The organism is Mesorhizobium sp. CNPSo 4688, assembly GCF_057784295.1.
In genome coordinates, this window is the sequence record NZ_JBWLUY010000006.1 from 339,421 (window position 1) to 395,287 (window position 55,867).

Annotated in this window: 56 protein-coding genes and 1 pseudogene (1 of these 57 cut by a window edge); 24 read left to right on the top strand and 33 right to left on the bottom strand. The window is 61.3% G+C overall.

The features are described from left to right. The 9 genes from AC04SH_RS13775 to oiaX all read right to left on the bottom strand — a co-directional run. Positions 1-211: the start of an ABC transporter permease gene (locus AC04SH_RS13775; protein WP_488575417.1), read on the bottom strand. It extends 923 nt beyond the left edge of the window; the window shows 211 of its 1,134 coding nt (coding positions 1-211); it begins with the start codon at positions 209-211; the stop codon falls past the left edge of the window. Positions 212-235: 24 nt separating this feature from the next. Continuing rightward, on the bottom strand, positions 236-1,777 hold the full coding sequence (locus AC04SH_RS13780; RefSeq protein WP_142866845.1) for a sugar ABC transporter ATP-binding protein: 1,542 nt from the start codon (positions 1,775-1,777) through the stop codon (positions 236-238). Further along, the gene (locus AC04SH_RS13785) at positions 1,774-2,430 is read right to left on the bottom strand and encodes a DUF2291 family protein (protein WP_488575418.1); all 657 of its coding nucleotides are present in this window, start codon (positions 2,428-2,430) and stop codon (positions 1,774-1,776) included. Before AC04SH_RS13785 ends, AC04SH_RS13780 begins: the two co-directional genes overlap by 4 nt. Positions 2,431-2,463: 33 nt before the next feature. Next, the gene (locus AC04SH_RS13790) at positions 2,464-3,486 is read right to left on the bottom strand and encodes a sugar-binding transcriptional regulator (protein ID WP_477231791.1); all 1,023 of its coding nucleotides are present in this window, start codon (positions 3,484-3,486) and stop codon (positions 2,464-2,466) included. A 379-nt stretch (positions 3,487-3,865) separates the two neighbouring features. Continuing rightward, positions 3,866-5,578 carry a glycerol-3-phosphate dehydrogenase/oxidase gene (locus tag AC04SH_RS13795; protein WP_488575419.1) on the bottom strand — a complete coding sequence of 571 codons (1,713 nt, stop codon included), beginning with the start codon at positions 5,576-5,578 and terminating at the stop codon, positions 3,866-3,868. Then, positions 5,575-6,351 (bottom strand): DeoR/GlpR family DNA-binding transcription regulator, encoded by a 777-nt coding sequence (locus tag AC04SH_RS13800; RefSeq protein ID WP_488575420.1) that lies wholly within the window; start codon positions 6,349-6,351, stop codon positions 5,575-5,577. Before AC04SH_RS13800 ends, AC04SH_RS13795 begins: the two co-directional genes overlap by 4 nt. Continuing rightward, on the bottom strand, positions 6,348-7,877 hold the full coding sequence (locus AC04SH_RS13805; protein ID WP_488575421.1) for an FGGY-family carbohydrate kinase: 1,530 nt from the start codon (positions 7,875-7,877) through the stop codon (positions 6,348-6,350). The genes AC04SH_RS13800 and AC04SH_RS13805 overlap by 4 nt, the downstream gene beginning before the upstream one ends. Before the next feature lie 279 nt (positions 7,878-8,156). Next, the gene (locus AC04SH_RS13810; RefSeq protein ID WP_488575422.1) at positions 8,157-9,491 is read right to left on the bottom strand and encodes a four-carbon acid sugar kinase family protein; all 1,335 of its coding nucleotides are present in this window, start codon (positions 9,489-9,491) and stop codon (positions 8,157-8,159) included. 4 nt (positions 9,492-9,495) lie between these two features. Further along, on the bottom strand, positions 9,496-10,746 hold the full coding sequence (oiaX, locus tag AC04SH_RS13815) for a 3-oxo-isoapionate-4-phosphate decarboxylase OiaX (protein WP_488575423.1): 1,251 nt from the start codon (positions 10,744-10,746) through the stop codon (positions 9,496-9,498). Positions 10,747-10,933: 187 nt separating this feature from the next. On the opposite strand from oiaX, the gene AC04SH_RS13820 reads away from it, so the two are divergent. Beyond that, a complete protein-coding gene (locus AC04SH_RS13820; protein ID WP_488575424.1) occupies positions 10,934-11,647 on the top strand; it encodes a transcriptional regulator NanR in 714 nt (237 codons plus the stop codon). Position 11,648: 1 nt separating this feature from the next. On the opposite strand, the gene apnL is transcribed toward AC04SH_RS13820, so the two are convergent. The 7 genes from apnL to AC04SH_RS13855 form a co-directional block, all read right to left on the bottom strand. Next, the gene (gene apnL / locus AC04SH_RS13825) at positions 11,649-13,487 is read right to left on the bottom strand and encodes a D-apionate lactonase (protein WP_488575425.1); all 1,839 of its coding nucleotides are present in this window, start codon (positions 13,485-13,487) and stop codon (positions 11,649-11,651) included. Then, positions 13,484-14,518 carry a Gfo/Idh/MocA family protein gene (locus tag AC04SH_RS13830; RefSeq protein WP_488575426.1) on the bottom strand — a complete coding sequence of 345 codons (1,035 nt, stop codon included), beginning with the start codon at positions 14,516-14,518 and terminating at the stop codon, positions 13,484-13,486. Before AC04SH_RS13830 ends, apnL begins: the two co-directional genes overlap by 4 nt. 2 nt (positions 14,519-14,520) lie before the next feature. Next, positions 14,521-15,579 carry an ABC transporter permease gene (locus AC04SH_RS13835; RefSeq protein ID WP_488575427.1) on the bottom strand — a complete coding sequence of 353 codons (1,059 nt, stop codon included), beginning with the start codon at positions 15,577-15,579 and terminating at the stop codon, positions 14,521-14,523. Continuing rightward, positions 15,576-17,123 carry a sugar ABC transporter ATP-binding protein gene (locus tag AC04SH_RS13840; RefSeq protein WP_488575428.1) on the bottom strand — a complete coding sequence of 516 codons (1,548 nt, stop codon included), beginning with the start codon at positions 17,121-17,123 and terminating at the stop codon, positions 15,576-15,578. The genes AC04SH_RS13835 and AC04SH_RS13840 overlap by 4 nt, the downstream gene beginning before the upstream one ends. Then, a complete protein-coding gene (locus AC04SH_RS13845) occupies positions 17,120-17,764 on the bottom strand; it encodes a DUF2291 family protein (RefSeq protein WP_477231797.1) in 645 nt (214 codons plus the stop codon). Before AC04SH_RS13845 ends, AC04SH_RS13840 begins: the two co-directional genes overlap by 4 nt. A gap of 95 nt (positions 17,765-17,859) precedes the next feature. After that, positions 17,860-18,801, bottom strand: coding sequence for a D-ribose ABC transporter substrate-binding protein (locus AC04SH_RS13850; protein ID WP_112563086.1), 942 nt, complete (start codon positions 18,799-18,801; stop codon positions 17,860-17,862). Positions 18,802-19,134: 333 nt separating this feature from the next. Then, positions 19,135-19,962, bottom strand: a complete 828-nt coding sequence (locus AC04SH_RS13855; protein ID WP_352583436.1) for a phosphogluconate dehydrogenase C-terminal domain-containing protein — start codon at positions 19,960-19,962, stop codon at positions 19,135-19,137. Positions 19,963-20,006: 44 nt separating this feature from the next. On the opposite strand from AC04SH_RS13855, the gene AC04SH_RS13860 reads away from it, so the two are divergent. Further along, positions 20,007-20,474, top strand: coding sequence for an SPW repeat protein (locus tag AC04SH_RS13860; RefSeq protein WP_488575429.1), 468 nt, complete (start codon positions 20,007-20,009; stop codon positions 20,472-20,474). 82 nt (positions 20,475-20,556) lie between these two features. Here AC04SH_RS13860 and AC04SH_RS13865 read toward each other — a convergent pair. Both AC04SH_RS13865 and AC04SH_RS13870 read right to left on the bottom strand, forming a co-directional pair. Next, positions 20,557-21,241 (bottom strand): annotated as a pseudogene (locus tag AC04SH_RS13865) (VIT1/CCC1 transporter family protein). Positions 21,242-21,245: 4 nt separating this feature from the next. Next, positions 21,246-21,764 (bottom strand): cytochrome b, encoded by a 519-nt coding sequence (locus tag AC04SH_RS13870; protein WP_488575430.1) that lies wholly within the window; start codon positions 21,762-21,764, stop codon positions 21,246-21,248. A 211-nt stretch (positions 21,765-21,975) separates the two neighbouring features. Between AC04SH_RS13870 and AC04SH_RS13875 the strand changes: the two genes are divergently transcribed. From AC04SH_RS13875 to AC04SH_RS13885, 3 genes are read left to right on the top strand one after another with little or no spacing between them, the layout of a single operon-like run. Continuing rightward, positions 21,976-22,722 (top strand): FMN-binding protein, encoded by a 747-nt coding sequence (locus tag AC04SH_RS13875; RefSeq protein WP_488575431.1) that lies wholly within the window; start codon positions 21,976-21,978, stop codon positions 22,720-22,722. Between the two features lie 31 nt (positions 22,723-22,753). Beyond that, positions 22,754-23,470 carry an FAD:protein FMN transferase gene (locus tag AC04SH_RS13880; protein ID WP_488575432.1) on the top strand — a complete coding sequence of 239 codons (717 nt, stop codon included), beginning with the start codon at positions 22,754-22,756 and terminating at the stop codon, positions 23,468-23,470. After that, positions 23,467-24,978, top strand: coding sequence for an RnfABCDGE type electron transport complex subunit D (locus tag AC04SH_RS13885; RefSeq protein ID WP_488575433.1), 1,512 nt, complete (start codon positions 23,467-23,469; stop codon positions 24,976-24,978). Before AC04SH_RS13880 ends, AC04SH_RS13885 begins: the two co-directional genes overlap by 4 nt. A 7-nt stretch (positions 24,979-24,985) precedes the next feature. Here AC04SH_RS13885 and AC04SH_RS13890 read toward each other — a convergent pair whose 3' ends face one another. From AC04SH_RS13890 to AC04SH_RS13900, 3 genes are read right to left on the bottom strand one after another with little or no spacing between them, the layout of a single operon-like run. Continuing rightward, the gene (locus AC04SH_RS13890; RefSeq protein ID WP_488575434.1) at positions 24,986-26,329 is read right to left on the bottom strand and encodes an ATP-binding protein; all 1,344 of its coding nucleotides are present in this window, start codon (positions 26,327-26,329) and stop codon (positions 24,986-24,988) included. Next, positions 26,329-26,994 carry a response regulator transcription factor gene (locus AC04SH_RS13895; protein ID WP_477231805.1) on the bottom strand — a complete coding sequence of 222 codons (666 nt, stop codon included), beginning with the start codon at positions 26,992-26,994 and terminating at the stop codon, positions 26,329-26,331. The genes AC04SH_RS13890 and AC04SH_RS13895 overlap by 1 nt, the downstream gene beginning before the upstream one ends. Further along, on the bottom strand, positions 26,994-27,308 hold the full coding sequence (locus AC04SH_RS13900; protein WP_488575435.1) for a PepSY domain-containing protein: 315 nt from the start codon (positions 27,306-27,308) through the stop codon (positions 26,994-26,996). Before AC04SH_RS13900 ends, AC04SH_RS13895 begins: the two co-directional genes overlap by 1 nt. Before the next feature lie 140 nt (positions 27,309-27,448). Here AC04SH_RS13900 and AC04SH_RS13905 point away from each other — a divergent pair, with 140 nt between their 5' ends. From AC04SH_RS13905 to AC04SH_RS13915, 3 genes are all read left to right on the top strand, one after another. Beyond that, on the top strand, positions 27,449-27,682 hold the full coding sequence (locus tag AC04SH_RS13905) for a hypothetical protein (protein ID WP_488575436.1): 234 nt from the start codon (positions 27,449-27,451) through the stop codon (positions 27,680-27,682). A gap of 117 nt (positions 27,683-27,799) precedes the next feature. Beyond that, a complete protein-coding gene (locus AC04SH_RS13910) occupies positions 27,800-28,267 on the top strand; it encodes a DUF2231 domain-containing protein (protein ID WP_488575437.1) in 468 nt (155 codons plus the stop codon). Between the two features lie 131 nt (positions 28,268-28,398). Then, a complete protein-coding gene (locus tag AC04SH_RS13915) occupies positions 28,399-29,097 on the top strand; it encodes a CBS domain-containing protein (RefSeq protein WP_488575438.1) in 699 nt (232 codons plus the stop codon). A gap of 83 nt (positions 29,098-29,180) precedes the next feature. On the opposite strand, the gene AC04SH_RS13920 is transcribed toward AC04SH_RS13915, so the two are convergent. The 6 genes from AC04SH_RS13920 to AC04SH_RS13945 all read right to left on the bottom strand — a co-directional run bounded on the left by AC04SH_RS13920 (position 29,181) and on the right by AC04SH_RS13945 (position 34,162). Then, complete coding sequence (locus tag AC04SH_RS13920; RefSeq protein WP_488575439.1) at positions 29,181-29,729, bottom strand: hypothetical protein; 549 nt, start codon at positions 29,727-29,729, stop codon at positions 29,181-29,183. A 139-nt stretch (positions 29,730-29,868) separates the two neighbouring features. Beyond that, a complete protein-coding gene (gene ccmE, locus AC04SH_RS13925; protein WP_488575440.1) occupies positions 29,869-30,312 on the bottom strand; it encodes a cytochrome c maturation protein CcmE in 444 nt (147 codons plus the stop codon). A gap of 84 nt (positions 30,313-30,396) precedes the next feature. Next, entirely contained in the window at positions 30,397-30,732 is a 336-nt protein-coding gene (locus AC04SH_RS13930) for a DUF6455 family protein (protein ID WP_488575441.1), read from the bottom strand. Positions 30,733-30,761: 29 nt separating this feature from the next. Then, positions 30,762-31,238, bottom strand: coding sequence for an NUDIX hydrolase (locus AC04SH_RS13935; RefSeq protein WP_488575442.1), 477 nt, complete (start codon positions 31,236-31,238; stop codon positions 30,762-30,764). Positions 31,239-31,262: 24 nt separating this feature from the next. After that, positions 31,263-33,905, bottom strand: a complete 2,643-nt coding sequence (gene mgtA, locus AC04SH_RS13940) for a magnesium-translocating P-type ATPase (RefSeq protein WP_488575443.1) — start codon at positions 33,903-33,905, stop codon at positions 31,263-31,265. Continuing rightward, a complete protein-coding gene (locus tag AC04SH_RS13945) occupies positions 33,902-34,162 on the bottom strand; it encodes a hypothetical protein (RefSeq protein ID WP_488575444.1) in 261 nt (86 codons plus the stop codon). The genes mgtA and AC04SH_RS13945 overlap by 4 nt, the downstream gene beginning before the upstream one ends. A 173-nt stretch (positions 34,163-34,335) precedes the next feature. On the opposite strand from AC04SH_RS13945, the gene AC04SH_RS13950 reads away from it, so the two are divergent. After that, positions 34,336-34,734, top strand: coding sequence for a c-type cytochrome (locus AC04SH_RS13950; RefSeq protein ID WP_488575445.1), 399 nt, complete (start codon positions 34,336-34,338; stop codon positions 34,732-34,734). A gap of 47 nt (positions 34,735-34,781) precedes the next feature. Further along, the gene (locus tag AC04SH_RS13955; RefSeq protein ID WP_488575446.1) at positions 34,782-36,335 is read left to right on the top strand and encodes a bifunctional aminoglycoside phosphotransferase/ATP-binding protein; all 1,554 of its coding nucleotides are present in this window, start codon (positions 34,782-34,784) and stop codon (positions 36,333-36,335) included. Positions 36,336-36,357: 22 nt separating this feature from the next. Here AC04SH_RS13955 and AC04SH_RS13960 read toward each other — a convergent pair whose 3' ends face one another. Further along, a complete protein-coding gene (locus AC04SH_RS13960; protein WP_488575447.1) occupies positions 36,358-39,039 on the bottom strand; it encodes a bifunctional acetate--CoA ligase family protein/GNAT family N-acetyltransferase in 2,682 nt (893 codons plus the stop codon). Positions 39,040-39,200: 161 nt separating this feature from the next. On the opposite strand from AC04SH_RS13960, the gene AC04SH_RS13965 reads away from it, so the two are divergent. Together AC04SH_RS13965 and AC04SH_RS13970 are read left to right on the top strand one after the other, a co-directional pair. Beyond that, the gene (locus tag AC04SH_RS13965; protein ID WP_488575448.1) at positions 39,201-39,587 is read left to right on the top strand and encodes a DUF302 domain-containing protein; all 387 of its coding nucleotides are present in this window, start codon (positions 39,201-39,203) and stop codon (positions 39,585-39,587) included. A 575-nt stretch (positions 39,588-40,162) separates the two neighbouring features. Continuing rightward, positions 40,163-40,645 carry a DUF2127 domain-containing protein gene (locus AC04SH_RS13970; RefSeq protein ID WP_477231817.1) on the top strand — a complete coding sequence of 161 codons (483 nt, stop codon included), beginning with the start codon at positions 40,163-40,165 and terminating at the stop codon, positions 40,643-40,645. Positions 40,646-40,874: 229 nt separating this feature from the next. Here the strand turns inward: AC04SH_RS13970 and AC04SH_RS13975 are convergent, their stop codons facing one another. Both AC04SH_RS13975 and AC04SH_RS13980 read right to left on the bottom strand, forming a co-directional pair. Then, positions 40,875-41,858 (bottom strand): zinc-dependent alcohol dehydrogenase family protein, encoded by a 984-nt coding sequence (locus AC04SH_RS13975; RefSeq protein ID WP_488575449.1) that lies wholly within the window; start codon positions 41,856-41,858, stop codon positions 40,875-40,877. 73 nt (positions 41,859-41,931) lie between these two features. Next, positions 41,932-42,579: a BON domain-containing protein gene (locus tag AC04SH_RS13980; RefSeq protein ID WP_477231973.1), complete on the bottom strand. Its 648-nt coding sequence runs from the start codon at positions 42,577-42,579 to the stop codon at positions 41,932-41,934. Positions 42,580-42,633: 54 nt separating this feature from the next. Here AC04SH_RS13980 and arcD point away from each other — a divergent pair, with 54 nt between their 5' ends. Genes arcD through arcC form a run of 4 tightly spaced genes read left to right on the top strand, consistent with a single transcriptional unit; the run spans position 42,634 to position 47,470 of the window. After that, positions 42,634-44,280, top strand: a complete 1,647-nt coding sequence (gene arcD, locus AC04SH_RS13985; protein ID WP_488575450.1) for an arginine-ornithine antiporter — start codon at positions 42,634-42,636, stop codon at positions 44,278-44,280. Positions 44,281-44,293: 13 nt separating this feature from the next. Beyond that, on the top strand, positions 44,294-45,508 hold the full coding sequence (locus tag AC04SH_RS13990) for an arginine deiminase (RefSeq protein ID WP_488575451.1): 1,215 nt from the start codon (positions 44,294-44,296) through the stop codon (positions 45,506-45,508). 17 nt (positions 45,509-45,525) lie between these two features. Next, a complete protein-coding gene (argF, locus tag AC04SH_RS13995) occupies positions 45,526-46,527 on the top strand; it encodes an ornithine carbamoyltransferase (RefSeq protein WP_488575452.1) in 1,002 nt (333 codons plus the stop codon). A 1-nt stretch (position 46,528) separates the two neighbouring features. Next, positions 46,529-47,470 carry a carbamate kinase gene (arcC, locus tag AC04SH_RS14000; RefSeq protein ID WP_488575453.1) on the top strand — a complete coding sequence of 314 codons (942 nt, stop codon included), beginning with the start codon at positions 46,529-46,531 and terminating at the stop codon, positions 47,468-47,470. Between the two features lie 364 nt (positions 47,471-47,834). Here arcC and AC04SH_RS14005 read toward each other — a convergent pair whose 3' ends face one another. Continuing rightward, positions 47,835-48,341, bottom strand: a complete 507-nt coding sequence (locus AC04SH_RS14005; protein ID WP_488575454.1) for a hydrolase — start codon at positions 48,339-48,341, stop codon at positions 47,835-47,837. A gap of 157 nt (positions 48,342-48,498) precedes the next feature. Here AC04SH_RS14005 and groL point away from each other — a divergent pair, with 157 nt between their 5' ends. After that, positions 48,499-50,121 (top strand): chaperonin GroEL, encoded by a 1,623-nt coding sequence (groL, locus tag AC04SH_RS14010; RefSeq protein ID WP_488575455.1) that lies wholly within the window; start codon positions 48,499-48,501, stop codon positions 50,119-50,121. A gap of 86 nt (positions 50,122-50,207) precedes the next feature. On the opposite strand, the gene AC04SH_RS14015 is transcribed toward groL, so the two are convergent. Continuing rightward, positions 50,208-50,390, bottom strand: a complete 183-nt coding sequence (locus AC04SH_RS14015; protein WP_488575456.1) for a hypothetical protein — start codon at positions 50,388-50,390, stop codon at positions 50,208-50,210. Here AC04SH_RS14015 and AC04SH_RS14020 point away from each other — a divergent pair. The 4 genes from AC04SH_RS14020 (at position 50,389) to AC04SH_RS14035 (ending at position 52,910) form a co-directional block, all read left to right on the top strand. Then, positions 50,389-51,192 (top strand): universal stress protein, encoded by an 804-nt coding sequence (locus tag AC04SH_RS14020; protein ID WP_488575477.1) that lies wholly within the window; start codon positions 50,389-50,391, stop codon positions 51,190-51,192. The two genes, AC04SH_RS14015 and AC04SH_RS14020, sit on opposite strands and share 2 nt — an antisense overlap. 66 nt (positions 51,193-51,258) lie before the next feature. After that, complete coding sequence (locus AC04SH_RS14025; RefSeq protein ID WP_488575457.1) at positions 51,259-51,435, top strand: hypothetical protein; 177 nt, start codon at positions 51,259-51,261, stop codon at positions 51,433-51,435. Positions 51,436-51,568: 133 nt separating this feature from the next. Then, entirely contained in the window at positions 51,569-52,012 is a 444-nt protein-coding gene (locus tag AC04SH_RS14030; protein WP_488575458.1) for a DUF3775 domain-containing protein, read from the top strand. Between the two features lie 358 nt (positions 52,013-52,370). Then, positions 52,371-52,910: an Hsp20/alpha crystallin family protein gene (locus AC04SH_RS14035; RefSeq protein WP_488575459.1), complete on the top strand. Its 540-nt coding sequence runs from the start codon at positions 52,371-52,373 to the stop codon at positions 52,908-52,910. Between the two features lie 147 nt (positions 52,911-53,057). Here the strand turns inward: AC04SH_RS14035 and AC04SH_RS14040 are convergent, their stop codons facing one another. Further along, on the bottom strand, positions 53,058-53,255 hold the full coding sequence (locus tag AC04SH_RS14040) for a hypothetical protein (RefSeq protein ID WP_477231828.1): 198 nt from the start codon (positions 53,253-53,255) through the stop codon (positions 53,058-53,060). Positions 53,256-53,866: 611 nt separating this feature from the next. On the opposite strand from AC04SH_RS14040, the gene AC04SH_RS14045 reads away from it, so the two are divergent. The 3 genes from AC04SH_RS14045 (at position 53,867) to AC04SH_RS14055 (ending at position 55,688) form a co-directional block, all read left to right on the top strand. After that, positions 53,867-54,304 (top strand): hypothetical protein, encoded by a 438-nt coding sequence (locus AC04SH_RS14045; RefSeq protein WP_488575460.1) that lies wholly within the window; start codon positions 53,867-53,869, stop codon positions 54,302-54,304. Positions 54,305-54,376: 72 nt separating this feature from the next. Continuing rightward, positions 54,377-54,931, top strand: coding sequence for a Spy/CpxP family protein refolding chaperone (locus AC04SH_RS14050; protein WP_488575461.1), 555 nt, complete (start codon positions 54,377-54,379; stop codon positions 54,929-54,931). 64 nt (positions 54,932-54,995) lie between these two features. Continuing rightward, positions 54,996-55,688, top strand: coding sequence for a hypothetical protein (locus AC04SH_RS14055; protein ID WP_488575462.1), 693 nt, complete (start codon positions 54,996-54,998; stop codon positions 55,686-55,688). Positions 55,689-55,867: the final 179 nt, after the last annotated feature.

A 55,867-nucleotide genomic window follows, 5' to 3' on the forward strand; every position in this document is an offset into this window, starting at 1 on the left:
CGACGGCGAGAATCCCGAAGATGGCGACATGCGAGGCCATGGTCAGGAAGTTCGCCACCGAGAGGTAGTAGGGCGACAGGATCGAGAAGACGACGATGATGACGATCAGGGCAAAGAAAGCCCGACCCTCGAGCAGCAGCTTGGCCACGTCGAAGCCCTCGCCGCCCGTGCTGGGGCTGGACTGTTTGCTGGCCTGGCTGACATCGGTCATGATCGGGGCTCCGAAATTCTGGGATCAGGCGACCACGGCTTCGCCGGAGGCGGCCATGATCTGCTCTTTGGTGGCGTTCGCGCCGAACTTGGCTGAAATCTTGCCGCGCCGCATGACGACGATGCGGTGGGCGATGCTGAGGCACTCATTGACCTCCGAGGTTGAGAAGACGACCGCCAGGCCTTGCGCAGCGCGCTCGCTGAGCAGACGGAAGACTTCGGCCTTGGCGCCGACATCGATGCCGCGGCTCGGCTCGTCGAGAAGGATGACCTTGGGGTTGGTCGTCAGCATCTTGCCGATGACGACCTTCTGCTGATTGCCGCCCGACAGCGATCCGATCATGGCGTTGCCGCCGGCGGTCTTGATGGTCACCTTGCGAATCGAGTCGTCGATCAGTGCGCGTTCCCTGGGCCGGGAGAGGAACAAGCCTTTGGCGAACGCCTCGATGCTGGCAAGCGACAGATTGCGGCCGACGGTCATGGTCTGGACCAGGCCGTCGCGCTGGCGGTCCTCGGGCACCAGCACCAGGCCTCTGGCGATGCGCTGGGCAATGGTCAGCCCCGTGACGTCCTCGCCTTCCAGCAGCGCCCGCCCGCCCGCCATCGGCACGCGTCCGGCAACAGCTTCCAGCAATTCCGTGCGCCCGGCACCCATCAGCCCATAGATGCAGACGATCTCGCCTGCCCTGACGTCCAGCGACAGGTGATCGACGACCGAGTAGCCTGAACCCGAAGTGTCGGTGACGCTGACATCCTCGATCGAAAGCGCGACCTCGCCAAACGCATGGCCGGTCGGCGGCGAGCCGAGATCAAAATTCTCGCCCACCATGTTGCGGACGATCCATTCGAGGTCGATGTCCTTGGCTTCGGCCGTTGCGGTGATCGCTCCGTCGCGCAGCACGACGGCATAGTCGGTGATCTGCAGCGCCTCTTCGAGGTGATGCGATATGTAGACGATCGAGACGCCGCGGCTGGTCAGGTCGCGGATCACCTTGAACAGCACCTCCACCTCTGTCGCACTGAGTGCGGAGGTCGGCTCGTCCATGATCAGGATGCGGGAATCGACCGACAATGCGCGTGCGATCTCGACGATCTGCTGCTGCCCAAGCCGCAGATCCTCGACCAGGGTCATCGGATCGATGTCTTCTTCAAGGTCGGCCATCAGCGCCCGCGCCTGGCGCGACTCCTCGGCGAAGTCGAGGCCGGTTCTGGTGCGCAGTTCGCGGCCCATGAAGATGTTGTCGCGAACGCTCAGATTCGGTGCCAGGCTGAGCTCCTGGTGGATGATCGAAATCCCGCGATCGCGTGCATCGGAGGACGAGGAAAAGCTGACGAGATTGCCGTCGAGCACGATGTCGCCGGATGTCGGCGTCACCACGCCGGACAGGATCTTCATCAGCGTCGACTTGCCGGCGCCATTCTCTCCAAACAGGGTGGTGACCTTGCCGCGATGAATGTCGAAGTTGACGCCTTTGAGCGCGTGAACGCCGCCATACGACATGACGACATTGCGCGCCGAAAGCACGGCGTCGCCAGTCGCGGGTTCTGTGCCGGAAGCCGTTGTCATTTGACGTCCAGCCTCACCGGCGTGACCAGCCAGCTCTTCGGATTGACCAGCTTGAAGGCGCCGACCACCGCTATGGTCTTGCCGGTCAAGGCGCTGGCATCGACTTTCGCCAGCACCTCCTTCTTCATCTCGTTGTTCAGCGCCGAGCCGGCATCCTGATATTCAATCTGGTTGGTGAACTGGCCGAAGGTGATCTTGCCAGTGGCGTCGCGAAGCTCGGTTCCATTGATCGCCGGCCCTGTCTGCACGCGGACCGTCAGCGTATCCGGCAAACCGTCGACGGCGACCTTGTAGATGCCCGACTTTCCCTCGCCGACGACGCCGGTGAACTTGACCGAGATGACCGGCCCGACACCCGCGGGCACGCCGTATTCTTTCTCGGCCGTCGCCCTGTCCTTGGCGATTGCCGTCGCCACCGTCACCGCATCGGCGGCACGCGTCTCGACATCGGCCTGCACCTTGGGAAATTCCGACTTGCCGTAGTCGGCTGCGGAGAACACGGCGTTGCGAACATCGCCGGCGGAGCCGATCTTGACGATTTTGGTATCGAGGCCCATGGCGCCGAGCAGAACCAGGACTGCGGCGCCGGCAAGTGCGCGGCGCAGGCCGGGCGAAGTCTCCCGGGGCGATGCGGTGGCAGCCTTGGCGCTCATGATACAACCACCAGCGAAGCGGATTTTCCGTTGTCACGCATTCGACGATCCTCCGTTCACGCGGCGTTTCGTTGCACCGGACGCACTCTCAAGCCGGCTCTGTTCGATCAGTGCCCTGGCGGTGCATTCGTCGGTGATCAGGCCGCTCAGATAACGGCTTTCGAGCACCGCCTTGATGGCCCGTACTTTCACCTTGCCGCCGGCCACCGCGACGATCCTGCGGCCCTTCAGCTGGTCGCGGGGCAGCGCCAGGATTCTTTCCGACAACGCTGTTTCGACCGGGCGGCCCTTGTCGTCGAAGAAATGCGCAAGCAATTCGCCGACGCCGCCGTCACGTTTGACATCGTCGATTTCGGACGGCTCGATCATGCCTGTGGCGACCAGCGACGCTTCCCGCTCGGCCGTGCCTATTCCGACGAACATGAGGTCGGACCGGCCGGCGAGAGCGAAGACATCGCTGATGCCGCGCTGGCCGAGCAGCACCTCGCGGTCCTCGGCGGTGTTGGCGACAAAAGGCACCGGCATGACAAAAGCCTGCGCGCCGGTCCGCTCGGCCAGGCGATGCATGACGTCGTGCGGGTTGGCGGCGAATTTGCGCGTTACCCCGCCAAGCAACGAGACGAAACGGATGTGGGCAGCAGTGGTGCGTGTCAGATATTCGACGCTGGCCGCAAGCGTGCGCCCATGGCCGACGCCGATCAGCATGTCTTCGCCGCGATCGATTTCGCGCTTCAGGAACTGGGCGCCGGCAATGCCCAGACCTTTGAGCGGCAGTTCGTCCTGATCGAGATCGGGAACCACCTCGCAATAGTCGAGCCCATAGGCGGCGGTCAGGCGCTGCTCCAGGTCGATGCATTCGGCGACATCTCCGTCGATGAACACTCTGACCAGGCCGTCCTGGTTGGCCTTGGTGATCAGCCGATGCGCCTTGAGGCTGGTCAAGCCAAGTCGCTTGGCCACCTGAGCCTGTGTGAGACCTCCGGCATAGTGGAGCCAGGCCGCGCGCGTGGCGAGGCTGGACTCGTGGTCGCGGTTCGCGGTTCCGCCGGATTTCAAGCCATCCCCTCCCCAGGGTGATAATATTATCTTTGTATGCAAAAATTTTCACACCTTTGCATCGCTGTCAATCCTCCGCAGATGGTTGCCTCAGCCGAGTGGTCGGCAGCCGACGCAGCATATTAGGAGGTCAACATATCAGGCGATCATACGGCGACGTTAAGTTAACGTCAATTTGCGTTATATCATGTTCAACGGCAACATGAACCCTTGAGCATCGGCAGCCGAAATAGCGAATAAGCGTTTGTTTTTGTTGAAATGTTCGGTGGCGATGAAAATCCCAATCTGGATGTAAGACAGGAATTTTGGTGCACAAGGCGCAACAAGGGCAAATCGATCGGATTGCCCCAGAATACTATCGGCGTCGGCGACGGCGCGATCAGTCCAGCCGCATCAGGTTCCTGCCCTCGAGCTCGACAACAGCGGCTTCGACTTCCCGCGCGAGGCGCTCAGTGCTCCACGCCAACGCCCGCCCGGCGATCGCGGCAACCTCCTCCAGGTCGCGGCGCGTCAGCGAACCGCCTATCGCCAAAGTGCTGCGGCGCATGACGACATCGGCCAAATGTTCGACGAATTCGTTGCGCGCGATGTAGTCGATTTCAGCCTTGCCATAGCCGACCGAGTCCGGCAGGCGACCCTCATCATTCGACCTGTGCCTGGCGATCTGCGCGGCTCTGGTCCCGTAGCGCGACAGCAATTGATCAAGGCGCTCTTGCTCGACGCCCGTTGCCTGCTGCGCCTCAGCCAGCCAGTCCGCGCGCGCCGCGGCATTGACCGGAAAATCCCTCCCACCCCCGATCGGCATCGACTGAGTGGACACCTTGCGGCTGCGCTGCAAGCGCCCGAGCACGGTGTCAGCGACTTCCTCGGCAAAGCCGCGGAACGTCGTCCATTTGCCGCCGACCAGCGAAATGACTGCAAAGGGCCTGTTGCCGTCCGGCTCGGCAACCGGCGCCGAATGATCGCGGCTGATCAGTCCGGGCGTCGCGGCTTCAGACGTCGGCAGGGGTCGGATGCCGCTATAGGCATAGACGATCTGGTCGCGCTCGAACGCCATGCCCGGCAGCAGCGTTCGCACGCTGTCGAGCAGATAGTCGACTTCTTCGGGTTCGCAGCGCACCGCGTCCGGATTGTCGGCCTTGATGTCGGTCGAGCCGACCAGCGCCAGGCCGAGATAATCGTAAACCAGGCAGATGCGGCCGTCATCGGCCTCGAAATAGAGCATGCGCCCTGCGAGGCTTTTGACCAGTTCGTCATGCTTTAACAGGATATGCGAGCCCTTGGTGCCGCCGATCATCTTCGACGACGCGCCAAGCAACGCATTGACGTCATCGATCCACGGACCGGCGGCGTTCACCACCAGCTTCGGCCGCACCGAAAAAGCGATGCCGTTTTCCGGCTGGAAGGTGAGCACGCCATTGGCTGAGGCCGCCAGTGTCGTGTAGTTGGCACTGGCAGACGCCGCGTGGGCCTGCAAGCCGTCGAGGATCAGTTCCAGCACCAGCCGTTCCGGGTGGCTTACCTTGGCGTCGTAGTAGGTTCCGGTGGCGACGATCGCCGGATTGAGCGCCGGCAGCTCGCGAAGTGTCTGCCGCCGTCCGACCATGCGGTGGCGCGGCATGACCTGGTTTCGCGAACCGTAGAAATCGTAGATCATCAAGCCGATCTTGATCAGTATGGCGCCGCGGCTGCGCGGCGCGCTGGTCGAGCCGAACAGCGTTCGCAACGCCGCCAGCATGCCCTTGCTCCACGAGAAGATCGGGATGACGGTCGGCAGCGGGCTGACATAGTGCGGCGCGTTTTGCAAAAGCAGATTGCGTTCGAGCGTCGACTGCGCCACCAGCCCGAACTCGCCGGTCTCGAGATATTTCAGGCCACCGTGGATCAGCCTCGACGGCGCGGCACTGGTGCCCGAGCCGAAATCCGCCTTGTCGACGATCAGGCAGCTGACACCTTGCGCGCACAGATCGCGAAACAGCCCTGCCCCGTTGACGCCGGCGCCAAGAATGACGACGTCGACCTCGCCGGTCCCGGCCATCGCGACGAGGCGTCCGGCGCGATTTTTCGCCCCTGCTCCTTCGGCTGGGCTCATGGCGCTTTCGTCTTGACGATGCGCAGCTTCACCCCGGCCCGTTCGAGGCTCTGCACCTGCGCGTCGCCCAGGCCCTCGGTCACCAGCACGGCGTCGAAACTGGTCAGATCGTCGAAGACATGCAACGCGATCCGGTCGAATTTTGCGTGGTCGACCAAAAGGATGCGCTTGACCGATGCAGCCATCATCGCCTGCTTGACCCGCACGACATTCGGATCCTGGATGAAAGCAGTGGTTCCGGTGACGGCCGAAGCCGAACAGATCAGCACATTGGCGCGCAACTGCGCCACGGCGTTCTCGCAGACGATGCCGATATAGGCATTGTAGGTGCCGTGATACTGGCCGCCGAGACAGATGAAGTCGAGGTCGTCGACATTGATCAGCAGCGCAGCCGTCGACACGCTGTTGGTGACAACCGTCAGCGGCTTGACGTCGAGCAGCAGCGTCGCGACCGCGTTTGCCGTCGATGAATCGTCGAGCATCACCACCTGGCCGGCCTCGACATAATCCAGTGCTGCCCGCGCAAGTGCATCCTTCTCGGCTCGATTGACCGTCACCCGGTAGCGGAAGGCGCTCTCATAGAGACCCGAGGGCTGGACCGTCACCGCGCCATGCAGCTTGCGCAGCACGCCCTGCTGCGCCAGCCGGTCGATATGCCGGTGGATGGTCATGCGCGACACGCCGAAATGCTCGACCAGATCGTCGATGCGCACCTGGCCGAGCTTGATCACATAATCGGCGATCTCTTCGCGTCGTTCGTCAGCCTTGATCATGCATTTCCCCTTGGCCGCGCCAACCTTTCGATTTCCGGCCAATGCGACTTCAGCTGCTCGGCTATGCGGCAGTAGAGCGAAAACCGCTCATTGAACACAGCACTGGAGGCCGGCGCTGGCTGATATTTGCGCTCTGTCATCCCGACCTGCCTGGCGCCCTGTTGCGGCGTCGCGAAGATCCCGACCGCGGCCCCCGCGCAAAGGGCGGCGCCCAGGGTCGCGGCCTCGTCGGTCGAGGTGATGGTGACCGGAGCGTCCAGCACGTCGGCAAACATCTGGACGAAAGCAGGATTGCGCGAACCGCCACCGGTCAGGCGGATCTCGCGAACGGCAAAGCCCTCGCGCAAGGCCTCGACATGGGTGCGATGATTAAAGACAATGCCTTCCAGAACCGCCTTCAGCATGTCGCCGCGATTGTGCCAGCCATGCAGGCCGATAAAGCTGCCGCTGGCCACGTCGCCATAAGGAGAGCCGAACAGATAGGGATGAAACAGGATGGTCGAGGGCTTCTTCAACGCCGCGTCGATCTCTCCCGCCAGCAATTCGTGGAGGGAGCCGCCATCCGCGTTTGTCCTGTCTTGCTCCAAGCGGCAGAAAGTGTCGAGAAACCAGTCGTAGTTCGCAGTCGAGGCCGGCGAGATCGCCATGTTGTTCCAGCGGCCCGCGTCGATGGCGTTGCGGCAGAACCAACGCTGATCGACGCGCGGTTGCGAAGATACGACTTCGTTGATGGAATAGGTACCGGCGACGATGGCGAGCACGCCGTCCTCATGGCCACCCATGCCAAGCGCCGAGGCGGCCACGTCGTGCAGGCCGCAGGCGACCGGTGTTCCCGTGCGAAGCCCAGTCCTTTCGGCGGCATCGGCGGTGACTTGACCGGCGATGTCAGCCGAATGCGCCACCGGCGGCAGCGCGGCGAACAGATCGCCCAACCCGAAGATGCGCAGTGCTTCGGGCGAATAGGCTTGCGTGCGAAAATCCGTGAATGAGGTGCTGGCCTCCGTACGGTCGGTCCCTATCGTGCCGGTCAGGCAAAAGCGCAGCCAGTCCTTGCAGGCCAGCACATGGCCGATGCGGCCATAGCGATCAGGATCGTTCTGCTTGAGCCATGCCAGCAGCGCCGACGGTGCCGAAACATGCGGCGTCTGGCCTGTCGTCGCCAGCGCATCGGTGAAAACGGTGCCGGCGGACCACCTGTCGACAATGTCGCCGGCGCGGCTGTCGAGCGATAGGATGCCTGGTCCCAAAGGCTGACGGTCATGATCGAGCAGATACAGCCCATCGCCATGCGCAGTCGCCGCTACCGCCTTGATGTCTTCCGCCGGCCTGCCGGAGAGCGCGATCGCCTCCTTGATGGCGTCGGCGGTCGCTTGCCACAGGCCTGCCATGTCGCGTTCCACCGAACGCGCAAGGGGCATAGATTGCGCCACCCGGCGACGCGCCACAGACAATTGCGTGCCGTCGGCATCGAAGATGACCGCCTTGGTGACCGTCAGACCGTTATCGATTCCGAGCAGGCTGGGCATGATCACCGCCTCTTTCAGCAACTGGCGATTGCTGCAGCGCGATCCTGCAGTCTGATGCAAGGGCGAAACACATAGCGACAACCCCGATAAAGCAAGGCAGACGAACGATAAGCACCTTGCCGCGAGAAAGAACCCATATCTTTATGTGATTTTAACGTCAACATGCGCGACAATTTCGACGTTATTCAAGCGATCGCGTTTCAGGTTGTCGACTAGGCTAAGGCTTCGGCGCCAGTCGAGGCACGGATGGATCTCGCGGTTGCTGGCGCGGATGCGTTGTCAACTGCGAAGGCCGTCGCGGATGGCGCTGAAATAGCGATCGGTTCCGACCTGCCCGCCCTTGAGCGCCACCTCCAGCCCATCGATCGCCTTGATGCGCGAGTGAGCGACGCAAAGCGGCGAGCCCGGCGACGCCGGCAGCGGCATCCGCACCGTCAGCGCATCGACACCCATCTGGCCGAGCGCGTGGCTCGACGTGTCGCCGCCGGCAATGACCACGCGTTGCAAATTCTGCTCGATCGTCAGCGCGCGAAGCAGTTCGCCAAGGCCGCGACCAAGCTTGTGGCGGGCACCTTCCTGCCGGTCGATTTCGGCGCCGCGGTCCGCCGCGGGACCAAGGGCGGTGTAGAGAACCACACTGCGGCCGGCTTCCAGACTGGAGCGGCCGGCAGAAACTGCGCGCGCGATTGCATCTCCGGACGCTTCGGAGATCAGTTCGACAGGATCGACCTCGATGCCGTCGAAGCCGTCGGTCAAAGCGTGCCGGATCTGTCGTTCGGTCGTCGGCGAACAACTGCCCGAGACCACCGCGACCCGCTCGGCCGCACCCGGCGGCGAAAATTTCGGTTCAGCACTGACCGTCCCGTTCGACACCCATTCGGCCAGCAGCGCATATTCGATCCCGGACGAGCCGACGACGAACGAACCGCCCGGCTTGCGGACACGCCAAATCTCCTTGCCGGCAAGCGCCTGCGTCTCCAGGCCGTCGACGTCGACAAGCACGATGTCGGTGCCCTCGGCGAACAAGCGATCGAACGCTTCAGACCGGCCCGCCGACTGCAGCGTCGCGAGATCGACCAGCCCCGACGTCAGCTCCGTCTGCCGCGACAGATGGATCAGCAGGTCGGATTCATCCATCGGCGTGGTCGGGTGGCGGCTCATCACCGGATGGCGGTCGATGCGGAAATACTTTTCGCGATAGGCGGCGAACAGATGACCAAAGGCGGTGTAGCGCTTGAGCTGCGGCGACCCGACCAGCAGCGGCACGCTGTCCTGCGCGAAGACCGAGCGGCCGATCTCGATGGCGCGGCCGATGCTGCCGATCGTCGGGCTGGAATCGAAGGTCGAGCAGACCTTGTAGTGGCAGAGCGCGGCGTTCAGCGTCTTCAGCCAGACGAAGGCACTCTCGAGATGGGTGTCCATCCATTGCGGCGTTTCGCTGCGGCTGGTGCCGGCCAGGCCAATGGCTCGGCAATGTGCGAACTGCGCAAGCATGGCCTCGTCCGGCTGGCGCATGAACAGCACGGTCGGCACGCCGCCGAGCTCGAGCGCCTCCATCACATCGGTCGAGCCGGTGAGGTCGTCGCCATAATAGCTGAGCAGAAGATTTTGCATCGCTTCAGGCTGCCTTGCCGTCGCCGAATTTTTCGATCGACCGCGCCAGCTCAGGATGGCTCAAGGCGAACTCCGCCAGCGGAATGCCGTCGACCGCAGCCTGCCAGCCCTGCTGCACGGCGCGCACGCCGGCGCCCGGCCCGTCCGGGTGACTGACGATGCCGCCGCCGCAGAGATAGAGAAGATCGACCGTCCGGCCGGTACGTGCATAGGTCTCCGGGGCCTGCCCGCCCCACTGGCCGGAGCCGGCGACCGGTAGAGCGCAATCGTCGGGCGAAAAGATCGGCGCTGTCACCGCCTTGAAGGATTCGACGAAGGACGCGTCCGGCTCCCAGTATTTCGATTGGATGCCGTTGATCTGGAACTGGTCGACGCCGAGCAGCCGCCAGAATTGCTGCCAGACCTTGAAGTCCATGCCGAGGCCGGGATGGCGGGTGAGGATATCCCAGCCGTTGCGATGGGCGTGCAGCACCAGGCTGGAGCGCTTCCTGAGAAAGGCCATGCCGCCGAAGCCGATGGAATTGATGTTGACCACCGCGCAATTGCCACCGGCCTTGGCGACAAAGTCGTGGTTGCGCATCATCTCGTCCGGATCGGCATGCGAAATGCCGAAGGCATACATCACCTTCTTGCCGGTCTTCTGCTCATGGTCGAGGATCAGCGGCATGATCGCCCTCACCCGTTCCGCCAAAGGCGAATAGGCCGGGCTCATCAGCTTCTCGTCATCCTTGATGAAATCGACGCCGGCGGCGATCAGCTCGCCCACCATTGCGGCGGTCTCGTGCGGCCGCAGCCCCAGCGCCGGCTTGACGATGGTGCCGATGATCGGCCGATCCGTGACGCCGGTCAGACGGCGGCTGCCGGCGATGCCGAACTGCGGACCTGGATGAGCGCCGCGATATTGCTCCGGCAGTTTCATGTCGACGACGCGAATGCCGGACAGGCCCTTGATCGAATAGGCGCCGCCAATGGCAATGGTCATCAGTGCCGACAGGTCGGTGCCGATGGCATCGAACGGAAAGGCGATGTCGACATCCGCGCGCTTGAACGGCCCGTCACCGGCCTCGGGAATGGAGGGCCTGTCAGCCTCAGGCAGATGGCGTATGGCGAGAACGCGCGCCGCCACTCTGGCCTTGAGTTCCTCGGTCTCACCGGGCAGCGTAACGAAGGTTCCAGTCGACTGGTCGCTGGCGATCTTGGCCGCCAGCGCCTCGATGCTGCCTGATGTTTCGATGCGGTAGGTGAGCGTGATCATGGTTCGTCGTCTGAGGCCTAAGGAGGTTCGAAAAGAGTTCCTTGATCGTTGAAATCTGGTATAATGAGTACATAAGCTTTGCAAGCAATATCCTGCTCGCAGGATATGGGCTGATTGGCTGGCAGGCATTCTGGAAATCGTGACTGCAGTGCTAGATAGACACCGGTCAAGGGAGTGATTCGCGACGATGAACCGTTCGGAGCCGATCGTCCGGCGCAAACTTTCCGATGAAGTGTTTTTGCGGCTGAAGCGCCTGATCACCAGCGGCGAACTGACGCCGGGCGACGATATGCCTTCGGAGCGCGAACTGATGGAGCGCTTCGAGGTCGGCCGGCCGGCGATCCGCGAGGCGATGCAGGCGCTGAGCAATATGGGCCTCGTCGCCATTTCGCATGGTGAGCGCGCCAAGGTGCTGCAGCTGACCGCCAAGTCGATCATCAAGCAGGTCGATGGCGCGGCCAAGATCATCCTGTCGTCGTCGAAGGACACGCTGGAACACTTGAAAACCGCGCGCATCTTCTTCGAGCGCGGCATGGTCAGGGAAGCCGCCGAAAACGCCACAGCCGAGGACATTGAGCGACTGCGGGCCACAATTGCCGAACAGCGCGGCTTTCGCGGCGATTCCGAAGCCTTCATCTCCGCCGACATGAAGTTTCACACCCAGATCGCGGCGATTTCAGGCAACCCGATCTATGTCGCCGTCAGCGAGGCGATGCTCGGTTGGCTGAAGGAATATCATACGGAAATGCTGATCTGGACCGGCAAGGAAAAGTTCACGCTGACCGAGCACGAAGAGATCATCGACCGCATCGAGAAGAAGGATGCCGACGGCGCCGAGAAGGCGATGATCAAGCATCTCGAGCGCTCCCGCGCGCTCTATGTGATGAATTCCGAAAAATAGCTTAGCCGATCCGCGCGATCGCGTAAGGCGCCATCAAGAATTGCTCCCGACCAAGCGCTGAGATGTCGACCGGCACGTCGCCCGCTGTCAGGTTCACCAGCCACAAGATGATCTTGCCCGAGGCGGCGCGGCCAGCCACCGCCAGTACCTTGGTCTCATCGCTCGTCGTTGCCGCCACATGCGCAAGGCCGGCCATTTCGCAAAGCCCCTTGATGGCATCGAAGATCGGCCGGGGTGATCCTTCCGCGACGGGTTCTCCGGACGCCGCCAGCACGCCGAACGGTCCAGTGAAGCCGGAGAGCGTGAGTTGCTCCAGTCCAACCGGCGCGACGCGCGCGGCATAGCCGATCGTCCACGCGGCGGCGAACAGTCCGGCATGGCGCGGGTCGCGGTCGGCCATGGCGATGCGCTGTCCCCCGGGATTGGCCTTGGTCGCGCCGCCATAGGGGTTCTGGCGCATGGCAATCGTCGACGGGCCGATGCGGTAGGGTTTTTCTCCGAAGATCGCCCGCGCAGATTGCGTGATGAAGGGCAGCGCCTCCAGTGACTGCATGACGCTGAGATCGTCGGCAGCGTGCACGATCGGGCAGGTGCAGTGGGTGACGAAATCCAACAAGCCGGCCGGCACGCGCTTGCGGTTGAGTTCGGTGAAATAGCTGAACATGCCACCGCCAAGCCGGATACCAGCAAAGGCGCGACGAGCAGCGGCATACACGTCTTCGAGCGGCGGGCATTCAGGCCACGTGCTGCCCGGCGGGGTCGACTGCCGGTCGACCGAAGGCGAGACGGCGATGGCCGAGAGTTTCAGCCCTGCCTGGCGCACCATGCCGGCGACGCCTGAAAGCTCGGCGTCGAGATCGCCCGCGCAGGCAACGACGCATTCCAGCGTCGTCTGCACTGGATAGGCGGCGGCAAGTTTTGCAAAGGGCTGCAACGCACCCAGCCCATGGCCACGTGTCGGGTCGTAGTGGAAGACAAGTTGCTGCGGGCCCAGCGCGGCCAATGTCGGAAGGTTTGCGAGCGCGGCCTCCACGTCATCCGGGTAGATGATCACGCCGATATCCGGCAGTCTCTGCCCGGCCTCGCCGAGTTCGATGTGCACCGGTTCGGTGCTTGCCGCGACAGCCGGTATTTTCCCCTCGTCGATGATGCGCAGGCTGATCGTCTGCCTGACGGGTTGACCGGCAGGCAACACATAGGGCCATGGCAGCGCCAGCGGCCGGACATAGGTCTTGTAGGACGCATCCGACCAGTTGCGCTGGTCTTCCATCTCGAAAGTGTCGCCCTCCATCCGGCATTCGGCAGTAATGCCCGGCTGAACCTCATGGGTGATCGCGCGCAAATCCTTGAAAGGCTGCCAGGGATCGATCAGCAGCGGCAGCTTCGTCGCCACCACGCTGCCATCGGTATGCTCGACCGTGACCGGGCTGCCAGCCAGCCCGGCGATCGGGTGCAAGATGCAGAAGCCGCAGCGATTGGTCTCGAAGTCGCTCTCGGGCAGTGCGCTGACGTCGAAGACCAGATGGCCATCAGAGGAGCCCTTGATGGTGGCGCGAAAGCCGAGCCGGCTAGCGTCCGGCCCCGTGCAGTTTGCCGTGTAGCTCACCGAGAAACTGTCGGCGCCACAATCGATCACAAGGTTGGTCAGCGCTGGCTCGTAAGTGCCCCAATCGCGATCCCTGACGATGTAGGCGATGGCGCGCAGCACTTCGATGCCACCATAACGGATGCAGCGCAGATTGCCGTTGACGAAGTCGGCGCTGAGCGGGCCCGCACTCAGCCTGACTGGCTCGGCCTCGACCACGCGTGTGCCGTAGAGGAGAAAGGCGTCGGCTGTCATTTCAGCAAGGCATCGAGGTGGACAGGTTCGTGGCTCGCGGCGCCCAGATAGGCCGCCTCGACAAGCGCAAAGGTTTGGAGATTGTCCGCGCCCGAGGTCGCCGGCTCAGTCCCCTTTGCCAGGCAGTCGACCCAGTGCTGTTGAATCGCGACGACGCTCTCCTGGATGTTGTGCCAGGGCCGCGACGCCCAGGGCAACAGCGGCGGCGAGACGTCGGTGACCCGTGTGCCGCTCTTGCCGGTGACGGTGAGCCGGTATCCTTGCGCCAGCCGGATCGTGCCGTCGCTGCCGTCGATCTCGATCAGCGTTTCGGGAAACGGCTCGACGGCAAGCTTCGTCGCGTAGCTGCAGTCGACGACCGACGTCGCGCCGTTTTTGTGGTCCATCAACATCGTCGCGACATCTTCGCCGGCGATATCAGGGTTGATGCGCGCGGTTCGTGTCGTGATCGTGGACACATCGCCCAGCAGGAACCGGGCAATGTCAAGGCTGTGGATGCCGAGATCCTCGATAATGAAGCGCTTTCCCTTCGCGAGATAGGGCTGGCCGGAGAACACGTCATAGGCGGAGCGGAAGGAGATGCGTCCGAAAAAGGGCGTGCCGATCTCACCGCTGTCGAGCACGGCGCGCACCGCCTGGATCGGCGACTGCCAGCGGAAATTCTCATGCACCATCAGCGGTACGCCGGACCCGGCACAGGCCTTCACCATGGCCTTGGCGTCGGCCAACGTCGGCGCGAACGGCTTTTGGCAGATCACCGGCACACGGTAACGCGCCGCCATCTCGACCAGCGGACGATGGCTGGGCGCAGTGGTGGCGATATCGACGAAATCCAGCCTCTCGCTGGCAAAAAGTTCGGCCGCGTCGGTGTAGCGCTTCGCGATGCCGAACTGGTCACCAAAGATGCGCAGCCGTTCCGGATCGCGGTCGCAAACGGCGACGATCGAGGCACCTTCAATGTCACGCCAGGCATGCATCTGGTTGACGGCAAAGAAGCCGCAACCGATCAGCGCTCCCCGCAACTCCGCCATGCTCACCCTGCCTTAGCCATCTGCATCAGTGTCACCCGGCTCTGCAGCCGACGCTGCGCCTGGTCGACGACAACGGCGACGATGATGACCAGGCCCTTGATCACCATCTGCCAGAAGGAACTCACCCCCATCATCACCAACCCGTCCGAAAGAATACCGATGACGAAAGCACCGACGATGGTGCCGCCGATCGTGCCACGCCCGCCCGACATCGACGTGCCGCCGAGAACCGCCGCGGCGATGGCGTTGAGCTCGAAACTTTCGCCCGTCGCCGGATGCGAGGCCATCAGTTCGGACGAGATGATCAGGCCAACGATCGCCGCGCAGAAACCGGAGAACATGTAGACGAACATTTTCACCATGCTGACACGAACGCCCGAAATTCGCGACGCCCGTTCGTTGCCGCCGACGGCGAAGATGTGGCGGCCGAGCGGCGTGTATTTGGCGAGATAGGCCGCCGCCAGCGCAACGACGATCAGGATCCAGATCGCCACCGGCAGGCCGAGCACCCGGCCGGCGCCGAGAAAACCGAAGCCGGTGGTGCCGAGCTCCGGCTTGCCGACCAGGTTGGGGAAGGTGCGGCCATCCGACGACAGCAGCGCCAGGCCGCGCGCGACATAGAGCACGCCGAGCGTGGCGATGAACGGCGCGACGTTCAGCCTGGTGATCAGCAATCCGTTGACGGCACCGATCAGGATGCCCACGGTAAGCGTGATCAGCGCGATCTCGACCACGTTGAAATAGATGGTGTAGCCGAATTGCAGGTCGATGCCGTTGAGCACGAGATAGCCGGCGACCATGCCGCACAGGCCGACGATCGAGCCCACCGACAGATCGATGCCGCCGGTGATAATGACAAAGGTCATGCCCATGGCCAGAAACGCATTCAGCGCCACATGCTTCGACATCAGGATCAGATTGGCGGTCGACAGGAAATTCGGCGCCGCGATCGAAAAGAAGACCAGCACGGCGATCAGCGCGATGAAAGTCCTCGCCTTCATCAGCGTGAGCAACAGCGAGCCGCTCGGGACGGAGGAGGAGGCCGCCGGGATATCAGTCATGGGTTCTCCGTGTGCAGGGCCGGTCCGTGGCCAAGCGCGGAGGCGGCGACAAGGGCCGCCTCCGTCGCCTCGGCGCGATCGAACATGCCCGTCAGTTTTCCATTGCTCATCACCGCGATCCGGTCGGACAGCGCCATCACCTCGTCGAGATCGGAGGTAGCGAAGAGAATGCCCAGCCCGTCGCGCGACAGTTTGCGCATGGTGCGGAAGACATCCGCCTTGGCGCCGACGTCGATGCCACGGCTGGGCTCATCCATCAGCAGCACCTTGGGGCCGGTGAGCAGCGCCTTGCCGATAACCACCTTCTGCTGGTTGCCGCCGGACAGCGACGAGACGTCCTGCGCCGGGTCGGCAACCTTGATCGCCAGTTCCCGCACCATCTGCGTCACCGCCTGTCTTTCGGGGCCGCCGCGAATATGAAACAGCCGGACAAAGCGCGACAGGCTGGCCAGCGTCAGATTGCTGGCGACCGAGAGGATCGACACCAGTCCTTCGCGCTGGCGGTCTTCGGGGATCAGCGCCAGCCCGCGCCGGATGCGCCGCGTCGTGTCGCGCTCCTTGACCTTTTTGCCGGCAATGAAGATCGTACCGGTGGCCTGGCCATGGCGGCCCATGATGCAGTCGAACAGCTCACTGCGCCCGGCGCCCATCAGGCCGTAGATACCGAGGATTTCGCCGGCGCGCAGCGACAGCGAGACGTGGTCGACTGCAAGCCCGCCGGTCGCGCGCGGCAGGCAGATGTCCTCGGCGCGGAATATCTCTTCGCCGGGAACATGGCCGTCGGCCTTGGCAAAATCCTTGGCGTCGGAGCCGATCATCTGCCGCACGATCCACCGCGTGTCGACGTTTCTCATCTCCTCCTGGCCGGTGATGTGCCCATCGCGCAGAACGGTGATGTAGTCGCCGATGCGGATCAGCTCTTCCAGCCGGTGCGAGATGTAGACGATAGCAACGCCACGCGCCTTGAGGTCGGCGATTACCTTGAACAGGATCTCGACTTCCGCCGCACTCAGCGCCGAGGTCGGCTCGTCCATGATCAGGATGCGCGCATCGAGCGAAACCGCCTTGGCGATCTCGACCAACTGCTGCTGGCCGATGCGCAGATCCTCGACCAGCATATCGGGCCTTATGCCGGCCTGCAGGCGTTCGAGAAATTGCGCGGCACGGCGCTCCTGCTCCTTGCGGTCTATCTTGCGGAACCGGTTGGTGATCTCGCGCGTGGCAAAGATGTTTTCGGCAACGGTCAGATTGCCGAACAGGTTCAGCTCCTGGAACACCATGCCGATGCCGCGGTTCACCGCATCGCCCGACGATGAGAAGGAAACTTCCTCCCCTTCCAGAAGGATCCGGCCGAGCGTCGGCTGTTCGACGCCGGCGATGATCTTCATCAGCGTCGATTTGCCGGCGCCGTTTTCACCGACCAGCACATTGACCGCGCCCTTGCGCACCTCGAAATTCGCCCGCTTGACCGCGACGGTGCCGGAATAGACCTTGGAGACGTCTTCCAGTTTCAGGATGACGTCGTGAGCAACCACAGCGCTCATCGCTTCGGCCCGATTTCTGCCTCGGCCGGCGTCACCAGCGCCAGGTCCTGGCCGCTTTCGAGCGTATAGGCGCCAAGAACCTTGGCGCTGCGGCCCTCGAGCGCGTCGCGCGGCAGCTTGGACAGCACGGCCTTGTCGGCATAGGCGTTGAACGCCTTGCCGAACTGGGCAAAATCGATCTGGTTGGTAAAATCGTTAAACTGGATGAAATCGAGACTGTCGCGCAGCGCTGTTCCCCGCATCGCCGGTCCGATCTGCACCCTCGCATCTGCCTTGCCGTCGCCGTCGACATCGATATCCATCGTCGCCGCGCGCGACGCCGTGTTGGCGGCAATGATCTTGCCCTCAACGCGAACCGCGAAGGTCCAAGGCGAATTTGCCTGCTTGTTTGGATTGCCATATTTGGCGCCGGCAGAAGCGGGATCGGTTTTCGCCAGCGCGTGAACCTCGGCAAACGGCCCGGCTTTCCGCTGGAGATAGGGCACGACCTTCGCCACCCAGATCTCCTCGACCATCTTGTCGGGGTTGAACGCGGTGCTGCTGCCGCTGTCTCCCGACGGAGTCGGAAGAATCTTGCAAGCGGTAAGGCTGATGCCGAGTGTCGCGGCAAGGATAGGCCAGATCGGCTTGTTGTTCAGCATGATGGCCTGTTGTTCAGCATGGCGGTCGGCACCCACGGAAAATGGCGGCGAGGGACGACCCATGGATCGTCCCTCGCTATTCATGTCGCGCCGGCTCAGTTGGTCAGCGCAAAAGTTTCCAGCTTGGGAGCATTGTCGCCATTGACCAGGACGCAGTCCATCAACTGCTTTTCCTTGGCGGGCGACTTCTTGTTCTTGATGAAGTCGTTGGCCTGCTCTACCGCCATCTGCGCCTGCGCATAGGCCGGCTGCAGCACGGTTGCCTTGATGCCGCCCGCGGTGATCGAGTCGCGCACGTCGTTCGATCCGTCGAAGCCGACGACGATGACGTCCTTCCGGTTCGCCGCGACCAGCGCCGCATAGGCGCCCATCGCCATCGTGTCGTTGCCGGAGATGACGCCCTTGATGTCGGGGTTGGCCTGCAGGATCGATTCCATCTTGGCGTAGGCTTCGGTCTGGCTCCAGTTGGCCGATTGCTGGGCGACCATCTTCAGGTCCGGATAGTCGTCGATGACGTCGTGATAGCCCTTGGAGCGGATGCCGGCATTGGTGTCGGATTCCTTGCCGACCAGCTCGACGAAATTCCCCTTCTCGCCCATCAGCTTGACGAATTCCTGCGCGCCGAGCTGGGCGCCCTGGTAGTTGTTGGAGACGATCTGCGCGACGGCGACTCCGGTGGCGTTGATCTCGCGGTCGATCAGGAACGAAGGCACGCCCGCGTCCTTAGCCTTCTGCACGGCGGCGACGGTGGCGTCGGCGCCGGCATTGTCGAGGATGATCGCCTTGGCGCCGCGACCGATTGCGGTGTCGATCAGTTCGGACTGCTTGTTGGCATCGTCGTCATGGACGAGCACCAGCGCTTCGTAGCCGAGTTCCTTGGCCTTGGCTTCGGCGCCGACGGCTTCCGCCTTGAAGAACGGATTGTCATGCGAGGGCGTGATGATTGCAATGAGGTCGGCCGCATAGGCGGGTGCCGCGGTGCCAAGCGCCAGCATCCCGGCAAAAGCCGCAAGTGTCATTCTACGTGTGAGTTTCATGATGTCCTCCCGTTTGAAAAAAGGCCTTGATCAACCAAGGCCACTGTCTGCATTCGAATTCGCTACGCAGCGCGGGCCGCTGATCGGTTCAGGCTCAAAAGCCGTTTGCCGGCTTCCCCTGACGGATCGTTGCTCCCCGGCCGTCCTCCACTCGTCCAGGCTTCGAACTCCCTGCGAAACCTTATCGATCCGAGTCAACAACAGCTAAGCCAACTGGTATGATGAGTCAATCACAAATTCAGATGATATGTACCTGATGCGACCGAGATTGAGCGTCAGCGGCGATGCGCCGAGGCCTCGAGACGCTCCGGCGAGCACCTGACTTGGCCTTTCTCAGGTGATGCGCTGAATGCTCGCGGCGATCTCTTCCGGCTCGAACACCCGCTTCCAGTCGTCGCGCATCAGCACCGGCTTGCCGAACTCGATCGCCTTGTTGCAGGCGTCGGAGAACACACCCTTGGTTTCGCCGAAGATGACGGCGCCAAGAACATTCATATGGCCGAGCAGGAAATCGAGCGCAGCTTGCTTGTCGACGCCGCGCGCCACGACCTCGTCGACGGCTTCCTTCATGACGACGAGCAGCGACGCGCACACGGTTTCCGAAAGGCCGGGCTCCAGCAACGCCATCTGATCGACAGTGACACGGTGCGAACGCATCACTGGCGCCCAGATGATCTTGGCGATCGCCTCGCCCTTGGCAAAATCCTCTTCCGGACCCTGCATCAGCGCGCTGACCATATGCTGCTTGGCTTTGACGCCGCCGAAATAGTCTTTTTTTGCCGCCATGTCGGTCTCGTCGTTGAAGATCGGCGGATGGCAAGGATGGGTGACAAAATAGGTCAGGTCCGGCCGCTTCGGCAAATGGCCGGCGAACGGCGCGGCGGCGTCGAGCACGACGACCATCGTGCCCGACGCAAGCTTGCTCTCTATGCTGGCCGCTACCTTGCCGATATGCGTATCGGGAACCGCCAGGATCACCACATCGGCACCTTTGAGCGCTTCATCGGCGCTGACGGCTTCGAAGCCCAGACCCGACTTCAGCCGCTCGCGGCCGGCATCGCTGACCTCGACATGGCGTATCGTATAGGGCGAACCGCGAAAATTGGTCGACAGGCGGTACCCCATCTTCCCGCCGGCACCGAACAGCGCAATCGTCGTCATGTATCCCTACTCCCGATTTTTAAACGACGGCCGCGCCGATCGTCATGTTATTAACTGGTATAATCACTTTACCACGCTTTAGCAAGTTGGACAGGCCGAGAATTTGCCCAAACCAGAGCCCGTTGCCCCCACTTTGCCAGACGTTCGATGCCCACGCTCTTATCGCAATCTTGGGGATAGCAGGGCTCACGAACCCTCAACGGTGGGGGGAGTGGCTCCAGCTTGGACTTGGACTGTGCTTGATCGGATGCCCATTCCTCTTAGGCTCCGGCGCCATATCGGCGCTGACCTGGACTGCTCTCGGAGGAGGTGCGATTGTCGTCGTCGCTTCGAGTTGGGCTTTGGTGTCGCAAGACGACAAGCACCCGATTTCACACGAGACAGGGCTCGGGCTGATCTCTCGGAAAGATCAGAGGGATGTGGACGTACTCGTTCACGCTTCAGCGAGAAGCCTCGAAAGCTTGTTAATGCGTGCCGCCTCACCGGACCGACGCAGCCGATGCCGCTTTTGACTCATCTCAACGACAAGCCGCGTATCAACTTTCGGGAGGACAAGCGCCCAAGGCACGGGCATCGACGAAAATCGCAAGACCGTCAGATGGCAGTACCCACTACGGCACCAATACCGGCGGTCAGCGCCATCGCCAGCGCCCCCCAGAAGGTGACGCGAACAGTCGCCCTCAACACATTGGCGCCGCCGGCTTTGGCCCCAATAGCGCCCAGAACCGCCAGGAACAGCAGCGAGGCAACAGACACGGCCGCGGCAAGCCAGGCGACCGGCGAAACAAGCACCATCGCCAATGGCATGGCCGCCCCAACCGAAAAGGCCGCCGCAGAGGTCAGCGCCGCCTGGATCGGTCTTGCCGTCGTCACCTCCGAAATTACGAGCGTGGGCGCCGAGCGCGTCTTTCGCCATCAATTGGTCGGCGACCTGCAAGGCCAGCGTTGGCTCCAACCCACGTTTCACATAGATGCCCGCAAGTTCCTGTCGCTCGAAGTCTGGCTGTGTCGCCAACTCCCCCTTCTCACGCGCAAGGTCCGCTTGTTCGGTGTCGGACTGCGAACTGACCGAGACATATTCGCCGGCCGCCATCGACATCGCGCCGGCGACCAGCCCGGCGACACCAGCCACCAGAACATTGGAGGCCGCAGCATTGGCTGCCGCCACGCCAACGATCAGACTGGCCGTCGAGACGATGCCGTCATTGGCGCCGAGCACGGCGGCACGCAGCCAGCCGACGCGGGATACGAGATGGTTTTCATTGTGCAGCCGGCTCATGGCATCACGGCGTACGCCGTTCAGCAGGTCGCAGCATTCTGACCAGCACATCCGATTTCACATAGAAATGCTGCCATAGCGCCGCAGCGCCATGGAGGCCGACGACAATGATGATTACCGGCTTGGCAAGTTCGTGAATCTCACCCATGGCTCGTAAGCTGAAGTACCATGCCAGCGCCCCGGTAATCGGCATCCCGAAAATGAAAAGATACAGCAGGGAATGGGCCGCCGCGGCAATCCGTTTCTGTAAGAGATTCTCTTCGGGCGCCGCCGCCGGCACACCATGCCTTAGACGGACCGCAAGCCGCCAGATCGCCAGCACCAGAACAGCCATACCGACATAGACATGAATGTTCGCATTGAAGATGTCGCCAGCTGCGGGCTCGACGCCGCGCGAGAACGCCCGGTAAGCCGGCTTGATGTCCTCACCGATTACAAGCTGCAGGACGATCAGCACCGCGATTGTCCAATGCAGCAATATCTGGGTTCCGGTGTATCCGACCGGCTCGTTGGCAACAGTCATAGGCAGCCACCTCGTTCGAGAACCTTCCTAGCTTGCTGCTTATGCGACAACCTTGATCTGGGACAAGTCAATTTGCCGTCCCCATGAGCATTCACACGCCTGCAGCGCGACCCTGGCTGACAGCCAGTTGTCAGCTAGGTCGTGGGATATTGCATCCCAAGCGGCCCAGATGGGTCACCTCTGCAAGGTTCAATGTGGAAACCCAATTCCGATGAAACAGATAGTCCTCTCACTTTTGGTGATCGCCGCCTCCGGCGCCTATGTCTGGGATCAGGCCGGCAACCGGCCTGCCGACGATGCGCTGGATTCGGCGCTGCCGGCAGACGCGACAGAGGTGCCTGCCGCAGCCGCGCCGGTGCTCCGCACCTCGCCGGCGTCCCTCGATCCCCGGTTCAGAACAAGGTTCCCGATTGTCCGGGAACCGACGGCTGGCATAGCCGTACCCGCCGAACGGCCAAATGATCCAGTCAAGCAGGCAGTAGTTCCGGTGGCGCCACAACCGTTGCCTATGCCGCCGGCGCAGCCAGTGACGCCGGCTATCACGGATCCTGCGTCGTCAGCGCCTTCATTCGCCGTAACGCCCGCCATCTACATACCAGTCCCGGAGCCGAGGCCGGCATATCCGGATGCATCAGCACGGGTCGTCCGGGTGGGCATGAAGCTCGCGGCGCATGGTTATACCGATGGCGTCTACACCGGCCCGACGGCCGATGCCTACTACGGCATCATCCAGATTCAGGCCCTCGTACAGGGCGGGCAGCTTACGGCGCTGAAAGTGCTGAAATATCCCTCCGACCGCCGCACCTCCGTCAGCATCAACAGGCAGGCGCTGCCCATGCTGCGCGACGAAGCGATCAGCGCCCAAAGCGCCAATGTCGACATTATTTCGGGCGCGACCCTGACCAGCAGGGCTTTCATCCAGTCGCTGCGCGGCGCGCTGAAGAAAGCGTCGTCGTAGGCCCATGCGCGACACGCGAATTTTGATGGGCATGCCCATTTCTGTCGACATCGGTGGAACGTCGGCCGGTGAGCTGATCGACACGGTCTTCGGCTATTTCGAAGATATCGACCAGCGCTTCAGCACATACCGGGCCGACAGCGAGATCACGGCCATCAACCGCGGCGACGTTCCGGTCATCGACTGGAGCGGCGAGATGGCGGAAGTGTTCGCTCTTGCCCAACAGACGAAAGAGCAGACGAACGGATACTTCGATATTCGCAAGCCCGACGGGTCGCTCGATCCTTCCGGCATCGTCAAGGGCTGGGCCATCCGCAACGCTGCAAGCATCGTTCAAAGGGCCGGCATCAGTGACTTCTTCATCGAGGCGGGCGGCGATATCCAGTCCTGCGGCAAGAATGCATCGGGCTATGACTGGAGCGTCGGCATCCGCAATCCCTTCAATGCGGACGAGATCGTAAAGATCGTCTATCCCCGCGGTCGCGGTGTGGCGACCTCCGGAACCTATGTGCGGGGTCAACACATCTACAACCCGCATGGAATTGGCAGCGCGATCCAGGACATCGTCAGTCTGACCGTCATCGGCGCCGATGTGCTCGAAGCCGATCGTTTCGCCACTGCTGCCTTCGCCATGGGCCGGGACGGCATTCTCTTCATCGAGCAGACGCCTGGCCTGGAGGGGTATGTCGTCTACGCCAATGGCCGCGCCACGCCGACAACCGGGTTCGGAGCCCTTTGCCTGCCATGATCAAGACCATCGACCGAGTTCTCGATCATCTGACCATGTACCGGCTGGTCCTCTACTATCTGATGGCGCTGGTTGGCGCAGCGTTCGTGCTCGGCTTCGTCAAGCTGGTGCCACATGATCCGATTGCGCTCGCCCTCACGACGGCATTGGCGCTGGCGGCCTGCTGGATCACCAACAAGGTCTTTGCGCGGATCTTTGCAGTCCCGGCCAACAACGAGTCTGTCTACATCACCGCCCTTATCCTGGCGCTCATCCTAGATCCGGTAGCGGTTACAGACATAAGGGGGATCGCGGCGGTGGCATTCGCGTCCGTCTGGGCGATTTCATCCAAGTTCATTCTCGCCATCGGCCGGAAGCACCTTTTCAATCCGGCCGCTCTGGGCGTGGCGCTGTCGGCGCTGCTGCTCGACCAACCGGCCACATGGTGGGTTGGCGGCAATCTGCCGTTGCTTCCACTCGTGCTCATCGGCGGCATGCTCATTGTCCGGAAACTGCGCCGGCTTGAGCTTGTCTCGACCTTCGTGGTCGTGGCGCTGGCGACCATTCTGGCAACCAGCGATCCGTCGCAGTACTGGACCGCACTTACGGAGACACTGGGTTCATCGCCTCTGCTGTTCTTTGCCTTTGTGATGCTGACAGAGCCGCTGACGGCACCGACGATGCGATGGCCGCGCATCGCCTTTGCCGCCATCGTCGGCTTTTTGTTTGCTCCCAACATCCATGTCGGCTCGTTCTATTTCACGCCGGAACTGGCGCTGCTGGCCGGCAACCTGTTTGCCTATGCGGCAGGACCGAAGGGACGCTTCGTGCTCACCCTGGAGCGCATCGAGCAATCGGCCGTCGACAGCTTTGACTTCATCTTCCGGTCGCCGCGCAATCTCGCCTTCGAGGCCGGCCAGTATCTCGAATGGACGCTTGGCATCGATCGTGCCGACAATCGCGGCAACCGCCGTTATTTCACCGTCGCCTCGGCACCGACTGAGGAAACGGTCCGCCTCGGCGTCAAGTTCTATCCGCAATCAAGCGCCTTCAAGCGCGAATTGATGGCCATGAAGCCAGGTAGCACCATCCACGCCGCGCAACTGGCCGGCGACTTCACGCTGCCCACCCGGCGCGAAACCAAGATCGCCTTCCTGGCCGGAGGCATCGGCATCACGCCGTTCCGCTCGATGCTGCAATATCTGCTCGACCGCAAGGAGCAGCGACCGATCGTCATCCTCTACGGAACCGAGCGACAGGAGGATATCGCCTATCGCGACGTGCTTGGCGCGGCCAGGCAGGAACTTGGTATCAAGACGGTCCACGCTGTGGCGGAAGGGGGCAAGCGCGGGCAGTATCCCGACTATATCGACGAACGCCTGATACGTCTGGCAATACCCGACTACCTCGAGCGCACTTTCTACATTTCCGGTCCGCAGGCGATGGTCAAGGCGCTGCGTCAGAAACTGCTGGCCATGGGCGTTCGCCGCTCGAAGATAAAGGTCGACTATTTCCCAGGCTTTGCCTGAAGCAGGCTCAACTGTGTCGCGGCAAGGAAATGGTCACGACCAGACCCGGATCGGCGTTGGCCATGGCAAGGTGTCCGCCATAAGCTTCGACGATGTCGGAAACGATGGCCAGGCCAAGACCGCCGCTGCCGCCCATGCTGTCGAGCTGGACGCCACGCGACAAGGCGGACTCGCGATCGGCATCCGGTATACCTGGGCCATCATCGGCGACAGTGACGATCACCTCGCTGGCCGTTGCGGATGCGTCGACACAGACTGACGACTTTGCATAGCGCGCAGCGTTTTCGACCAGATTACCCAGGATTTCCGACAGGTCGCCTTCATCGATTGGCGCCATCAGATCTTCCGCGACCTCCATCTTGAATGAAAGCTGCTTGCCGCTTGGCGTCCGTTTGACGACGGCAATGACGCCAGCCGCGACGTCAGACATAAGGCAGGATGCCTTGCCCGAGACACCGGGCGCGAGGCGGGCGCGTGCGAGCTCCCGTTCGACATGGCGCCGGATCGCCCCGGCGCTCTTTTCGATCTCGTCAGCCAGATCCGTCTCGCCTTTCTTGCGCAGGGCCCGGATGTCGGCCGACAGCACTTGCAGTGGTGTCTTGAGGCCATGCGCCAGATCGGTGGCGCGCGAGCGGGCTCGCGCAAGCGCCTTCTCCTGTGCATCGAGAAGACGATTGATTTCGTCCGCGAGCGGCTGCACCTCGCTTGGTGCCACCACATCGAGCCGCGCCGTTCGCTGCGCAATCACGCTTCCGACGGCGACCCGCAAGGTTTCCAGCGGTGCAAGGCCGATGGTGATCTGGATGAAAAACGCGGCCATGAGAACTGCAGCTAGCATCAGGAGAGCCGGAGCGAGATCACGAACATATTCGCTTACAGATAGCTCAACGGTTCGATGATCTTCCGCCATGATAGCGCGAAAGGAACGGCCACCGGCATCGATGATCGTACGCTCGACCGCAATACTGAGTTCTCCGCCCGGACCTGTGAACTCCTCGACCGTTCGCAGCTCTCCACTTGCGCTCCGGGCAGGCAGGAGCAGCTTGGCGTCCCACAATGATCGCGAACGCTCGAGGCTGCCGGTGGCGATGTCTTCCACTTGCCAGTAGTAACCGGAGAGTGGGTTGGCGAAACGCGGGTCGGTCAGCACTGGGGTCACGACAAGGCGGCCATCGCTTGTGAATGCCGTTGCCCCGATCAATTCGTTGAGGTCGACCGTCAGTTCGCCGACCACGCGCCGCTCGACGTGCAGTTCGAACAGATAGCGCAATCCGGCGCCCGCGATGGCGAGTGCGACAAGAATCGAGATCGTTGCCGCGAGCCATAGCCTGAAGCGGATCGAGTTGCCCATCAGGCGGAACCATCAGGCATCAGATACCCGAACCCGCGTCGTGTTTCGATGACGTCGCTGCCGAGCTTCCGTCGCAACCGCGCTACAATGACCTCGATCGCGTTCGGATCGCGGTCGTTGCCTGAATCGTAAAGATGCTCAGCCAGTTCGGTCGGCGCCACCACCCGCCCTGCGTGATGCATCAGAAACGCCAGGAGCCGGTACTCCAGCGGCGAAAGAGCAACGGGAATACCGCGCAGCGAAATGCGCATCTGGCGCGTGTCCAGAAGCAGCGGGCCGGATCTCAGAACGGGTGTCGCCTGCCCTGCCGAGCGACGCAGGATCGCCCGCAACCGGGCGAGCAGTTCTTCCATTTCAAAAGGTTTGGGAAGATAGTCGTCAGCACCGGAGTTGATGCCCTCCACGCGCTCCGTCCACATCCCCCTTGCGGTGAGGATCAGAACCGGAAACCGGCGAGCGTTGGCTCGCCAACGTTTCAAGATCGTGAGGCCATCAAGCTTGGGCAATCCGAGATCCAGAATCGCGGCGTCATAACTTTCGACATCACCTGCGAACCAGGCAGCTTCACCATCCTTTACGATATCGACAGCCATTCCGGATGCCCTGAGGGCGGTCGCGATATCGGCAGCGATACGGGGCTCGTCTTCGGCCAAGAGGATCTTCATCAGTCACCCTCGCCATCGCGCATGATGACACCGGCACCGGCGTCTACGTCGACGGTCTTTCGCCGGCCATCGGGACCGACGACCTGGAACCGGTAGACCCATTTGTTGGCCTTGCGGATGAGATCGACCGCAACAACATCGCCAGGCGCCTTGGCTCGGACAACGTCCAGTATATCGGCCAGGCCCTTGATTTCGCCGTGCTCGTACAAATCCCGCGCCCGGTCATGGTCGCCGTCATCGTCCTCATCGGCACCAGCAGCGGCAGACATGGCCAGGACAAGTCCAGCGAGACCCAGCACCGCCAGACGCTTCAATTGGATTTTCATTGGCCAGGCATGTCGCACGTTGAAGCTTTCAATTTGCTGTCAGCCATCCTCAGCCCACAGCAAGCAAGGAGTCCATATCAAGGCATCATCGCGTCCAATCATGGCCGCGCCGAGAAGGATACCAGACCATGCGCAATTCCATGCTTGTCCTCGCAGCACTTGCAGGCCTCACAATCTTTGCCCTGCCGGCGGCCGCTGAATCGGACGAAGGATCATGTGGGGCGCCATCGTCCGTTAATCCATCCGGCCCGATCGACCTGCAGGCCATCCCGATGCAGGACGCCACCACCCCGAAAGCCATCAAGAATGATGACGATACGTGTGAAGACCGGCAGGGCGATGAGGTCGACGAAAACGACTAGATCTCTCGTTCGTAATGCGTGGCCCGCCATAGCATAACGCCCACAAATGTCGTCGGCCAAGGCTCGCTGGAAGGCTGGCAATTGTCCCAAGTCCCTACCAATTTCTGGAGAGTTTTCGTGGTTCCTATTCAGCACATCCATCCCATTCTTGTTCATTTTCCTATCGTTCTGATCTACACGCTTGCGGCTATCGACCTTGTGGCGCTCGCTGGCGGCAGCGCCGTCACCAGGAGATCGGGCGCCGGTACGATCTCTACTTTTGTGGCCCTGGCTGCCGGGGTGTTTGCCGTTGGGACCTGGATCTTCGGAGGTCTTGCCCTGGATCATGCCGAAGCGGCCGGCTTCAGCAGTGATATCGCGGAGATCCACGAAAGCTTGGGGGGCATCACTGCCATTGCCTTCCTTATCTGGGGACTGGTGCGGCTCGCACTTTGGATACGGAATCGCGAGTTTCGGGCTGTGACGATCGCCATCCCTTTGATCGAAATTGCCGGAACGATGCTGGTCACGGCGACGGCCTACTATGGTGGACTGCTTGTCTACGAGCTTGGCGTGAATGTCGCCAAGGCCGCGATCGCTGGCTGACGGGAACGCGCCCGTCACTTGCGAGCCAACCTTTGGACCATTTGCCTCGATGGCAAAATGATTCAGATCAAGGCGCTTCGTGCATGTGAAGCCTAAGAAGCCGGAGGTCGGAGAAACTCCGGAGAGCGAACATGCAAGCCGAAGCCATAATGAGCAAGCCAGTCGTCGGCATAGACCCGTCAGCATCGATCGCGGAGGCGGCCGGGTTGATGCTCTCCAAAAAGATCAGCGGCTTTCCCGTCATTCGCCACGACGGCACCCTGGTTGGCATTATCAGCGAGGGCGATTTCTTGCGCCGGGGAGAGCTCGACACTCAGCGCAAGCGCTCGCGCTGGCTGGAGTTTCTTATCAGCCCGGGCCGAGCGGCAGATGAATACGTTCAGGCCAACGGGCGCCGGGTCGAGGAGGTAATGACCGCGGATGTGGTCACGGTGGCTCCCGACGCAAACCTGTCCGAGATCGTCGAGCTCATGACACGCCATTGCGTGAAACGCATTCCCGTCGTCGACAACGGTAAAGTGGTCGGCATCGTCACGCGCTCCGATCTGCTGCGCGCATTGCTCGCTGTCGCGCCGGCCCCGCCCCCGATGTCTACCGACGACGTACAGATCCGGGACGCTATCCTTGCCGAGCTCGCCAAGCAGAAGTGGGTCGGCAAGGACATGATCGACGTAACCGTGGACAAGGGGATGGTCGAACTGAGCGGAGCGATTTTCGACGAACGCGAGCGCCAGGCAGCCATCGTCGCCGCCGAAAACGTCACTGGCGTCAGGGCTGTCAGAGACCGTCTCTTCTGTGCCGGCCCTTTCTCGGTGGTGCTTGTCTCGTAGCAAGATTTAGCAACCCGCATTTTCGCGAGCCAACGGTCGAAGGAAATGTCCGCGTTCCTCGATCGCGGCCGCTACCATCAATCCTAGATCGCAGTTGCCACTATCAACGGTCGGAGCAACAACAGGGCGAATGCAATAAGCGCCGCGCCGGCAACTCTGTCTGCCATTCCCCCGTCTTCGCCGAGCCGCCTGCCGAGTAGAAGCCACGCCGATCCCGTTGCGGCCGTGATCATCAGCAGCACGATCCAGAAAATCCCGGGCACCCGTGGCGCGACGTCTGTCGGCACGATTGCCAGGCAATAGATAAACGCCTTCGGATTGAGGGCGCTGGTTGCCAAGACAGAAAGGGCGTCGCTTTCCGTAGAGACGTTGATCCGTGTGCTCGTCATCAGGCGCAGGCCAAGCACCACGAGCCATGCGGCCGCAATGAGGCTGAGCACATGGATAGTGCCGGGCGGCATCAAGGATCGTAGCGAAAACCAGCACGCGGCGGCGATTCCGTATCCGCATGCCTGCGCGAGCAAAAGCGTCACCGCCTTCTGTCGCTTGACCGATCCTGCCAGCAAAAGGGCGTTGGTTGGTCCCGGCGCCAGAAAAAGCATAAATGCTTTCAGAAAAAACAGAGCGTCCAAAACTGTGTGTTCCCGTGGATATAGACCTGTCGACTGCAAAGCTCCGTTAGCGTTGACCCTTCGGACAACAGGGGGCGAGAACCATAACAACTGATGTTGCTTCGGCGCTATCGTACATCTCACAGCAGCCTATGAGACACTACTTGCTCTCGCTTTCCTGCCACACACCCTTGGCCTTCAGGCCGTCGGCCACTTCCCTGGGCATATAGCGCTCATCATGCTTGGCCAGCACGCTGTCGGCGATGAAGACGCCGTCCGGACCGAAGCTGCCCTCGGTGATGACGCCCTGCGCCTCGCGGAACAGGTCGGGCAGTATGCCGGTATAGGTCACCTTGATCGACTTGTGGGCGTCCGTCACCGCGAAGGCGACGGTGGCGCCCTGGCCGCGCATGATGGTGCCTTTTTCGACGAGGCCACCGAGCTTGATGCGCTGGCCGGGTAGGACGCTTGCCGTGGCGAGATCGCCAGGCATGTAGAAATAGGAGGCTTTCTGGCCGAGCGCATAAAAGATCAGCCCGGTGGCGGTGCCAAGGAACGTCAATCCTGCCGCGATCACCGACAATCGCCTCTGCTTGCGCGTCATCGTCCGGCGCCGGCCGTCAGGATTGCGGCTATGATCGATAACAGCATGGCTCTTCCCGTACGCTGGGTTCCGGCGCTGGAATCGCTAGCGCGCGCCAGAAATGTGTTGCAGCCGCGCAATAAGGTCACGGTTGCGGCAGTAGTCCGGCGGATCATCGGCGTGCTCGTGTTCATCGAGCCAGATCGAGCATTCATCCTGATGGCCGCAGGCACGGCAGCGGTTCACCGCCCGATTGGTGACTTCCGCATGGTCTGCCACAACCTTCAGGTGTCTGTCGACGCCGAGTGTTTTCATCATGCGGCCCATCAACGCCGTTCTGGCGTCGACTGACATCAGATAGTCGAGGAAGGTCATGTCGGTCACTCCTGTCTGCCCGCCATTATTGCCGAAATGACGGGGCGATACGTTGATCTCGATCAACAGGCGGCAGCCATGCCAACCCTTGGGCTCTAAGAAAGACGCACCGCGCGCTCGACTGAAGCGACAAGGCGGTCGAGGAAGGGCCGCTGACCGGCAAGCAATTTTACCCGGGCCAGGTCTAGATCCAGCCATTCGCCGCGATCCACCTCGGGAAACGACTGCACACGTCCGCTGCGTCGTGGCCATTCCATCTCGAACATGTTGCTGCGCAAGGTCGCGGTGTCGAAATCGCCCTCGAGCGCGAAAGCAGTGATGATTTTACTCTTTCGCTGACGCAACTCTCCTAGATTGAGCATGGCTCCATTTGGCCCCCACCCTGTCTCTTCCTGGAACTCGCGCCGCGCCGCAGCCTCTGGGAATTCACCTTCGCCATACTCGCCCTTGGCGATGGACCAGGCGCCAAGATCGCGGCTTTGCCAGAAGGGGCCGCCCGGATGGACGAGCAGCACCTGCAGCCCCGTGTCCGATCGACGAAAGGGCAGTATGCCCGCGCTTCTTTTTATCATCGCTTCAGTCCTCCCTAACGCGGCCTATCGTCTCGGATAGGCCGCATGAGGTTTGGACCCTCTGTGGATCATCTGCCCCGCCCTCTTCCGATGCGACTGGCGGCTCTCTCGTCCAAAGAACCAGCGCTTGGTCGCTTCCGAGGCCAGGAGATAAAGCGCGGTGATTGCGACAAGCCCGGCAAGCACGGGCAGAGGCAGTGGCATGAAGCCGAACCAAGCTGCAAATGGCAGATAAGGGATGATGATCGCGACAACCCCGACAGCCAACGTAAGCCAGGCGAGCAACGGGCTCGGACGGCTTGTCCAGAAAACTCTGTGGGTGCGCACAATGAGCACGATGGCAAGCTCTGTCAGCAACGATTCGACAAACCAGGCGGTCTGGAATGCTGCCTCGGTGACATGGGCGAAGAACAGAAGGAACCCGAAGGTCGCGAAGTCGAACAGCGAACTGACCAGGCCAAAGCTGATCATGAACCGCCGCACAAAACGGATGTCCCATTGGCGAGGCTGGCGCAGTTGGTCGGCATCGACGTTGTCGCTTGCGATGGCAAGCGAAGGAACGTCAGAAAGGAAATTGTTGAGCAGGATCTGCTTTGCCAGAAGCGGCAGGAACGGCAGGAACAGCGAAGCGACAGCCATGCTGATCATGTTGCCGAAATTGGCGCTGGTGGTAATTGAAATGTATTTCATCGTGTTGGCAAATGTCTTGCGGCCGTCATCGACGCCGCGCACGAGCACGCCCAGATCTTGCTTGAGCAGGATGATATCGGCCGCTTCACGCGCAACATCGACAGCGGTGTCGACCGAGATGCCTATGTCTGCCTCATGAAGGGCGGGCGCATCATTGATGCCGTCGCCAAGATAACCGACGACATGGCCCCTGCTCCGCAAGGCTTGAACGATGCGCTCCTTCTGGTTGGGGTCGATCTCGACGAAGAGATCGGTGTTCTGCACGCCCGCAAAGAGCGCGCTCTTGGTCAATTTCGAAAGCTCCTCGCCGGTCATGATCCTGTCGGCGCGCAAGCCGACCGCCTGGGCAAGATGTGCGGCAACGTAACGGTTGTCGCCCGAAATGACCTTTACCGCGATGCCGCGATGGGCGAGCTCGGCAAGCGTCTCCTTGACGCCTTCCTTTGGCGGGTCGAGGAAAAGCAGGAAGCCCACGAAGACGAGATCGATTTCGTCTTTCCTGCTGAACGTTTTCCGGCTCTCAAATCGACGGATTGCCAGGCCCAGGACGCGGTAGCCGTCCGCGCTCCAGCGCCGGAATTTCTCGTCGATCGCGGCACGCTGCTTCTCGTCGAGAGGTTCCAGCCCTTTCGCCGTGCTGACGAAGCCGCACGTTTCGAGGACATTCAGTACTGCGCCTTTGGTGATCAGAAGATCTTCGGCATCCTTCCCCCGCACAACAACGGATAGGCGCTTGCGGATGAAATCATAGGGGATCTCGTCGACCTTGGTGAAAGCAGCCAGTGAAGCGCCCTCGCCCGGTGCACCTGCGATCGCTTCGTCCAGCGGGTTCTTCAGTCCGGTTTGCAGGGTCGCATTGAGGCGTGCCCAAAGCAGGATGTCGGTTGACGAATTGCCGTCGACATCAAGCCATGCGTCAAGATGGATCACGCCTTCCGTCAGCGTGCCGGTCTTGTCGGTGCAAAGCACGTCCATGCTGCCCAGATTCTCGATGGCGTCGAGACGGCGCACGATGACGCCATTGGCCGCCATAGCCCGGGCACCTCGAGCAAGCGTCACGCTGATGATCGCCGGAAGAAGTTCCGGCGTTAGGCCAACCGCGAGTGCCAGCGAAAACAGCATTGATTCAATCAGCGGTCGATGGAGCATCAGGTTGGCGAAGAACACCAGGATGACAATCGCCAACATGATCTCGGTCATCAGATAGCCGAACAGCCTGATACCCTGAGCAAACCCTGTTTCGGGAATTTGTCGCTCCAAGGCCGCGGCTATTGATGCAAATTCGGTGCTGGTGCCGGTGGCTACCGCAAGCACGGTTGCAGTGCCACTGCGGACCGATGTGCCGGTGAAGACCGCGTTGGTGCGCTGTGCGAGGGAGGCCTCTGGCGACGCCCGTCCTGGTGCCTTCACCACGGGAAAGGTTTCGCCGGTCAGCACGGCCTCGCTGACATTGAAATCGCGCGCGTCCAGGATGATACCGTCCGCGGGAATGAGGTTTCCGGCAGAAAGCCGGATCACATCGCCCGGCACAATATCTTCGGCAGCAACCGAGCACTCGATTCCATCACGCAGCACGACAGCCTTTCGCGAAATGCGCCGTTTCAGCGCTTCTGTGGCACGCGACGCGCAGTACTCCTGGGTAAAGCTGAGGATACAGCTTGCCAGCACGATCGAACCGATGATTGCAGCCTCCTGCCCCTCGCCGACGAAAGCCGACACAGTGGCCGCGAAAATAAGGATCAGGACCAGTGGGCTGCGGAATTGCCGGACAAAGACGGTCAACGCCGACGTACCGGACAGCGAGGCTGGCGTGTTTCGGCCGAATTCTGCAAGCCTGGATGCGGCCTCGGAAGTGGCAAGGCCCAAGGCAGACGTCTTTAGGAGTCGCAGGAGGTCATTGGTCTCGATCGACCAATAGGCACCGCCATCGGGGACGGATTGCTGGTCAACTTCGCTGGGTACGATACGCGAGATCATCGATACGACATGAAGGGGTTGACGTCGCCCTCTTCTATCAGCGTGCGGGTGAGGCCTCCGAATGCCCATTCCCGCAGACAGCTATGCCCATAGGCGCTGGGGACGATCAGGTCGGCATGGATCGAGCGTGCGACCGTCAGCAGCCGGCCGCCGTCTGCCTCGCCGGAGAGACTGTCACGGTGGGCGCCGACTTGTTCGCACAGGTCGCCCTCGCCCCGGTTTGGTCCGCTAACCGTAAGCAGTGTCTTGAAAGTCATGGCAACAACTCCTGATTTTGCTTGACGATTCAATCGTTGCTGAAGCGTAGCGAGATGAGTTGGGGCGTTCATTGCGCTGGGTCAAACGTCGGCTGTGGTGGCCATTTGATCCGCATCAACGTGTTGGCCAGCCAAAGCTGTAGGCTTCAGGCAATCAATGAGGGAAACCACTGATGAAATTCCTGATCGCAGCGGCTCTCGCTGGCATGATCTTCGAGACGGCCAGTGCGCAGGACCTCGGCGACGCCAAGTCCGAATACATGAACTCGTGCGCCGTCTGCCATGGCCCGGACGGCAAGGGCGATGGACCGTTGGGCGACGAACTGATGCAGCGCCCCAGCGACTTGACGCGCATCTCCAGGCGCAATGGCGGTGAATTCCCTTACTGGCGCGTCTACGCCGTGATCGACGGCCGCGTAATGGTGCCGGCGCATGGCGAGCGCGACATGCCGGTATGGGGCAACCAGTTTCTGCCTGCCGACGTGAAGAGATACGGCCCCAACGCTGGCGAAATCGTCACCGAGGAACGGATCCATGAGTTGGCCGGTTATGTGCAGACGCTGCAGCAATAGCTCCCGAAGGGAGAATGTTGCGTGGTGCAGACACGAAGGAGGCGTAAATGATCGTTGACGACCAGCAAGCTGCCGTCGCGTTTCTGCTTGACCCTTCCTCGTATGGTGCGGCCGGACCTGTCGAGGCGATCGAAACCCATATCTCGCGCATTTTTCTAACTGGCCAGCGTGCCTACAAGATGAAGCGGGCGGTCAAGCTGCCTTATGTGGATTTCTCGGCGCCGGCCCTAAGGCTGGCCGCTTGCGACAAAGAGGTGGAACTCAACTCGAAGACCGCGCCAGGCCTTTACCTGGGGGTGCGGCATATCACGCGTGAGGCGGACGGCAAGTTGGCTTTCGATGGCACCGGACAAATGGTCGATGCGGCGATCGAGATGATCCGCTTCGACCAATCGAAGCTTCTCGACAGCATGGCAACCGCGGGAAAATTGACGCCAGCGTTGATGACTGCGGTTGCGCGCATGATCGTGGGCTACCACCGTACGGCGCCGACGGTCCACAATGGCAGCGGCTCTTCCAATCTGGCAGGTGTACTTGACATCAACGAGGCCGGCTTTGCCACCAGTCATGTGTTCACAAAACCCGAGATCGAGACTTTTGCCGAGGCCTTCCGCACGGCCATCACCCGGCATTCCGGATTGCTGGACCGCCGGGAAGCCGCGGGCAAGATCCGTCGGTGCCATGGCGATCTGCATCTGCGCAACATCTGCCTTTTCGACGGCGAGCCCCGCCTCTTCGATTGCATCGAATTCAACGACCAGATCGCCAGCATCGACGTCCTCTACGACCTTGCCTTCCTGTTGATGGACCTTTGGCATCGCGGGTTTGCCCAGCTCGCCAATCTTGTGATGAACCGCTATCTCGACGAAGCCGACGACGAGGACGGATTTATCCTGCTGCCCTTTTTCATGGCGGTGCGGGCTGCCGTACGCGCCCATGTCACCGCAACCCAGGTCGAGGAAGGCAGCGCCGACTCCGACAAATTGATCGCAGAGGCCAGATCCTATTTCGACCTTGCCCGAACATTTCTCCAGCAAACACCGCCGCAGCTCGTTGCCATCGGCGGCCTCAGCGGCTCCGGCAAGACGACGGTCGCTGAGGCGCTCGCGGTTTATATCGGAGCGCCACCCGGCGCCCGCATTGTCGAAAGCGACCGCATCCGCAAAGCGATGCATGGGGTGCCCGCTGAGACCAGGCTGCCGGACAGAGCCTATCGACCCGAGGTATCCGCCCGCGTCTATAGCGAAATGGCATGGCGCGCAGGTCTGATCCTTGCGGAGGGTGGATCGGTTGTCGCTGATGCCGTGTTTGACAGGCCTGCCGATCGTAACCATATCGAGAAGGCGGCAAGCGCCAGGGGTGTGGCTTTTGCCGGGTTCTGGTTGGAAGCGGATCCGCTTGTTCTGTGGCAACGGGTCAGCGAGCGCAAGGGTGGCCCTTCCGACGCCACCATAGATATCCTCTCGCGGCAATTGCAGCGAAATGCCACCCAAACGAGCTGGCGCAGGATCAATGCCGATCGGAAGCTTACTGATATCGTGAAAGAGCTGAGAAGGTTTTCCCACAGCGATGCGCCCGAGACCCTGCGCACGGCCTCCTGAAAGGTACGGCAGATGATCGACCTTAACGCAGTTGGAGCTGGGCCTCGACAAGACCGGGTTCGTCCGGAAGATGGGCGATCGAGAAGCCGAATTCGCGGCACATGGCCAGCATCCTCGTGTTCTCGCTGAGCACGATGCCTTCGATCCGGCCGATCCCGTCGGCCTTTGCATAATCAACGATCTGCCTGAGCAATGCCCAGCCCAGGCCGTGCCCCTGCAGATCCGAACGCACCAGCAAGGCGTACTCGGCGCGAAGGTGGTCGGGATCGCAGGAGAGTCGGCTGATGCCCGCCAAAGCGCCGGTGCCTGTCTCCAGCGCAACGAAAGCCATATTGCGGTCGTAGTCGAGCTGGGTGAACCGCTTCAACATCTGGTCGGAAAAGCTCTTGCTTGGCGACAGAAAGCGCATACGCAGATCGTCAGGCGAAATCCTGGCAAGGAATTCCGGATAGAGAGCGATGTCGGCCGGCTTGATCGGCCGGATGTGATAGTGCGTGCTGCCTCCCAAAAACTCCTTCTCCCAACCCGAAGGATAAGGCCTGATGGCGAGTGCGGGGTTAGGCCCCGCCTCCTCCACGCGTTCCGGCTCGATCTCGATGCGGGCGTCGAGCGCAACCACGCCCTCGGCGTCGGCCAGCAGCGGATTGATGTCCACCGCAACCAGGCACGGAAAGTCGACTATCATCTGCGACAGGCCGTTGAGTGCTGCAATGATCGCTTGCCGGTTCGCCGGCTTGCGATCGCGAAACCCGGCAAGCAGGCGGCCGATCCGCGTTTGCGCGATCAGGTCGCCGGCAAGAACGTCGTCGAGCGGTGGCAACGCGATCGCCGTGTCGTTCATCACCTCGACCGCCACGCCGCCAGCTCCAAACAGGATGGCCGGCCCGAAGATCGGATCCCGGCTCATGCCGAGGATGAGTTCCTGCGCCTGTTTCCGAGCCACCATCGGCTGAACGGCATAGCCTTCGACATCGGCTTGCGGTGCATGGCTGCGCACGCGCGCTTCGATTGCGCGTGCGGCATCGCCGGCGACAGCGGCGTCGGCGATGCCAAGCACCACCCCGCCAATGTCCGACTTGTGCGAGATCGCCTTGGACAGGAGTTTGACGACGACCTGTTCAGACGTCTTGAGGAGCCGGCCCGCCGCGGCTTCCACTTCCGCCGCAGATCTGGCAACGATCGTTTCGGCTACCGGGATGCCGTAGGCGGATATTGCCGCCTTGGCTTCGGGCTCGGTCAGCATTCGCCGCCCCTCCCTCGCGACCTGCCTGAATATGGCAAGCACGGCTTCCCGATCGCTCGTGACGTCCTCGCTGAGGCTCGACGGAGTGCGCATCAGTGCCCGCTGGGCACGCGACCATTCGCTGAGGTAGGAGACGGCCGTTGCTGCGTCAGCCGGCGTTTCGAAACTGGCAATGCCGGCATCCTGAAGGATTTGCCGCCCGGCGCGCGCCGTGTGTTCACCGAGCCAGCACGTCAGGACCGGTTTGCCGGCGATCATCCCTTGCCTTGTGAGTTCCGCTACCGCGCTTGCCGCGGCAAGTGGCGAGCCCAGCCCCGTTGGACAATTCATCACCAGGACGACGTCCGTTCCGGGGTCGGCCGCTGCAGCTTCGACGGCGGCCCTGTAGCGCTCCGGCGGGGCATCGCCGATGATGTCGACCGGATTGGCGTGCGACCATGTTGGAGGCAATACGGCATTCAGGCGTTCGATGGTGGCGGGTGATAGCGCGGCCAGTTCCCCTTGGCACTCCATGAGTTGATCGATGGCCAATACCCCTGCCCCGCCGCCATTGGTGACGATGCCGACGCGGGCCCGTTTGAGCGGAGTGAAGCGGGCGATCGTTTCAGCGGCATCAAACAGCTCGGTCAGGCCTTTGACACGCAGGATGCCTGCGCGCAGCAATACCGCATCGACGACACGATCAGCCCCCGACAGCGCTCCGGTGTGGGTCGCAGCCGCTTTGGCCGATTGCTCGTGCCGACCCGATTTAATTGCGATCACCGGCTTGATCCGCGCCGCCGCACGGGCGGCCGAGATGAACTTGCGCGGATTGGGAATTGTTTCGAGATACATCACGATGGCGCGCGTGTGCATGTCGCCCGCCAGCATGTCGAGACAATCTCCCACGTCGACATCCGCCATGTCACCGAGCGAGATAATCTGAGAGAAGCCGACATTGTTGTCTGCGGCCCAGTCAACCAGCGACGTGGCAATAGCGCCGGATTGCGACAGCAGCGCGATGTTGCCAGGCTTGGCGGCCATATGCGCAAATCCGGCATTAAGCTTCACCGGCGGGATCATTAGCCCGACCGTGTTCGGCCCGATGATGCGAAAGAGTGTGGGCTTGGCAGCGTCGAGCATCGCCTGACGCAAGCCGTTCTCGCGCGTCAGCCCCGCGGTGATAACAACCGCCGCCCGCGTACCCTTCTCAGCGAGATCACGGACGATGCCGGGAACCGTAGCCGGCGGCGTCACGATGATACCGAGATCAGGTATGCTTGGCAGGTCGGCCGCCTTCGCGTGGCAGCGTCGACCAGCCACTTTTGAATATTTCGGGTTGACGGGCCAGATCTCGCCTTCGAAACCGCCATTGACGATGTTGTCGAAGACGACACGCCCGACAGAGCCGTCGCGCACCGACGCCCCGAACACCGCAACCGACTTCGGGGCGAACGCATGTTCGAGATTTCGGATCGTCACCCGCATGTCTCCTGTTCGTGGGCAATAATCACCATCGATTCTGTCCCTTCGTTGCGTTGGATCAAAGCCTCGTCCGGGGATCGCGATTAACTGTTGCGCGAGGTTCCGGGCGACCGTTCGCGCAGTGGCGTGAGCGCTTGCGATCAACGATTGGAGAGTTGATGAGCTACTATTTCAGCAAGATCGTCGATATGCCGTTCGCCACGGCAATCAACCATGTGATCAACAAGCTCGCAAACAAAGGCTTTGGCGTTCTGACCTCGATCGACGTGCAGCAAGTGATGAAAGCCAAGCTGGGCGCCGATTTCAAGCCATACGTTATTCTGGGCGCCTGCAATCCGCACTTCTCTTGGCGCGCGCTGCAGGCAGATGACAAGGTCGGGACCATGCTGCCCTGCAACGTCATCGTCACCGAGGTCGGACCAGGAAAGGTAGAGGTCGCAGCAGTGGATCCGGTCGCCTCGATGGGCGCCATTGATAATCGCGAGCTGGCCCAGGCCGCAAACGATGTGCGTCGCCTGCTTGAGGAGATGGTCCGCGAACTCTAAGGGCGTCCGCGTTGTAGTTCCGATTGTCGAGCCAAGCGTGTTCGCTTCGGTCGCCATACCGACGATGGCAGCCGCCGAGTAGCGCGCACAGTGTGGGGTCGCGGTAACGGCTCTTGCGCACTCTTAGGCAACCTCATCGCGGTCATTGCGTTGGATGCTTGGCGAAAGCGGCGCGCAGGTGCCGATGAAGGTTTGGAGCTATCCTTGGCCGCTGGACCGCAGCGACGCGTCGTCGCGTTCTCCTTGGTGACCGGTTTTACCCGTGCCGGACCCACGGGGCCGCCTTTTTCGACGATCTTACGGCCAACAAAGGCAAGCGACAGCAACACAACGCTCTTGGCATATGAGACGGGCTCTTCCGCCCGATAGGATGAGGGGCACAAAAGAGGAAGATTCTGTACAAGGCATGATGGGTGACGCCAAGCGACAATTTACTGTTGCCGATATGATGCCGGCTTCGCCCTTTCTGACGGTGATGGACATGGAGTGATGGCTGGTCCTGGTCTACGTTCGACTCGTTGTCGCCTGAGGGCTGCGTCCATTGTCTGGTTCCGTTGTTGACCGCGAGGTGCATTGTGAAGCCTGTCGATGAGCGCCGTATCCATCAGATTTTCGAGATTGGAGTCTGGCTCAAGGGTGCGCACGCCCTGATCGAATGCGTCGGCGGGCTCCTGCTTTATGTCGTCAGCACCGACACAATTGCCGCTTGGGTCAATGCCGTCACGCAGGACGAACTGATCGAAGATCCGAATGATTTCATTGCCGGCCATCTGTCGCAGATGGCGAGCCATTTTTCCGTCGCCAGCGAGCATTTCTACGCCTTCTACCTGCTCAGCCACGGCCTGATAAAGCTGCTCTTGGTTATCGGGCTTTTGAGAGGCAAGCTGTGGTCGTATCCGGCTTCGCTCGCTGCATTGGGCGCATTCATGATCTACCAGGTGTATCGCTATTCCTACACCCATTCGTTGGGCCTGCTTGTCCTTACCCTCTTCGACGCGATCGTCATGGTGCTGATCTGGCATGAGTGGAAAGTGGTACGGCAACACAAGCCGAGATGAACGCACAACTCTCTCCAGGCGCCTGCGGATCAGCACAATAGGGCTCATGTCGAACCGGGCGCTCCTGACACGAACCGGTGACCTCTTCGTTCGGAGGCCTCCGCGTCCCTTCGTTGAAGCCGCTAACACTTCCTCTCATCAGATGAGGCGCCTGCTTGGAAGCAAGGGCAAGACCGAAGCGATCGTCTGGGCGGAGCACATCGTCTTTGTCTTCCCGCTGTGGCTCGGATCATGGCACCAGGACGGCGGCGCCGCTCAATCTCCCTTGCCTCAGATCGTCCAATGCCTGATTGGCCTGTTCCAGAGGGTAAACCTTGGTGCGCGTGTGCACCCGCGCGCGCTTGGCAATGGGAAAGAACTCTTCCGCGTCGAGGCGCGTCAGGTTTGCCACCGACACCAGTTCACGCTCTTCCCAAAGCAGCTCATAGGCCATCGCCGGAATGTCGCTCATGTGGATGCCGCCGCAAACCACCCGGCCGCCCTTGCGGACGGCACCAAGCGCGATCGGCACCAGGTCACCGACAGGAGCGAAGATGATGGCGGCATCGAGCTGTCTGGGCGGAGATTCGTCCGAACCGCCTGCCCAGGTCGCACCAAGCGAGCGAGCGAATTTCTGTGCTTCACTGTCACCGGGCCGGGTGAAGGCAAAGACTTCACGACCTTGCCAGATCGCTATCTGGGCGACGATATGCGCGGCGGCGCCGAAGCCGAAAATCCCGAGCCGCTTGCCGTCGCCGGCTTTCTTCAGGCATCGCCAGCCGATCAACCCAGCGCAAAGCAACGGCGCCAAGGACACGGGGTCGGCATCCGAATCCAGATCGAAGGCGAAGCGCGCATCAGCAACCACATGGCTGGCGAAACCGCCATCGCGTGTGTAGCCGGTAAAATCTGGCTGATTGCAGAGATTTTCACTCCCTTCGAGGCAGTACGGACAATGGCCGCAAGTGTGCCCGAGCCAGGCTACGCCAACGCGGCGTCCGATTCGGTAACGTGCGACGCCTTTACCGACGGAATCGATGACGCCGACGATCTCGTGGCCGGGGATGAGCGGCAATTTCGGATGACGCAGATCACCGTCAACCACATGCAGATCGGTCCGGCAGACCGCGCATGCCTCGACTTTCAGCCTTATCTCGCCCGGTCCAGGTACAGGATCGGGTCTGTCGACCAGCTTGAGAGGGGCGCCGGCCCTTTCGAGCACCATTGCTCTCATGACTGCTCCTGAGCGTGCCGTAAGGAACACGGGAAGCGGATGGTGATCCGCTTCTCTTAGACGTTCCGATGCGTCAAGCGATTGTAAGGTGATCTTCGACCATACGCACGCCGGGCACCGCCCAGGCAGCGCGCTCTGTGGTGCGACGCTCGGCCCAACTGTTGACCTTGCCCTTCAAGGTAACCTTGCCGTCGGATACGTTCACTTCTATCGCTTTCGACTCGACTTCCGCGCTGCGTTTCAAGGCATCCTCGATGCGCTTTTTCACATCGGGCGCCGTTGCGTGTGGCAGCACCTCGATGCTGTTGTGCACGCCGAGCACGCCAGCCAGATATCGAATGGCGGCGTAGGCTGCGGATCTCTGATACTGCCACTCCACCTTGCCGGTGAGCGTCACCCAGCCATTCTGGACCCTGACCTGTACCGCTCCGTCGGGAACGACGGTGTTCCAGCTGATCGAGTGCAGAGCGCGCTTGGCAATCTCGTCGTCGGCCGTCAGATTGCTGCCGACAGGCCGCACTTCGATTTCCTGCGCGATACCCTTCACACCCTTGACGCGGCGTACCGCCTCTTCCGCGGTTGCCTTCTGCGCATAGGTCGACACATGGCCGGTCAAAGTGACCACGCCGTTGTCAACCGCGACGCCGATATTGGCCGCGTCGATGCTCGGCTGAAACTCCAGCTCATCGATGATGTCCTGCCTCAAGATATTGTTGTTCATGATTGCACCTCTGCTTGGGAGCGGGCCGCGCTCGCTGGATTGAACAGCCTGAATATGAAGAGGCGATTTCGTGTTGACGTTGACGAGGATCAAACGATCTCTGGTCGAGTCAGGTACGTGAACCCTCAACTCACACCTTTGGAAATCAAATTCTTATTTGACCGGCATCAAAGCTGGCAGCCCCATCTTCCTGTTCATTGCCTCCCATCAGAGCCTCAAACCTGGGAGAGCATCGTGACTACGGCTGATTTAAACATCCCTGTTCCGAAAGTGGCGACTGCGGCGCCAACGAAACTTCGACTGGGTTCCCTGACCGCATTGGTTGTCGGTTCCATGGTCGGCTCCGGCGTGTTCAGCCTGCCGCAGAACATGGCAGCAGGTGCCGGTCCCCTCGCGATCCTGATTGGCTGGGCCATCACCGCGGTCGGTATGCTGGCGTTGGTTTTCGTCTATCAATCGCTTGCGACCCGCAAGCCCGAGCTCGATGCCGGCCCCTATGCTTACGCCAAGGCCGGCTTCGGCCCCTTCATCGGCTTCAACAGCGCCTGGGGCTACTGGATCAGCGCCTGGGTCGGCAACGTTTCCTACGCAGTGATCGTGTTCAGCGCCCTGTCCTATTTCTTTCCGGCCTTCGGCGATGGAAACACCTGGCAGGCGGTGCTCGGTGCATCGATCCTGCTGTGGCTGATCCACGTCCTGGTTCTCGCCGGCATCCGGCAGGCAGCGGTCGTGAACCTCATCGTCACGGTGGCAAAGATCGCTCCGATCGTCCTGTTCGTCGGGGTTGTTGCCGTCGCTTTCAAACTACAGGTCTGGTCGCTCGATTTCACCGGTCTGGGCAACGCCAGTCTCGGCTCGATCACCGCACAGGTGAAGAGCACGATGCTGGTGACGCTTTGGGTGTTCATCGGCATCGAAGGCGCCAGCGTATTTTCCGGCCGTGCCGAGCGCCGCAAAGACATCGCCACCGCGACAGTTCTCGGCTTCTTCACCTGCCTCGCGCTCTATGCCCTGGTGTCGCTGCTATCGCTCGGCATCCTGAACCAACCCGAACTCGCCGCACTGAAGAACCCATCGATGGCCGGTGTGCTGGAGGCGGTTGTCGGCCCCTGGGGCGCCATCCTCATCAACATCGCGCTTGTCGTGTCCGTGGTCGGCGCCTTCCTGAGCTGGACGCTGCTTGCTGCCGAAATTCCGCATGTCGCCGCCAAGGACGGCACGATGCCTAAATTCTTCGGCCGCGAAAGCGATCGCGGCGTGCCGTCGATCTCGCTTCTGATCACAAACCTACTCGTCCAGGCCTTTCTGGTGATCACCCTTTTCGCGCAGAGCACCTACCAGGCGCTGTTCTACATCGCGTCTGCCGCGATTCTGGTTCCTTACATCTTTTCGGGAGCTTACGCGGCCAAGCTTGCGCTGACCGGAGAGAGCTACGAGAGTGGCGAGCAACGCGCCGGTCCGCTTTTCGCCGGCCTGCTGGCGACGGTCTACGGGCTGTGGCTCGTCTACGCGGCGGGTCCCGCATACCTGTTCATGTGCGCGATCCTGTATGCTCCCGGCATCCTCTTCTACATCTGGGCGCGCCGCGAAACCAATCAGCGCGTGTTCCATCCTACCGAAGCGGTACTCGCCGCAGCCGTCGTCGCCGTCGCCATTCTCGCCGTTTACGAGATGTGGACCGGCGCCGTCAGCCCGCTGTGAGAGGATTGACGCGATGACAAGCCTGGGTGTCCATTCCGAGGTCGGGCGTCTGCGTGAGGTGATGGTCCATCGTCCGGACCTCAGCCTGCGCAGGCTGACGCCGGAGAACTGCAAGGCGCTGCTCTTCGACGACGTGCTGTGGGTCAAGCGGGCCCGCCAGGAACACGATGTCTTCGTCGACGCGTTGCGCGAACGCGGCGTGCTCGTGCATTCCTTCGGGGAGCTCCTGGCTGAGACAATGGGCCTGACCAAGGCACGCGACTGGCTTCTTGACCGCCGGGTCCATCCCGGCGTCGTCGGGCTCGACATGGTCGACGAGCTGCGCGGATGGCTCAACGAGATGCCGTCAGAGCTGCTTTCGTCCTACCTTGTCGGGGGTATTGCGAGGGCGGAGCTTCCTTTCGAGCCCAAGGGCCTGACCGGACGGACGCTCGCCCCCCAGGATTTCGTGCTGCCGCCGCTGCCGAACCAGCTTTTCACCCGTGACAGTTCGTGCTGGATTTATTCTTCGGTTTCGGTCAACGCCATGTACTGGCCCGCCAGGCGCCCGGAAGCGGCCAATGTCGAAGCCGTCTATCGCTTCCACCCTCGCTTTCGCGACAGCGGCGTACCCTTTGTTTCACCGGATTTGGGAACAGGCACCAGCCTCGAAGGCGGTGATGTCATGCCGATTGGTGGCGGAACGGTTCTCATCGGCATGGGAGAGCGCACCACGCCACAAGCGGTGGGCGACCTCGCCCGCAGCCTGTTCGCAGCCGGCGAAGCCACGCATGTGATTGCCGCGCTGATGCCGCGGGACCGCAGTTTCATGCATCTCGATACCGTCTTCACTTTCTGCGACCGCGATTTGGTGACCATGTATCCGCCAGTGGTCGAGCGGCTGCGCACCTTCTCGCTACGGCCAGGCGGCGGAAAGTCGGCGGTTGAGGTCACCGATGAGAAAAAACCGTTCACCGAAGTCGTTGCGGAAGCACTTGGGCTGAAGTCCCTGAGGATCATCGCCACGGGCGGCGACCGTTACGAGGCCGAGCGCGAGCAATGGGACGATGGCAACAATGTCGTTGCGGTCGAGCCCGGCGTGGTCATCGGCTACGACCGCAACGTCTACACCAACACGCTGCTGCGCCGTGCCGGGATTGAAGTGATCACGGTCGAAGGCGCCGAACTCAGCCGCGGCCGCGGCGGCGGGCACTGCATGACCTGTCCGATTGCCCGTGACCCGATCTGACCCGAAAGGAAATCCCCATGTCGATCAATCTTCACGGTCGCTCCGTCCTGACCCTGGACGATCTCACCGCCGACGAGATCCGGTTTCTTCTGAAGCTGGCCGCCGACCTCAAGGCCGCGAAGCTCGCCGGTCATGAGATCCCGCGTCTTGTCAGGAAGAACATCGCGCTGATCTTCGAGAAGGATTCGACGCGCACGCGGACGGGGTTCGAAGTAGCGGCCTATGACCAGGGCGCCCACGTCACCTATTTCGGCCCCACTGGCAGCCATATCGGCCACAAGGAATCGATGAAGGATACCGCCCGCGTGCTCGGCCGCATGTACGACGCGATCGAATATCGCGGCTTTGGCCAGCACCAGGCCGAACTGCTTGCAGCGCATGCCGGCGTGCCCGTCTACAACGGCCTTACGGACGAAGCGCATCCGACGCAGATCCTCGCCGATTTGATGACCATGCGTGAATTTACGCACAAGCATCTTTCGGACATGACCGTCACCTTCGTCGGTGAGGGCCGGGACAATGTCGCGCTGTCGCTGGCGCTGGGTGCCGCCAAGGTCGGCATCGACATGCGCATCGCCTCGCCAAAGGACCTCTGGCCGGACGAGGAATTCTGCGCTCATGTCAGGGACCTGGCGGAACGCAGCGGTGGCCGTTTCCGGCTCGACGAGGACGTGACAGGCTGCGTCCAGGACGCCGATTTCATCTACACCGACGTCTGGATGTCGATGGGTGAGGACAAATCGGGCTGGACCGAGCGTATTCGTCTTTTGACGCCATACCGCGTCACCAGCGAGGTGATGGCCGCCGCCGGCAACCCCCACGTCAAATTCATGCATTGCCTGCCGGCGTTCCACGACACCGAGACCGAGATCGGGGCCTTCATCGCCAAAGAATACGGCATCGACTGCATGGAGGTCACCGACGAGGTGTTCGGGTCGGCCGCGTCGATCGTCTTCGACCAGGCCGAAAACCGGATGCACACCATCAAGGCCCTGCTCGTCGCCACGATCGGCAACTGAGATGCTTATCGTCGTTGCGCTCGGCGGGAACGCACTGTTGCGTCGCGGAGAACCGATGACCGCCGGCAATCAGCGCGTCAACATCGTGCGCGCTGCGTCCGTGCTGGCCAAACTCGTCGGCGAAGGGCATTCGATTGTGGTCACACACGGCAACGGTCCACAGGTGGGACTTCTGGCCCTGCAGGCAGCTGCAACCTCGGATGGCCGCACATTTCCACTCGACGTGATTGGCGCCGAAAGCGCAGGGATGATCGGCTACGTCATTGAACAGGAGCTCGGCAACCTCCTCAAGGAGAGGCTGTTTGCGACCCTGCTGACACAGGTTAAGGTCGATCCGCACGATCCGGCTTTCGCTCACCCGACGAAGCCTATCGGCCCCGTCTACGATGAGGCAACCGCACGCAGGCTTGCCAGCGAGCGCGACTGGCAGATTGCCCCCGATGGGAACAAATGGCGCCGCGTGGTGCCTTCGCCCAAGCCGTTGGTGATCCTGGAAGCTTCAGTGATCTCGTTCCTGGTCGAGCGCGGCGTGATCGTCATCTGCACCGGCGGCGGCGGCGTTCCGGTGATAGCCCGGGACGACGGCAGTCTTTGCGGCGTGGAAGCAGTCATCGACAAGGATCTGGCGAGTTCACTTCTCGCGCGTCAGCTGAAGGCCGACATGCTGCTGATGCTGACCGATGTCGATGCGGTCTATACTGGCTACGGCACCGCCACCGCCCGGGCGCTCCGTCGGGTTGCAACGACGGAGATATCCGGGCGGGATTTTGCGGCGGGCTCCATGGGGCCGAAGGTCAGCGCTGCAATCGAATTCGCTGATGCAACGGGCAAACCTGCAGCGATCGGCAAGCTCGATGATGCCAGCGAAATCGTCAGAGGTGAAAGCGGAACCTGGTTCGAAGCCGCCGCTCGTCTCGCTCAGCCTGTCGAAGGGACTGCCTGAGCCCCCGCCGTTGCGAACTAACGGGCTGCGTCTTTCGCCATCCGGCCAGTACACCAGCGCGCGTATACATTAGCAAAGATCAGGCCAAGCCAACGGGACGGTGCCGCTTCCGGCAGGTCGTATTCGATGAAGACTCGAAGCCGGGACCGTCTCGCCTCAAGCGGGCTTCGCCTGCATCGAATTCGTAGTCCATTTTCGAACCGAGCATCATCCATGACGAGGTGCTCACATGGGCACCCAGATGCCTGTGGTCATCAAGATAGGCAAACACGGTCTCGGCCGCGGATTCTATTCCGACGATAGTCTCGGTGGAGCGGGACATTGCCGGCATTGTCTCACCTCCGGGTTCGTCCTCAGCCGCCACTCAAATGGCCGCAACCCCCACAATATAGTTCTTCCCGTAGGCTTTGGCGCATTTCGGGCATGTCGTGTAGAAGAAATACACGTCGCCTGGCTCTGATTTTCCATCGCACGCGATCTGCTGCATCTCATCGTGCCATTCCCTGGCCTGGCTGTATGGGCCCTCAAACACTTTCGTCAGGAAGTCGCCGCTCAGCGTTGTCATCTCCTCATCGGGGACCGCTTTCGAAACCGCAAACAGATGCTCGCTGCTCCAGGGTGAGATCTCTCTGCTCAGTACGATGAACTGATCGGGGTCGGATGCCCCGGCGCCATCGATGTGCTGGTTAACGCGCGCGAACACGCTGCCCATGTTGATCGGGATGTGCATGACGCTATGGGTTTTCGCTTTGACAAACCGCTTGCCCTTGAAGTGGAGTTCCTGACCGTCCCAGCCCTCGGGATTGAACCTGGGGCAGCAACCGGTGGTATTCACGCTGTCGTCGTATCGGGGCGTTTCATTCGTCCGCATGGTCCTCCTCCAGATTGGATTGATCCTATCACGCAGGTAACGCGTCCCGTCGTCATTGATATTCGTCAACATGGCCCTTGATCGCGATTGATGCGCATCAAGGCCGACAGACCGGAACCCTGTTAGCTAAACCAGGGTACAGTTCTCGGAGATGGCCATGGCTCACAAACAGGTACTGTTTCGTTCAGCCGCGCGCGAAAAGATCCTTCGCGGCGCGACTCAGCTCGCCGACGCCGTGCGGGTTACGCTCGGACCGCGCTCGAAGTCGGTGCTGATCGAAAAGAAATGGGGAGCGCCGATCGTTTGCAACGATGGAGTGACGATCGCCAAGGAATTCGACCTCAAGGATCCCGAGGAGAATCTCGGCGCGCGAATGCTGAGGCAGGCAGCGGAGAAGACGGGCGACATGGTTGGCGACGGCACGAGCACATCGACGATTCTCGCCCACGCGATGTTTGCCGATGGCGTGCGCAACGTCGTCGCCGGCGCCAGCGCGATCGATATCAAGCGCGGTCTCGATCGCGCCACCAAACGTGCGATCGAAACGCTCAAGCAGATATCTCGACCGGTCTCGACCCGCCGCGAGAAGGAGCAGGTGGCGACGATCTCCGCGCACAACGATCCGCTCATCGGCGAACTGGTCGGCGAGGCAATGGAGAAGGTCGGCGGCGAAGGCGTCATCACGGTCGAAGAGTCGAAGACCACCGAGACCGTTCTGGACGTCGTCGAAGGCATGCAGTTCGATCGCGGATTCCTGTCACCGTATTTCGTGACCGATCCGGAGAAGATGGAAGCGGTCCTTGAAGACGCGCTGGTGCTGCTCGTGGAGAAGAAGATTGCTTCGCTGAACGATCTTATCAAGCTGCTTGAAGCTGTGGCGAAGTCCGGTTCGCCATTGCTGGTGATTGCAGAAGAAGTCGAAGGCGAGGCTCTTGCGACGCTTATCGTCAACCAGATCCGGGGCACGTTCAAGAATTGCGGCGTCAAGGCGCCCGGCTTCGGCGACCGTCGCAAGGCCATGCTGCAGGACATCGCCATCCTGACCGGCGGTCAGGTCATCTCCGAGGACCTCGGGCTCAAGCTGGAAAATGTCACGATGGAGCAGTTGGGGCGGGCCAAGCGCGTGGTCGTCGACAAGGACAATACGACGATCATCGGCGGTGGCGGTGATGCCAAGGCAATCAAGGGCCGTGTCGAACAGATTCGGCGCGAGATCGACAATACGACGAGCGACTATGATCGCGAAAAGCTGCAGGAGCGGCTGGCCAAGCTTGCGGGTGGTGTCGCCGTCATCAAGGTCGGCGCGCCGACCGAGGCCGAAATGAAGTCGAAAAAGGAAGCGCTCGACGACGCCATCAGCGCCACCAAGGCCGCGGTCGCCGAAGGCATCGTGCCAGGCGGTGGCCTTGCCCTCTTGCGCTGCATCACGACGGTGGCTGACGAGGAGCAGCATTGCGAAGGCGACGAGCGGACCGGCGTGCAGATCCTCAAGCGGGCTCTCGAAGCGCCGGTCAGGCAGATCGCCGAGAACTCCGCCGTCGACGGTGGCGTTGTTATTGCCAAGATGATTGAAGGCACCGGCAATTTCGGCTTCGACGCCGGACGCAAAGAATACGTCGACCTCGTCGAGGCCGGCATCATCGATCCGACCAAAGTGGTGCGCATCGCCTTGGAAAACGCCGTCTCCGTCGCCAGTGTTCTGCTCTTGACGGAAGCGACCATGACCGAAATTCCGGACCCGGCGAAAGAACGCGCTCTCGAACCAGAGATGACTATGTAGCATCGCGCGAAGCGCCGTTGCCAAGGTGGAATAGACAACTCGATGATGATTTCGGCGCAGCAGTGCCGCGTTGCCCGCATTCTCATTCAAGTCGATTGTTCTCTCTTGGCTACTGCGTCCGGCGTCTCGCCAGCCGTCGACGACGAATTGCGCAGATGAACTGCCAGGACAGGCGGGTTTTGACGCGCATCAAGGCGCAAGATCAGACCCCCGGCGATGCTGCGATAAATCTCATCGGAGGCAGGAAAAATGACTTTCAACACCATCATGGTTCAACTCGATGTCGACTCTCCGGCAGCGCCGCGAGCGACCTATGCACTGGAGTTGGCGCGACGCTTCGAAGCCTCGCTGATCGGTTTCGCCGCGGCCGATTCATACGTGTTTGTTCCGGGTGACGATGGCGGCATGGCGGCGGCGGAAATCATGCGACAACGCCGGACCGAGATCGAGGATCGCCTGAAGATCCTGAAGGAAGAATTCCTGAGTGTCGTCGGAGACGATGCCCTCTGGCGCGAGGAGATTGGCGATCCGACACGTCTGCTGGCGATGCATGCGCGCGCCGCCGACCTCATCGTAACCGGAGCGCCGGTTTCAGGCGCTATGGCCGATCACCACCGGGCGGTCGATGTAGGGACGCTGGTACTGTCGGCCGGACGGCCCGTGCTGATTGCGGCCGACCAACTTGCTCCGCCCGACCCCAAGAAGGTTGTGGTGGCGTGGAAGGATACTCGCGAAGCTCGGCGCGCGGTCATCGACGCACTGCCCTTTCTGACCGACGCACAAGATGTGCTCGTGGCGACGATGGAGGAACAGAACCAGAGGGATGCCCGCGAAAGTGTCGGCGACGTCGTCCGGTTCCTGATGAGGCATGGCGTCAAGGCGAGATCGGAGGTTCTAGGCGTCGGCAAGGAAGACGCCTGCGAAGCCGTCTGTGAGCTCGCCCGGGCGATGGGCACCGAACTTGTGGTCGCGGGCGGCTATGGCCACAGCCGCATCCGCGAATGGGCGTTTGGCGGCATGACCCGTTCCTTGCTGAAGCAAGGGGCGATTAACCGGCTGCTCTCTAACTGACGCGGTGACCCTGGAGAGCAGGAAGCGAAAAGCAGCGTCGAGGCGAAAGCGAATGGGAGTCCAATGATGGCAAAGAGAACGGACAAGGTCGAGGTTGGCATGGATCTGGCCGTAAGGTGCCGCGTCACCAAAACTTGGCAAGACGATCTGGGGGACCGGTGGGCCACTGTTCTGATCGAGGGCCACGACATCCCGGTCACACTCAAGGTAGTCCACCTTTACCCGTTCGATGACGGCGACTAGCGCGTTTCCTTGACGCAGGCATTTCGGCGCCGTCGTCTGGCTTGAATTGTCGTCACGAAACAACGGGGTCGATAGCAGGCAAACGCGTCGTCCGGGGACGGGAAGACGAACAGCAGCTGAAGGAACCGGTATGATGGAAAGGGCAGCGAACAGAATTGGCGACGGCGAAACCGAACTCGAAGTTCCGCTCGAAACGGTATGCTTCATCATCATGAAGGCGCGCGAGTTCGATGCCAAGGATCCGGTGACCGAACCCAACCCCGCCTCCAATCCGTCTGACGATCATTCCGCCGCGATCCTTGAGGATCATGACGACGACCCGGTTCTCGAAGAATTGCAGTCGCTGATTTCCGATCTCTCCGTCGACGCACAAATCGACCTGGTGGCCCTGATGTGGCTGGGTCGCGACGACCAGTCCGCCGACGAGTGGCAAAGTGTCCGCCAGCAGGCAGCTGACGCGCACAACGAGCATACCGCCGGCTATCTCTGTGGGACACCGCTGCTTGCAGACCATCTCGCCGATGGCCTTTCGACACTCGGCTACTCCTGTGTCGAATATAAACGCGAGCACTTTTAGTCATCACAACGCGCTAAGCTTGCTGGCGGACGGCGTTCGATGTCGCCGCGCACGATCCCTTGATGGCATCGCCATCGGGCCTAAGCGAAGACATTTTCTGCCGCCATTGATCTCGATCAATGAGCCGCCCCTTTGCAGGGGCTTTAATGCTGTTCTTGCTAGGCTGAGCTAGATTTGGCGACGCGGGCGCGATGACCTGCGGCAAAACCGCGGATTCGCGAAGCAACGGACCAGTTCGGCGACGACACTTGGCAAGCGGGTCCGCCGACCTCCGGCTCTAGCGCCTCTTGGGAGACCTAAGGTGGAAGGGTGGAGGCGGCGGCACCTGGCCATCAACTCACCTTCAAGGAGAAGAATCATGGCTGAAGCTGCCACCAAACTGCCTGTCAGGACCGAGAAGAGCACTGCGCCGGCGCCAACCGGCAACTGGACCACCCCGTTCGAAAGCCTGCGCCGCGAAATCGACCGGCTATTCGACGACTTTCACCCGTTCGACTTTCGCCTGCCTTCGACACGCTCCCTGTTCGCTCACGAACTGCCGTCCCTGCGCAATGCGGGCTGGTCGGTCGCGCCGGCCATGGATCTCGTCGACAAGGACAAGGAGTACGAGATCACGGCCGAATTGCCCGGCATCGACGAAAAGAACGTCGAGATCAAACTCGCCAACCGCACACTGACCATCAAGGGCGAAAAGACCGAGGAAAAAGAGGAGAAGGAAAAAGACTACTACCTGTCCGAGCGCCGCTACGGCTCCTTCCAGCGTTCCTTCCAACTGCCTGAAGGCGTCGACGCCGACAGGATCGAAGCGACCTTCGCCAAGGGTGTGCTGACGGTCAAATTGCCAAAGACGACCGAGGCTCAAAAAGCCGAGAAGAAGATTACCGTCAAGGCCGCCTGATTGCCGCGGCTGGTGGTCCTCAGCGCGCCTGACCGGCGCGCTGAGACCCTTTGAGAGAAGGCAATTTGCCGAGCCTCGTTTACTTAAGAGCAAAGCCGGGCGGCGAAACGGGTACCGTTCCTCTAGGGTGTGTTGCCGCGCGCCGTCTCAGCGCGATAGTTTGGCAATACTTCCTGGGATGCCAGGTTCGCGGGACCGATCGCGTGCTTGGCTTTCGGCTATTTCTAGCTTCTTCTGCTCCAACGCCAGCAAGCCTTCGATGACGCGCCGCTGTTCCGGATCGGTCTCGCGAGCGAGGAGATCCTGAAAATGGGCGATGTTCGCGCGAGCAATGAACCGGTCCATGACTTACCTCCATTGCCAGGACATACCATTCTACACCCAAGTCCCGTGCCGGCCTAAGCCATTTACGGCCAACGCTGGTCCGCTGCGGCAGCCTAGGTGGAATCCCATAAGGACCAAACCGGATTTCGCAATTTCAGATATTGCGCCATTGATCTGATAACCAGAGGCAGGTTGTCGTATCAATCTTGGTGAATCAGCTTCACCATCGAGAGCGTCTTCCCGCGTCTCAACACCCAAAGCAGAAGGCACAATCACATGCCGGGCCTGCGCAGCAGCGAGACGATAAAAATGGCAGACCTTGCGGAACGTGGCGGCCCAACAGTGGTAAACTCAACTGTTGATCTCCGTTTGGAGCCTATTCCCGTGCCCGGCACGCAAGATGCCGGGTCGTCGGATTTGACATGCGTCAATGCCCTTTTGGCGATTCCGTCCAAAAATAAATCTATGTGGCAACCAATATCGACCGCCCCTTTCGATCGCGATTTGGAATTGGCCGTCATGGACGGGGACGGCGTTCACGCTCTCGTTTTTCCCTGCAGGCGTATTCTGACCGGCTGGACCAAGTCGGCCACGAAGGAGAGGGTTGATATCTCACCCACCCATTGGAGACCATGGGAGCCAGCCAACAAGGTGTAGGGGCCTTTCGCGTTTCTCTATTTGTTGTTCCGCCCGTTTGCTCCCTTATCGGTCGCTTCGGCTTTTCTGAGTTTTTCTTCTTCTTTCTCGAGCAATTCAAGCAATGCCTTCCGCTTGAGCTGATCTTGCTCCTCGGCCAGGCGCTGTCGAAAATGCTCGATATTCAGGCGGGCGATCCGCTTATCCACTCATCACATAAGCAGCCGCAGCGGCTTCCCTGTTCATCTGTGTACCCACATATCACAGCCAAATCGCCCGCGTCTAATCCCGCCGGGATGCGTCAGTTCCACCAAAGGCATGTTCCGATCGCGCGGGACCCCGGTAGCTTGGGAAGCCACTCGCTTTACGAATGCACCCCCAGCAATCCGCACCTGCGGCTATGCCGCATTGACGATTCCGCCAGCGCTCGTTGATGCAGGTCAAGGTCGCCACCGCCACCGTGTGATTTCTTTCGCATTCTGGACTCGCTGTGAAGGAGACAACCGATGTTCAATTTGCGCAGTATCTTCGCAGCCGGGCTGATGCTGGGTGTTGTCGCGATGCCGGTTGTGGCTGGCGCCGAAGACAATGATTCTGGTTGGTGGCCTCGTTGGGGCATGGGCCGGATGATGATGGGTCAATGGGGCATGAGCGGCCCGATGGGTGGCTATGATTCAGACGAGATGCTCGATCGGATCGACGGACGCCTCGCCTTCCTCAAGACGGAACTGAAAATCACCGACGAGCAGACGCCCTCCTGGGATGAACTGGCCGGCGTCATCCGCAGCACGGCCGAGTCGCACAACACGTTGATGCAGGGCATGCTCAAGGAATTCCAGGACGGTGAGTTCCTGAAGAAGGCCCTGCCCCAGCGACTGGCCTACCAACAGGCCCATCTCGAAGCGCGTCTGGAACAGGTGAAGACTGTCAGGGCAGCAGTGGGAAAACTATACTCAAAGCTGAGCGATGAGCAGAAGCAAGCGGCCGACGAGATTGTCCTGCCGATGATGGGCATGGGCATGGGGCGCTCGGGCTTCGGCCCTGGAATGATGTTCCGATAGCTCCGCTGCGGCCTGATCGTGTAACGCGCTGACTGAGCTGGAGAATCGCGGAGGAACTGAACGCATGTGCGTCGCACTTCGCCTTCTGACCGCGCTAGCTCTGCTCGGCACCAACCAGGCCGCCGGCTCGACGATCTTTCCGACGGGGGTTGTCTACAGCAATTGGACTGACGAGAGCGAAGAGGCCAAGGTGTGCGAGATGGTCCTCGACGCCACCAACCCGCCATCGCGGGAAGTCGTCAAGTTCATCACGATTGCCGGTTATAACAAATTCGACGGAACGGTTCTGGCCGGCTTTCTGATGGGCGCGGCCGACATCACGACAACCGATACATACCAAATAGTGCAGATTTCAGACGCCGCATTCAGCTCCCGCACATTCAACTCGCTCGGCCATTTGGACTCCGAAATCTACGACGACGGCACCGTCATGGCGACGACACAAGATCCTCTTGTCGCCACGGCTTTCATTCACGCGGTGATCTCCGGGACTTATGAATTGCGTTTTGCGCGGCCAGATTCAAACGCCGAAATGCGAACCTACAAGATTGCATCTGCGCCAGGGGAATCCGTAGTCAGCAATTTCAGGCAATGTATGGGTCACCTCGCGACCGAGTCCCACCGCACTCAATCAGATGTATCGACAAAAGGAAGCCCGCTGCCGGAGGGTGGTGGCAGCGGGCTCAGCATCGCGACGGATCAGGGAGGACAACCCATCGCTCACCCACGTCAGGGGAGGACATGGGGCAGCCCTTAGGTAGGAACATGTTCCTATTTCTCAAGAGAGACGATTGGTTTTTTGAAAGAATGGAGTTCATTTCCTACCCGCTCGCCCTGCTCGCTCGCCTGGCACGGTCACACCAGGATGATTTGATCCGGCTCAATGTGAACATCGCTCCGTACGCCAGAGTGGCAAGACAAATTGAAGGAGCGATC

Bases quoted from the DNA above. Each gene is read 5' to 3' on its own strand.
- AC04SH_RS13880 (WP_488575432.1), top strand. From the start codon at position 22,754: ATGCCCATTTCTGTCGACATCGGTGGAACGTCGGCCGGTGAGCTGATC.
- AC04SH_RS14005 (WP_488575454.1), bottom strand. From the start codon at position 48,341: ATGCGGACGAATGAAACGCCCCGATACGACGACAGCGTGAATACCACC.
- AC04SH_RS14030 (WP_488575458.1), top strand. From the start codon at position 51,569: ATGGAAAGGGCAGCGAACAGAATTGGCGACGGCGAAACCGAACTCGAA.
- oiaX (WP_488575423.1), bottom strand. From the start codon at position 10,746: ATGATCACGCTCACCTACCGCATCGAAACATCAGGCAGCATCGAGGCG.
- AC04SH_RS13870 (WP_488575430.1), bottom strand. From the start codon at position 21,764: ATGACTGTTGCCAACGAGCCGGTCGGATACACCGGAACCCAGATATTG.
- AC04SH_RS13965 (WP_488575448.1), top strand. From the start codon at position 39,201: ATGAGCTACTATTTCAGCAAGATCGTCGATATGCCGTTCGCCACGGCA.
- AC04SH_RS13945 (WP_488575444.1), bottom strand. From the start codon at position 34,162: ATGACTTTCAAGACACTGCTTACGGTTAGCGGACCAAACCGGGGCGAG.
- arcC (WP_488575453.1), top strand. From the start codon at position 46,529: ATGCTTATCGTCGTTGCGCTCGGCGGGAACGCACTGTTGCGTCGCGGA.
- AC04SH_RS13935 (WP_488575442.1), bottom strand. From the start codon at position 31,238: ATGATAAAAAGAAGCGCGGGCATACTGCCCTTTCGTCGATCGGACACG.
- AC04SH_RS13860 (WP_488575429.1), top strand. From the start codon at position 20,007: ATGTTATTAACTGGTATAATCACTTTACCACGCTTTAGCAAGTTGGAC.
- AC04SH_RS14015 (WP_488575456.1), bottom strand. From the start codon at position 50,390: ATGATGGTGTTGAAAGTCATTTTTCCTGCCTCCGATGAGATTTATCGC.
- AC04SH_RS13990 (WP_488575451.1), top strand. From the start codon at position 44,294: ATGACAAGCCTGGGTGTCCATTCCGAGGTCGGGCGTCTGCGTGAGGTG.
- AC04SH_RS13810 (WP_488575422.1), bottom strand. From the start codon at position 9,491: ATGCAAAATCTTCTGCTCAGCTATTATGGCGACGACCTCACCGGCTCG.
- AC04SH_RS13830 (WP_488575426.1), bottom strand. From the start codon at position 14,518: ATGGCGGAGTTGCGGGGAGCGCTGATCGGTTGCGGCTTCTTTGCCGTC.
- AC04SH_RS13850 (WP_112563086.1), bottom strand. From the start codon at position 18,801: ATGAAACTCACACGTAGAATGACACTTGCGGCTTTTGCCGGGATGCTG.
- AC04SH_RS13835 (WP_488575427.1), bottom strand. From the start codon at position 15,579: ATGACTGATATCCCGGCGGCCTCCTCCTCCGTCCCGAGCGGCTCGCTG.
- AC04SH_RS13915 (WP_488575438.1), top strand. From the start codon at position 28,399: ATGCAAGCCGAAGCCATAATGAGCAAGCCAGTCGTCGGCATAGACCCG.
- AC04SH_RS13875 (WP_488575431.1), top strand. From the start codon at position 21,976: ATGAAACAGATAGTCCTCTCACTTTTGGTGATCGCCGCCTCCGGCGCC.
- AC04SH_RS13950 (WP_488575445.1), top strand. From the start codon at position 34,336: ATGAAATTCCTGATCGCAGCGGCTCTCGCTGGCATGATCTTCGAGACG.
- AC04SH_RS13785 (WP_488575418.1), bottom strand. From the start codon at position 2,430: ATGAGCGCCAAGGCTGCCACCGCATCGCCCCGGGAGACTTCGCCCGGC.
- AC04SH_RS14020 (WP_488575477.1), top strand. From the start codon at position 50,389: ATGGTTCAACTCGATGTCGACTCTCCGGCAGCGCCGCGAGCGACCTAT.
- AC04SH_RS13890 (WP_488575434.1), bottom strand. From the start codon at position 26,329: ATGGGCAACTCGATCCGCTTCAGGCTATGGCTCGCGGCAACGATCTCG.
- AC04SH_RS14025 (WP_488575457.1), top strand. From the start codon at position 51,259: ATGGCAAAGAGAACGGACAAGGTCGAGGTTGGCATGGATCTGGCCGTA.
- AC04SH_RS14035 (WP_488575459.1), top strand. From the start codon at position 52,371: ATGGCTGAAGCTGCCACCAAACTGCCTGTCAGGACCGAGAAGAGCACT.
- AC04SH_RS13855 (WP_352583436.1), bottom strand. From the start codon at position 19,962: ATGACGACGATTGCGCTGTTCGGTGCCGGCGGGAAGATGGGGTACCGC.
- ccmE (WP_488575440.1), bottom strand. From the start codon at position 30,312: ATGACGCGCAAGCAGAGGCGATTGTCGGTGATCGCGGCAGGATTGACG.
- AC04SH_RS13820 (WP_488575424.1), top strand. From the start codon at position 10,934: ATGAACCGTTCGGAGCCGATCGTCCGGCGCAAACTTTCCGATGAAGTG.
- AC04SH_RS13905 (WP_488575436.1), top strand. From the start codon at position 27,449: ATGCGCAATTCCATGCTTGTCCTCGCAGCACTTGCAGGCCTCACAATC.
- AC04SH_RS13980 (WP_477231973.1), bottom strand. From the start codon at position 42,579: ATGAACAACAATATCTTGAGGCAGGACATCATCGATGAGCTGGAGTTT.
- AC04SH_RS13840 (WP_488575428.1), bottom strand. From the start codon at position 17,123: ATGAGCGCTGTGGTTGCTCACGACGTCATCCTGAAACTGGAAGACGTC.
- AC04SH_RS13975 (WP_488575449.1), bottom strand. From the start codon at position 41,858: ATGAGAGCAATGGTGCTCGAAAGGGCCGGCGCCCCTCTCAAGCTGGTC.
- arcD (WP_488575450.1), top strand. From the start codon at position 42,634: ATGAAGAGGCGATTTCGTGTTGACGTTGACGAGGATCAAACGATCTCT.
- AC04SH_RS14040 (WP_477231828.1), bottom strand. From the start codon at position 53,255: ATGGACCGGTTCATTGCTCGCGCGAACATCGCCCATTTTCAGGATCTC.
- AC04SH_RS13955 (WP_488575446.1), top strand. From the start codon at position 34,782: ATGATCGTTGACGACCAGCAAGCTGCCGTCGCGTTTCTGCTTGACCCT.
- AC04SH_RS14050 (WP_488575461.1), top strand. From the start codon at position 54,377: ATGTTCAATTTGCGCAGTATCTTCGCAGCCGGGCTGATGCTGGGTGTT.
- AC04SH_RS14045 (WP_488575460.1), top strand. From the start codon at position 53,867: ATGGGAGCCAGCCAACAAGGTGTAGGGGCCTTTCGCGTTTCTCTATTT.
- AC04SH_RS13885 (WP_488575433.1), top strand. From the start codon at position 23,467: ATGATCAAGACCATCGACCGAGTTCTCGATCATCTGACCATGTACCGG.
- argF (WP_488575452.1), top strand. From the start codon at position 45,526: ATGTCGATCAATCTTCACGGTCGCTCCGTCCTGACCCTGGACGATCTC.
- apnL (WP_488575425.1), bottom strand. From the start codon at position 13,487: ATGACAGCCGACGCCTTTCTCCTCTACGGCACACGCGTGGTCGAGGCC.
- AC04SH_RS13895 (WP_477231805.1), bottom strand. From the start codon at position 26,994: ATGAAGATCCTCTTGGCCGAAGACGAGCCCCGTATCGCTGCCGATATC.
- AC04SH_RS13845 (WP_477231797.1), bottom strand. From the start codon at position 17,764: ATGCTGAACAACAAGCCGATCTGGCCTATCCTTGCCGCGACACTCGGC.
- groL (WP_488575455.1), top strand. From the start codon at position 48,499: ATGGCTCACAAACAGGTACTGTTTCGTTCAGCCGCGCGCGAAAAGATC.
- AC04SH_RS13800 (WP_488575420.1), bottom strand. From the start codon at position 6,351: ATGATCAAGGCTGACGAACGACGCGAAGAGATCGCCGATTATGTGATC.
- AC04SH_RS13805 (WP_488575421.1), bottom strand. From the start codon at position 7,877: ATGCCCAGCCTGCTCGGAATCGATAACGGTCTGACGGTCACCAAGGCG.
- AC04SH_RS13795 (WP_488575419.1), bottom strand. From the start codon at position 5,578: ATGAGCCCAGCCGAAGGAGCAGGGGCGAAAAATCGCGCCGGACGCCTC.
- AC04SH_RS14055 (WP_488575462.1), top strand. From the start codon at position 54,996: ATGTGCGTCGCACTTCGCCTTCTGACCGCGCTAGCTCTGCTCGGCACC.
- AC04SH_RS13780 (WP_142866845.1), bottom strand. From the start codon at position 1,777: ATGACAACGGCTTCCGGCACAGAACCCGCGACTGGCGACGCCGTGCTT.
- mgtA (WP_488575443.1), bottom strand. From the start codon at position 33,905: ATGATCTCGCGTATCGTACCCAGCGAAGTTGACCAGCAATCCGTCCCC.